Below are 57,671 nucleotides of genomic sequence, written 5' to 3'. Positions count from 1 at the left end.
GTTCACGCCGCTGGCGCTGGTCACGGGCATCCTGGTCGCCGTGTTCGTGACCCGCGTGTTCCGCCTGCCGACCGTCGAACTGGTCGGTCGTGTCAACGTCTGGTACTCGCTGGTGTTCATCGTGCGTTTCCTGGGTGCCGTGGTCGCGGGCGCGGTCAGCGTGGCGATTCAGGTGTTCGACTTCCGGCACCAGCCCGGCGCGGCGATCGTGGAGATCCCGTTGCGGTACGCCGACGACATCGTCACCACGCACGTCGCGGTGACGGCATCCCTCATTCCGGGCTCGCTGGTGGTGGAGAGCGACCGTGATCGCCGCATCCTGTATCTGCACGTGATCGGCGTGCACAGCCGCGCCGACGTCGACGAGTTCCGCGACGAGGTGCTGCGCTGGGAGCGTCGCATCGTGCGGGCGGTGGGTACGCCCGCGCAGTACGCCGCGCTGAAGGCGGATGCTTCTGGCCCTGGGTCGCTGAGCCTGTCGAAGCGCCGCAAGGGGGACCCCCGATGAACAGCATCCTTCTCATCGCGATCATGGTCGTCTTCGGCCTCGCCGCGATCCTGTGCGTGATCCGCATCGTGCGAGGCCCGTCGATTCTGGACCGCACCGTGGCATCCGATGTGCTGCTGACCGAAGTGATGTGCGTGCTGGGCGCCGATATGGCGATCAACGGCCACCTGCGCAACGTGCCGGTCATGCTGATCATCGCCGCCGTCGCCGTGTTCGGCTCGATCGCGGTGGCCCGCTACGTCGCACGGAGGGACAACGCCGCACCATGATGTCCTTCTTCGAACTCGCCCTTCCGCAACCTGTGGCCGATGTCATCGTGCTGGTGCTCGTGCTGCTGGGTGCGATCCTGTGCCTGTCGGCCGCGGTGGGGCTGCTGCACTTCCGAGATGTGCCGAGCCGTCTGCACGCCGCTACCAAGCCTCAGGTGCTGGGGCTGGTGCTGATCTGCCTGGCGGTCGCGGTCGCGCAGCGCACGGTCGGCGGGATCCTCATGGGACTGCTCGTGGTGATCCCGGTGATCCTGCTGCAGTTCGCGACGGCGCCGCTGTCGGCGCACATGGTGGGACGGCAGGCCTACCGCAACGGCACGATCAATCAGCGCAACCTGGTGGCCGACGAGTACGCCGAGTCCAAGACCACCCCGCCGGCCGCCGGCTGAGTCCCGGACGGCAGCGTGCAGGCTTGCTGCACGCCATAACTCCGGAGATCTGTGGCTGATGAGCCCCGAGCGGCGCTTCGGAGCCGGTTTCCCCAATGATTCTCCGGAGTTATGGCAGGGCGACTCTCCCTGCACAAGACGCAGATTCGGACTTGTTGTCCACAATCCCCCTTCTTCGGGCAATGACGACGAGGGTTTCGGCCAGGATCGCCTGCATGTCGAATTCCAGAGCCACGGTCCGCGAGCGACTGTCAGACCTCACGAGGATCCGGATCCTCACCAGAGACGACCTTCACGAGGCTGGACTGACCACGCATTACATCACAGCTGGCGTGCGTGAAGGGCGCCTCGTCCGTCTGCGCCGAGGAGTGTACGTCGCCGAGGACGTTCCCGCGCATATCGCGGATGCTGTGCGAGCCGGCGGTCGTCTCGCCTGCCTGACCCTGCTGCAGCTGATCGGGGTCTTCGTGCTGGAGCAGCCCGGGCTGCACGTGCAGATGCCACCGCATCTGTCCCGCAGCCGCCATCGTCGGCCTGACTCCGCGAAGCTGCACTGGGAGGAGTGCAGAGGAGATGAGACCCGGCATGCCGTCTCGATACGGGATGCTGTGCGTCAGTCGATCCGTTGCCAGCAGCCCCGGGCTGCGATCGCAACGCTCGACAGCATCCTTCACCACAGGCTGCTGACGCCCGCACAGCTCGCAGCGATCTTCCGGACGCTTCCCGCTCGCTTCCAGGCGCTGCTGTCGCTCGTCGACGGATCGGCCGAATCGGGTCCCGAGTCCTTCATGCGGCTGCTGCTGCGCGCGATGGGGCTGGCGTATGAGACGCAGGTGACGGTTCCCGGCGTAGGTCGGGTCGACTTCGTCGTGGAGGGCTGGCTCATCATCGAATGCGACAGCCGTGAGTTCCACGAGGGGTGGGACAAGCAGGTCGATGATCGGCACCGTGACCTGGTTGCCGCCGGACTCGGATACGTCACCGTCCGCCCGCTCGCCTCGGACATCTTCTTCCATCCAGACACCGTGAAAGCGGCGCTCGGAGCCGTCATCGACGCCTTCGGCGCTCGGCTCGGCGTTAGTTGAGCTCCACAACTCCGGAGATCTGAGGGCGGAGAGCCGAAAACTGTCCTTCGGCGCCGGCCTCCGCGGCGATTCTCCGGAGTTATGGCCGCCGACAGAATCAGAGCTCGCTCACAAACTCCAGGATCTTCTCCGCGGCGGCGGCGGAATCGCTGATCAGCGTGCCGTGTCCGTGGTCGGGGATCTCGGTGAACCGGGCATCCGGCACGAGCTCCACGACCCGACGGCACCAGGTCATCGGGGCCAGTGGATCGCGGGAGCCGCGCACCACGAGAGTAGGCACTCGCACCCGCGGGTACGCCTTCTCGGGTTCGTGCACGATGGTGGCGCGCATCTTGCGGAACAGGTGCGGTCCGCCGCGCAGGTACTCGCGCGCGCCGCGCCAGAGCACGGTCGGTCGCTCGCCGATCAGGTCACGCAGCAGATACCCGGCTTGAGCGCGGATGCTGCGGGCCGTGCTGTCCACGGTGGGGCCAGCCAGGATCAGGGCCGAGACGACCTCCGGATGCCGAACCGCCACCTCTGCGGCGATCTGGCTGCCCATCGAGTGACCGAGCAGCACGGCATCCGTGATCCCGCGCGATTCCAGGAACGACGCGACGAGGTCGGCGTGGCGTTCCATTGTGAGGGTGCGGGCGGGTTTGGGAGCCTCGCCGAAACCCGGCAGGTCGAGTCCGATCACGCGTCCGCGCAGTCGCTGCACGAAGTCGACGTACACGCTGCGCCCCATCCCGATGCCGTGCAGCAGCACGACGGGTCGCTCTCCTGCGCCGAAGTCCTCGTAGACGAGAGTCGCGCCGCCATGGACGAACTCGCCCAGGTGCACGCGACTCCCCTCGGGTGCGAGCAGACGTTCCGGCATCCGTCCACGGTACCGGGATCGCGGCGGGGATGCTGTCGAGTCAGGTGCTCGATCGCCCACCTGTACGATCGAGCACGGGGGCGGCCGCTCGGCCGAACCGGAGAGGGTGAGCATGGCGGCGCAGCCGGGATGGTATCCGGCCGGGATTCCCGGGCGCGAGCGCTGGTGGGACGGGCTGCAGTGGACCGCATACGAGCGCGAGGTGGCCGCGCCGGCCGCGCCGATCGTCCCGCAGGCGCCGCCGCTCCTGCAAGCGCAGGCTCCGCAGGCGCCTGCCGCACAGTCTCCGCAGTTCGCTGCCATCGCTCAGGTGCCGGCTCCTCCGATGGGGTGGTACGCGTTCCCTCCGTCGGGGCAGACGCGATGGTGGAACGGAGCCGACTGGACTGCCTACAAGCTCAAGAGCGGCCGGCCCGTCGCCGATGCCTATGCTACGGAGCCGCCGTCGATGGGCTGGGTGCTGGGCGGGATGTTCGTTCTGCTCGGCCTGCTGAACCTGATGCGCGCGCTCGTCGATCGCTCTGGGCTCGCGCTGGCGCTGGTGTTCTTCGCGATCGCGGCGGTGTGGATGTTCGGTGCGGGTCGTGACCTCGCGCGGCGCCGGGTTGCGGCTCCGATGACGGCTCCGTCGGTGGATGGCGCGCTTCGTCCCCTCCCCGGCGAGGCGGACGCGGTCGGCGCCGGGTGGTATCCGGTGACCGGTGCCATCCAGCGCTGGTGGACGGGAGCGCAGTGGGCGCACTACGTGCTGGAGCGGGGACGCGTGCGGCCCACGCACTTCGGCCCTCGTTCGTACCGCGTCGCGATGGTCGTGAGCGGTGTGCTGGGCGGAATGGGCCTGCTCGCGCTGGTCATCGGGATCGGCATCGCAGCCACCCAGGACGAAACGGCTGCCGGCGTGGCGCTGATCGCTGTGGGAGCCGCGTTCGTGCTGGTCGGGGCGGTGCTGCTGATCAGCATCCGAGTGCGGCGATACGCGCTGCTCCTTCCACCGAAGGCCCCGCCGCTGCGCTGAAGCACCCGCTTCCGAGCCCGGTCAGGAACCCGGCTTCAGCACCAGGGTGTCGACGGTCGCCTTCGCCACGGCCTTCTTCGTGAACGGCCACGGCTTCTGCACTCCCGCCGCCCAGTCCGCTGTCTGATCGGTGTAGTGCCTGTTGAAGGCGTGTCCGCTCTGACCGGTGAGGTGGATCCAGCTGGAGTCGTCGAAGTCGGCCAGGTCGACGACCATGCGCATCGACGGCACGGTGGTGGTCGCGTACGACTCTCCCACCGACCACCCGGTGGCGTTCACGACCGAGGAGCCCCCGCTGACCGGATACGGTCCACGGTTGAACAGCATCTCCACCGGTTCGATGCCCGATGAGCCGAGCGTGGAGCTGGTCAGCGACAGCGCGTGCAGCGTTCCCCAGCTCCACCGCTTCACGTCGGCTCCCTGCAACTGCGACAGCTCGGTGTACGCCTGCTCCGCGGCGAGGGCGAGCATGGCATCCATACCATCCACGTCCAGGCGCTCGTTGATCCACAGCGGGTCGGCGGGGTCGTCGAGCATGGCGCCCACCACGGTGAACAGCCGGCCCTGATCGCCGGTCGGCAGCGGCACGTCCCGTTCGACGAACACGTCGGTCACCAGGTTCGACCACAGCACGTTCGCGTAGGCGGCGGCCGGGGAGTCGGCCTTGTTCTGGGCATCCCAGGTGCGCAGCAGGTCGACCGCGGACCGGGCTCCCTCGCCGTCGACGGTCACCTCGCCCATCGCCGCGGCGAGCTGCTTGCCGATCCACATCTCGTCATCCATCTGGATGTCGCGCAGATTCTGGGCGGTGAGGGCGCCTGCGGCCGACTTGCGCTCGATCAGGTGCGCGATGCGCGCCGCGCGATAGCCGTAGTCCCAGTCGCGGGAGAGGAAGTACGGGTAGTCGTCGGTGACGATCGCGTTGTTGGCGGTGACGATGTAGCCCCCGTCGGGGTTGTACGACACGGGCAGGTCCTCGAAGGGGATGTACCCGGTCCAGTCGTAGGCGCTGTCCCAGCCGGGCTGGGGCAGCCAGCCGTCGCCCGCGCCGCGGATCGGCAGGCGGCCAGGGGCCTGGTAGCCGATGTTGCCCTGCTGGTCGGCGTAGATGAGGTTCTGCGCGGGCACGTCGAAGAGGGATGCCGCGCGGCGGAAGCCCGTGAAGTCGGATGCGGTGTCCAGAGCGAAGATCGCGCTCGCCGTGGTCCCGGGATCCAGTGCGGTCCAGCGCAGGCTGATCGCGTCGGTGGCGTTCACGTTCCAGGTCGCGTCGACTGTCGCCTCCCACCCGGGCAGGTCGGTGAGCTTGTCGCCGAACTCGACGGACGGATGCTGCGCGATGGCGGTGAAGTCGTCGGTCAGCCCCGAGATGATCGGGCCGTGCACGGTGCGGCGGATGGTCAGCGGCACGTCATCGCCGCCGGCGACCTTGATGACGTCGTTCTCCACCTCCATCGGCACGAGTTCGCCGTCGCGCCAGTACTGGTCGCCCTCGACCTTCTCGACGTACAGGTCGGCGACGTCGGTGGTGAGGTTGGTGAAGCCCCACGCGATCTTCGCGTTGTGGCCGATCACCACGCCGGGCAGGCCCGAGAACGAGAAGCCCGCCACGTCGAACGGGCACGCCTCGCTCACCTTCGCGCATTTCAGCTGCACCTGGTACCAGACCGAGGGCAGCGCCGCACCCAGATGCGGGTCGTTGGCCAGCAGCGGCTTGCCGCTCTCGGTGAGGTCGCCGGAGACGACCCACGAGTTCGAGCCGATGCCCTCTCCGATCGGGCCGAGCAGCATGCTCGCGGCCTCGATCGCGCTGTCGGCCTGCTGCCACTCGACCTTCGCGACGGCGGTCTGGGCGTCCGTCTGCGTCGTGCCGGTGAAGGATGCCGGTGCCGTCCCCTCTTCCTCCGCCGGCGTGGCAGGCAGCGGATCGACGGCCGTGATCTTCGGCACGATCACCGGATGCTGCGCGAACGGGTACGCGGGGTAGATCTTCTCGATGAGCGCCTGGGCGTCAGCATCCGCTTCGCCCGCCTCGTTCAGCTGCGCGGCCATCAGGGCGCGATCGGTTTCGGAGCCGATGTTCGTGCGCAGATCCCAGGCCATCGCCTTCAGCCAGGCAACCGAATCGGCGGGCTCCCACGGCTCGGGCCGGTAGTCGGGGTTCTGGATGCCGAGAACGGCATACTCCAGCGACAGGTCGGCGCCCTCGTGAGAGGAGAGGTAGGCGTTCACGCCCGCCGCGTACGCCTCGTAGTAGCCGCGGGTGGTGTCGTCGAGCGCCTCGACCTCCTGCTCGGCGACCTTGCGCCAGCCCAGCGTGCGCAGGAATTTGTCGGTGGCCACCTGCGACTCCCCGAACATCTCCGCCACGCGACCCGAGGTCACGTGCCGGCGGAAGTCCATCTCGAAGAAGCGGTCCTGCGCGTGGGTGAAGCCCTGTGCGAAGAACAGGTCGTCGGTGGACGACGCGGTGATCGTGGGGATGCCGAGCGCGTCGCGCTGCACGGTGACGCTCTTGTGCAGCCCGGGCGTCGTCAGCTCGCCCGAGGTCTGCGGGAACGAGCGCTGAATGGTCCACACCAGGAAGAACGCCGCGGCGGTCGCGATGACCAGCAGGGATGCCAGCACGACGAAGGCGATGCGGCCGATGCGGCTGCCGAGCGATCGGCGGGGTGCGGCAGTGTCGTCTGATGACATCGGTGGAGGTCTCTCCGGTCAGTCGTGGGACTCCGTGTCACGGAGCGCGGGTGCGCGTCTCGGGTGGGCGCGCACCCTGGCATCCTACCCAGACGATCTGCGGCCCGTCAGGCGCCCGGATATCTGCACTCGGTGCGGGAAAAGAGCGGCCGCGACATCAGGCGTCGTTGCTCAACCATTCGAGGATGCGTGGGTCGAGTATGGCCGACCCTTTCCAGAGCCCTACAGCCGGCTCGAATCCCGAGACGAAGCGTCTGCTCGAGCAGCATCCTGAACGCCGTTGCGATTCTCCCGTCCTCGACAGCCCAAGAATGCAACGGCTGCCCGGGGCCGGGCACCACAAGCTGCGCAATCGGTTCATGAGTCACGATGGAACCCTCGGCTGAGTTACGCGCACGGTCTGGACATCTCCGATCCATGGTAGCCGCGGGTGGTGACATCTCGACCAGCAGCCCGACCTCACATGAGTCTGGTCGATTCCAGCGCGCGCAGCGTGTTCTGCGTGAAGCGAATCAGCGGCACGCGCAGCACCAGTCCGAGCAGCAGGGCGGGCACGGCGAACAGCGCCAGCCAGCCCAGCGAGACCCAGTAGTCGTTGCGGTAGATGCCCGCTATCGCCGCGCGCATGGCGTTGACCGCATGCGTGGCGGGCAGGAACGGACTGATGTTCTGGAACCACTGCGGCAGCACCTGCAGCGGGTAGGCGCCGCCGGAGCCGGAGATCTGGATCACCAGCAGCAGCACGGCCAGCGCCTTGCCCGCACTGCCGAACGCCACGACGAAGGTGTAGATGATCAGCATGAACACCAGGGAGCTGACCCAGCCGGCGAGCATCAGCAGGAGCGGATGCTGCGGCTGCACCTGTGTGAACAGGATGCTGCCCATGCACACCAGCGAGCTCTGCAGGAGACCGACGATCGCGAAGATCCCGAATCGGCCCAGGTACGTCTCGGTGGGGGAGAGCGGGGGAAGCGGCGAGCCCTCGCCCTGCGGCGGATCGACGCGGATGGAGACCGCGGTCAGCAGAGCCCCGACCCACAGCGCGAGCACCGTGTACAGAGGCGTCATCGCGGCGCCGAAGCTCACCACTGAGTAGACCGGCACGCGGTCGAGCCCGACCGGCTCAGCGAGGAAGGTGGCCAGGGCCTTCGGGTCGGAGCCGATCACGGTGCTGAGCTCGCTCAGGTCGCCGGTGTCGATGGCCTTCGTCAATGCGGCATCCAGCTGGTCGAAGCGGTCGGCGGTCTCGGTGAGAGACTGCGAGATCCCTGTGGTCAGCCCCTCGGCATCCGTCAGCGCACTGTCCAGCGAACCCGAACCGGTGAGCGCCCTGGCGGCAGAGGAGAGCTCGCCGCCGATCTGGTCGACGTCGCGGCCGATCGACGCGAGCGTGCCGGCGAGCGCATCGAGCTTGGGCTGCAGGCTGCCCGAGTACGCGCTGCGGGCGTCCCGCACGGCATCCTTCGCCTGCGCGATCAGCCGCGAGATCTCGGCATGCATGGCCTGGCTGTCGGCATTGCCGTCGGCGATCTGCGTCGCGCCGTCGTCCAGCCGGTCCTGCAGGGCCTGCTCACGGGCGATCGCGGCGTCGATCCGCGAAACGGCCGCGTCGAACGCGTCCAGCGTGCTCTCGGGGAGCAGCGGTCGCACGTTGTTCACCAGGTCGTCTCGCAGCCTCTGGTGCTGATCGACCTGCGTCTGCACGCGCGCCGCGATCGCCTCAAGCGAGTCGGCCGCGCTCGTCGCCTGCGCATTCATCGACGTGAACACGTCGTCGACGCTGTCGGCGACCGCCTGATAGCTGTCGGCCGTGCCGGAGAGCGCGTCGCCGAGCGCCGTGGTGGTCGAGGCGAGCACCTGCTTCAGCGACTGCGCGGCCTGCTTGCCGTCGCCCAGTGCGCCGGTGGCATCTCGCAGAGCATCGCCGGAAGCGGATGCCAGCCCCGAGGCGCTGTCGACCAGAGGACGGCTCGACGAGATCAGCGCGGTGAACATGTCGGCGGTCGACGCGCCGGCGCGCAGCTGCGCGGCGACCTCGCCCACATGGGCCTGCAGACGGGACAGCGCGGCCTGGGTGTCGGCGTCGTCGAGGTAGTCCGACAGCGACGTGATGATGGCGAGGCCGGCCTCGCTGAGCGTGGACGTGAACGCCTCGTTGATGGTCGTGGCGACCTCGCCAGCGCCCTGCCCCGTGATCTTCGGGGCCAGTGCGTTCTTCTTTTCGTTCGTGTAGTAGTCGATGCGGGTGCGGTCGGCGCCGTTCGCGTAGAACGTCATCATGTCGGTGCTGAACGTGGGCGGCAGCACGATCGCGGCGTAGTAGTCGCCCGCCCGGGTGCCGTCGATCGCGTCGTCCTCGGTGGTGAAGACCCAGTCCAGGTCGTGGTTCGCCCGCAGGGTGGAGAGCACCTGCTCGCCCACGTTCAGGCGGATCGGCACGAGGTCGCTCTGGTATCCCTCGTCGGTGCTGGCGACCGCGACCTTCAGGTTCTTGGTGTTCTCGAACGGGTTCCAGCTGGCGATCACGTTGAACCACGTGAACAGCGAGGGGATCACGACCAGGCCGAAGAGCACGATCACGGCCATGACGCTGCTCGTGGCACGGCGCAGGTCGAAGCGGAGCACCTGCAGGATGTTCCTCATGCGCGCTCCCCTCCTTCCTGGGCGTCGTCCTCGTCGGAATCGTGCGGTGGCGTGTCGTCGGGTTCGGGATGCTCCGCATCGGCGGCATCCTCGGGTGCTTCAACCGTCTCGGCATTCGCAGGATCCGGTTCCGTCTCGAGGTCGGCTTGGGTCTCGACGCCCGGGCCGAACAGCTCGTCCAGCACGGCCGTGTCGTCGTCCGGTTCGGACTCGAGGTCCGTCCGCTCGAGCACCGCGGTGCGCACTGCAGCTGAGCCGCCCGCCGATGCGACGGATGCCCCGGCACCCGCGAGCAGCACGCCGTCGCCGACGGTCTCGTCGATCAGCGCCTGCCGCAGCTCGGCATCCGGCATCTCACCCAGTTCGGCTGCCTGCTCGATGCTCTGCTTGATGTACTCCAGGGCGACGAGGAACGCGATCAGGATCAGGCACCACAGCGCCCACAGGCCGAGCATGGTCGCCTTCGCATCCGGCAGCAGCCAGGCGGCGACGCCGATCACGGCCATCACCGCGGCGCCGACGATCAGGGTCAGCCGCAGCCGGGTCGAGTACCGCTCGGTGAACCTGCGTGCACGCTCCGCGATCTGCGCGCGGTAACCGTCGCCGTCGGTCAGCGCCCGGATGATCTGCGGCGTGCGACGGCGACCGGTGATCTGCACGTCCTCGCTCACCAGCAGTTCGCTCTCCGAGAGCCGGCGGTTGAACAGCAGGGCGAAGTTGCCCAGTCGGCGGCGCAGGAACAGCCCGAGCGCGAACGCCAGCACGACGTAGATCCCGAGCACGCCCATCGCCTGCCACCAGCGACCGTCGTAGAAGCCGCTGATGGTCTCGCGCAGCGCGTCGATGCCGTACGTGAACGGCAGGAACGGATACAGCCCGCGGAAGAAGTCCGGCATCATCTCGATCGGGTAAAGGCCGGACGCACCGGGGATCTGGAAGATCACCAGCAGGATGCACAGACCCTTGCCGACGATGCCGAAGCACACCGAGAGCGCGTAAATGATGCTCAGGTACGCCAGGCCGATGAGCACGCTGGTGCCCACGAACGCGAAGGCGTTCGCCGTCTGCACGCCGATGAAAAGGTTGCCCACCGAGACGAGCACCGCCTGGCACACACCGATCGCGGCGAACAGCATCCATCGGCCGAGGTAGGCCTGCCGCACCGAGATGCCCTCCACGCCCTCGGTGTCGACCTCGAGGCGGAAGATCACCATCAGCACGAACGCGCCGATCCACAGCGTGAGGTTCGTGAACAGCGCGGCCATCGCCGAGCCGTACGTCTTCGTGGGGAACATCGCGTTCTCGTGCACCTCGACGGGGGCGGCCATGAAGTCCGCGATCTGCTCGGGGTTCAGGCCGCTGATGGTGCTCAGCCTGTTCCACACGTCGGCCGCGCTGAGCGCCAGCACATCGGTGCGCACACCGCTCAGTCCGGACTCCGCCGTGGCGAGGTTGCCGTCCAGCGCGCCGAGGGCGGCGGTCGTCGACGCGAGCTGGGTCTTCAGCCCGGAGAGCAGGTTCTGCGCCTGGGTGATCTGGGAGCGCTGCGCGCCGAGAGCCGCCGAGAACCCGTCGGCGCTGGCCGACAGCGTCGACATCGCGCTGTTCAGCGCGGGGACGCTCTTCGTCAGCGCATCGCGGACGGCACCGGCCGAGGCCGCGGCCTGCGAAGTCGCGTCGTTCACCTTGTCGGCCGCGGTCTTGACCGAGCCGATCGTGTTCGTGACGTCGCCGTTCAGCGTCTTCAGCTGGTCGAGCACCTGCTGGTCGTCGGCGTTGCGCTGCTTCAGGTCGTCGATGGCCTGGCGGAGCTTCTGCGCGGCCTCGGAGCCGGGGTCGGTCTGATCCAGCACGGACTGCAGCTCGTCGAGCGCCGCACCGTTCGCCTTGACGACGGCCGACAGGTCGTCGATCGCGGTGCCCACCGCGACGTTCGCCTGCTGCAGGCCGGCCGACAGGGTTGCGATCGAGGCGTTCATCTTCGACGAGGCGTCGGCGATGAGCGTGGCGCCCGACACGTAGGCGGACGTGACCTTGTCGGTGACGGTGAGCAGCTCCTGCTGCGCCTCGGCGGCGAGGGTCTGCGCCTGCGCGACCGCGGACTGCACCTTGCCGAGCGTCTTGTCGACCCTGCCCAGAGTGCCCGCGGCGCTGTCCAGGCGGCTCTGCGCGTCGGCGAGACCGCTCTGCAGTTCGGTGATGCGTCCGCGCGCGGACGAGACCTTCGCGACGGCGTCGTCGAGCGCGGCGACCGAGCTGTCGCGCGCGTCGCCGAGGCGGTCCTCGACATCCGCTCCGACGCCCTTCAGCTGCTCGGTGACGGCCTTCGAGACCACCGACACGAAGGTGCCGTTGATCTGGGTGTCGAGGGTCGAGGCGCCGACGTCGGTGATCTTCGGCGCGATCGCGTTGGCCTTCTCGTTGACGTAGTACTTCAGGTCGGGACGAACGGGTGTGCCGGTCGTGACGCTGATGAGGTCGCGGCTGAAGTCCCGCGGGATGATGATCGCTGCATAGCTGCGGCCGCTGCGCACGGCATCCATCGCCTCGTCCTCGTCGAGGAACTCCCAGCCGAGCTGGTCGTTCTGCTCGAGCTGATCCACCAGCTCGCCGCCCACATCGATGCGGCCTGTCAGCTCGGACGACGCCCCCGCGTCCTGATTCACGATCGCCACGCTGACGTGCTGGGTGTTCGAGTAGGGATCCCAGAACGCGACGATGTTGAACCACGCGTACAGCGATGGTGTGACGATCACGCCGATGATGATGATCCACGCCTTGCTGACGCGCGCGAGGCGGCCGAGATCGCGGCGGAACACGCTCCACGCGTTGGGCATCGCACCTCCCGGCAGGCCAGCGGCATTCCGAGCATAGGGGCTCACGCGGCGCCCTCGGCGGCATTCGAGGCGAGGGCGATGTCGGGGTGCGCGGTGAGCAGGGCATCCGCTTCCCGCCAGGAGAGTCCGGCGATGCTCAGCACGGTGCGCACGGCGAGGTCAGCGGCGCCCGCGCTCGCCGCATCCGTGCGGGCCACGACCGTGCGCGCCATCTCCTCGATCAGGCGGGCGAGCGTCGGGGCGGCGAGGTCGGTGCGGAAGCTGCCGTCCTCCTGCCCGCGGCGCACCAGGCCTGCCACGGCGCGGCGCAGCGGGGCGAGCGCGTCGGCGGTGTGCTCCACGTGCGCCTCATCGAGCGCGAGCACGGCCGCGAACTGCACGTGCGCGGCCTCCTGCCACAGGCGCGCGGCAAGGCGGGCGAGGGCCAGCCGGGCGTCCGCGTCGGCGATCGACTCCGCGATCGCGTTGAAGCGCTGCGCGCCGATGACGATCAGCTCGCGGATGAGGGCGTCGCGATCGTCGAAGTGGCCGTACAGGGTGCGGCGGCTGAGGCCCGCGCTGCGCGCGATCACGTCGATCGACGCGTACGGGTCGGCTGCCAGCGCGGTGCGCGCGGCGTCGAGGATGCCCGCGCGGTTCGCGCGCGCGTCGGCACGGGGCGTACGGGTGGTCATGCCTCCAGGATAGTTATGTTGCACATGTGTGTGCAACATAATTCGGTGGACTCACAGCATCCGGCCATTCCGGCCCCGCATGCGCCCCGTACCAGGCTCCCCGCCTGCGTGCGGGATGGAAATCGTCGGTGCGGATGCCATTTCGGCGACGTTATCCATCTTGTTCCCCGACGCCTGGATGGAAAACGTCGCTCGAGAGGCCGGTGCACCAACGATTTCCATCTTGCGCACGAGGGAAGCCCCGACCCTTCGACGGGCTCAGAGCCCCATGACAGGGTTGAGTCGCTCGAAGCGCCGGGGCTGGAGGAAAGCGTCAGTCGGTGCCGGAGTCGAAGGCTGCGCCCTCGGATGCCGCATCCACGGCCTCCGCGAGCTGCTCGTCGTCCGTGTCGGAGGCGGCGATCTCGTTCGCCCCGCCCGCGGTGACCTTGCCGACCAGCTCGCCCGTGGCACCGCCGACCAGGCCGAGGCCCGCGTACTGCTCCAGGCGCGAGCGCGAGTCGGCGATGTCGAGGTTGCGCATGGTCAGCTGGCCGATGCGGTCGACCGGGCCGAAGGCCGCGTCGCCCACGCGCTCCATCGACAGCTTCTCGGGGCCGTACGACAGGTTCGGCGAGACGGTGTCGAGGATGGTCCAGTCGTCGCCGCGGCGCAGACGCAGCGTGACCGTGCCCGAGATGGTCAGGCCCACCCAGCGCTGGATCGACTCGCGCAGCATGAGCGACTGCGGCTCCAGCCAGCGGCCCTCGTACATCAGGCGGCCCAGGCGCCGGCCCTGCTCGTGGTACGTGGCGAGGGTGTCCTCGTTCAGGATGCCGTTGACCAGGCGTTCGTAGGCGATGAACAGCAGCGCCATGCCGGGCGCTTCGTAGATGCCGCGCGACTTCGCCTCAATGATGCGGTTCTCGATCTGGTCGCTCATGCCCAGGCCATGACGGCCGCCGATCGTGTTCGCCTCCATGACCAGGGCGACCGGGTCAGTGAACTCCTTGCCGTTCAGCGCGACCGGGCGGCCGCCGTCGAAGGTGACCGTGACGTCTTCGGTGTCGATCGCGACCGTGGGGTCCCAGTACTTCACGCCCATGATCGGGTCGACGGTCTCGAGCGAGACGTTCAGGTGCTCGAGCGTCTTCGCCTCGTGCGTGGCGCCCCAGATGTTGGCATCCGTGGAGTACGCCTTCTCGGCAGAGTCGCGGTACGGGAAGCCGCGCTCGACGAGCCACTCGCTCATCTCCTGACGGCCGCCCAGCTCGGTGACGAAGTCGGCGTCGAGCCACGGCTTGTAGATGCGCAGGCGCGGGTTGGCGAGCAGCCCGTAGCGGTAGAACCGCTCGATGTCGTTGCCCTTGTAGGTGGAGCCGTCACCCCAGATGTCCACGCCGTCCTCGCGCATCGCGCGCACGAGCAGCGTGCCGGTGACCGCACGGCCCAGGGGAGTGGTGTTGAAGTAGGTCTTGCCGCCGGACCGGATGTGGAAGGCGCCGCAGGACAGCGCGACGAAGCCCTCTTCGACCAGTGCGGTCTTCGCGTCCACCAGGCGAGACGCCTCGGCGCCGTACTCCAGCGCGCGGCCGGGGATCGAGGCGATGTCGTCCTCGTCGTACTGCCCCAGGTCGCCGGTGTAGGTGTAGGGCACGGCGCCCTTCTCGCGCATCCACGCGACGGCGACCGAGGTGTCGAGACCACCGGAGAACGCGATGCCGACCTTTTCGCCGACGGGGAGGGACTGGAGCACCTTGGACATGCGCTCAAGTCTATCGGCGTGTCGCGGGTGGGCCCGTGCGGGTTGCGGAGTCCTCACCGTCCGAAGTGCGCCGCCAGCTCGCCCTGCGGGGAGTCCGCGTCGGTCATCGCGGCGATGAAGCGGACGACGGCCTCGCGGTCGGCGGCGGGGAGGGATGCGACGGCGGTGAACCGTCTGGCGTGCTGCCGGCCGATCGTGTCGTGCGCCGAGCGGCGGGTGCTCTCGGTCACCTGCAGGCACATGGTGCGCCTGTCCGAGGGATGCGGAACCCGGATCAGGTGCCCGCCGTCGACCAGGCGGTCGACGAGCTTCGTCGTCGACGCGCTCGCGATGCCCACCTCGTGGGCGATGTCCTTGGGCGTGACGAGCATGCCCTGCTCGGTCGCGCGGATGATCATGCGGATCGCCCGCATGTCGCTCTCGTTGAGCTTCATGTAGCGCTTGGAGGCCTCGGACAGCTCCCGTGCGGCGGTCTGCCATCGTCGCAGCGCCTCGAGCACGCGGAAGCACGAGTCGACCTCGTCCTGCGACATGCCTGAGCGGTCGATCAGGTCGGAGTCCGGCGAAAAGTAGTGCATGACTGCCATTCTGTGCGATTCCATCCCGGCGCGTGCGTCGGCTCAGTCTACCTGTTACCCTCGGCATAACTCTTTCCTGGCTAACGAAATCGAGGTGACGAGGTGGACGAGATGGTCGTGCTCGTGGACGAGGGCGGTGCGCCGATCGGGGAGACGCCGAAGCGGAGCGTGCACGGAACGTCGACGCCGCGTCATCTGGCGTTCTCCTGTCACCTCATCGACGCGCGCGGCCGGCTGCTCGTCACCAGGCGCGCGCTGGTCAAGGGGACGTGGCCGGGCGTGTGGACCAACGCCCTGTGCGGGCACCCCCTCCCGGGCGAGGCGATGGAGGATGCGGTGCGCCGCCGCGCCTGGTTCGAGCTTGGAGCGGAGATCAGCGGCGTCACGTGCGTCCTGCCCGATTTCGGCTACACGGCCCGCGATGCGTCGGGCATCCAGGAGAACGAGCACTGCCCGGTCTTCATCGCCGAGGTGGTCAGCCCGCTGGTCCCGCATCCCGAGGAGGTGGACGAGGTGGCGTGGACGACGGCCGGCGAGCTGAGCGCCGCCGTCTCCGCGGCGCCGTGGGCGTTCAGCCCCTGGCTGGTCGCTCACCTCCCCGCCCTCGCCCCGCACCTCGTCGAGGCCACGGCGAGGCGTCATGCCTGAGCCGGCCGCCGACGTCGGCCGTCGCACCGACGTCCTCGAGGTGCGACTGAGCGAGATCCTCACGAGGCGCGCGGAGCGCTCGCGAGAGTTCTCCGCTCCGTACGCGGAGCTGTGGGAGTCGCTCGCGAGGATGGCCGCCGGCGGCAAGCGGATCCGTCCGCGCATGCTGATGGACGCCCACGAGGCGCTCGGTGGCACCGACCGGCGAAGCGCGCTGGACGCGGCCTGCGCGATGGAGCTCCTGCACCTCGCCCTCGTCATCCACGACGACGTGATCGACCGCGACCTGGTGCGGCGCGGCGAGATGAACATCACCGGACGGTTCGCGGCCGACGCGGTCGTCCGCGGAGCATCGCCCGAGGCCGCACGCGCGTGGGGCGAGGCGTCGTCGCTGCTCGCCGGAGACCTCGTCCTGACAGCGGCGCACTCCCTGCTCGCACGACTGGACATCGCCCGGGATCGGCGCGAGGCGATCCTCGACGTGTTCGACGACGCGGTGTTCGAGAGCGCGGCGGGTGAGCACGACGACGTCTGGCTGAGTCTGCACCTGGAGGAGATCTCGCCGCGGGAGGTGCTGGAGATGGCCGATCGGAAGACGGCGTCCTACTCCTTCGCCGCACCGCTGCTGGTCGCGGCGATCCTTGCCGGCGCGGGCAGGGACCTGATCGCCGAACTGAGCACCATCGCCCGGCGGATCGGCGTCGTCTATCAGCTGCGAGACGACGTGCTCGGCCTGTTCGGCGACGAGCGGCAGACGGGCAAGTCGGCGCTCAGCGACCTGCGCGCGGGCAAGGAGACGCTGCTGGTCGCCTATGCCAGGTCCGATCCGGCATGGGCCGCCGTCGGCGCGCTCTTCGGCGATGCCGACCTCAGTCGGGGCGACGCTCAGCTCATCCGGAGCGTGATCGAGGAGTCCGGGGCGACCATCTTCGTCGAGTCGATGATCGCGGAGCGGTGCGACGAGGTGGACCGGCTGGTCCGGGCATCCGGCCTGCCCGAGGCGCTCCGCGAACAGCTCCTCGCCCTGACCAGGGCCTGCGTCTCGAGGAACTCGTGAACGGCCTGGACCTCTACAACGAGACGGCCCAGGCGAGTGCGGCCGTCGTCATCCGCCGCTACTCGACCTCGTTCAACTGGGCGAGCCGCCTCTTCGACGCGCCGGTGCGGGAGCACATCGCCCGCATCTACGCGCTGGTGCGGCTCGCGGACGAGCTCGTCGACGGCCCTGCCGAGACGGCCGGGCTGGACACCCGGATGCGGGGGACGCTGCTCGACGAGCTGGAGGCCGAGACCGGACGCGCGCTGCGGATCGGTTTCAGCGCGAACCTGGTGGTGCACGCCTTCGCCCTGACCGCGCGGGAGCACGGCTTCGGCACCGACCTGAGCGGCCCGTTCTTCGCGTCGATGCGGCGGGATCTCGGCGAGGGGACATGGGATGCCGCCGCACTGGACGAGTACATCCACGGCTCCGCCGAGGTCGTCGGGCTGATGTGCCTGGCGGTGTTCGAGTCGCGCCGCGCTCGCGGAGGAGCCCCGTCCCGCAGCGACGAGGAGAACGGCATCCTGCAGGAGGGGGCTCGGCGGCTGGGGGCCGCGTTCCAGAAGGTCAACTTCCTGCGTGACTACGCCGAGGACCGCGGAGCGCTCGGCCGCACGTATTTCGCGGAGACCGCCGACGGACTCACCGAGGATGCCAAGCACCGGATCGTCGCGTCGATCAGAGCCGACCTTCGCGCCGCCGACCGGGCCGTGCCGTTGCTCGACCGCGCAGCGCGCGCGTCGGTGTGGGCAGCGCAGGCCATGTTCCGCGAGCTCACGGACCGCATCGAAGCGACACCGGCAGAGGTGCTCGCCGTCACGCGCGTCCGCGTTCCCGACACGGTCAAGGCGGGCATCCTGGTGCGGGCCTTGGCCAGGAAGGCGTCACGATGAGCGCGTCCCGGGTCATCGTCGTCGGCGGGGGAGTGAGCGGACTCGCGACCGCGTGCCTGCTCGCCCGCGACGGGCACAGCGTCACGCTGCTCGAGAGGAGCGGAGAGCTCGGCGGGCGTGCGGGGGCGTGGGAGCAGGACGGCTTCGCCTTCGACACGGGCCCGTCCTGGTACCTGATGCCGGAGGTGTTCGACCACTTCTACCGGATGATGGGCACCCAGACCGACGAGCAGCTCGACCTGGTGCCGCTCGAGCCGGGGTACCGCGTCTACGGCGAGGCATCCGCCTCCCCGACCGCCGGCGTCACCGCGGCGATCGACGTCCCGGCGGGTGCCGACAGGATCGCCGACCTGTTCGAGGGCCGCGAGCGCGGGTCGGGCGAACGGGTGCGCCGCTACCTGGCATCCGCGACGCGCACGTACCGCGCGGCGGTCTCCTCGTTCCTTTACAACCCGTTCTCCTCCTGGCGCAGCTTCACCTCCCCGGCGGTGCTGCGGGCGGCGCCCGCCGTGGTGCCGCTGCTGACGCGCTCACTGTGGTCGTTCATCGCCCGGCGATTCCGCGATCCGATGCTGCGCAAGATCCTCGGCTACCCCGCCGTGTTCCTCGGCACGTCGCCGTTCGATGCCCCGGCGCTCTACCACCTGATGAGCCACATGGATCTCGTCGACGGCGTGAGGTACCCCCTGGGCGGATTCCGCGCGTTCGTGGCGTCGCTGGCCGCGCTGGCGAGGGAGGCGGGCGTCGAGATCCGCACCGGCAGCGACGCCGTGCGGATCGTCAGCGAGCAGGGGCGTGCCCGCGCCGTCGACTTCGAGCAGGACGGCCGGAGGCAGCGACTGGATGCCGACATCATCGTCTCCGCGATCGACGAGCACCACACCGAGACCGTGCTGCTCGCTCCCGAGGACCGGTCCTACCGTCCCGGTCGGTGGCGTCGGCAGGTGACCGGTCCGAGCGCCGTGCTGGTGCTGCTCGGCATTCGCGGCGCGCTGCCGCAGCTGCCCCACCACACGCTGCTCTTCTCGGACGACTGGCGCGAGAACTTCGATGCGATCTTCGGTGCGACCCCGCGCGTGCCCCGCCCGCCGTCGATCTACGTCTGCAAGCCCAGCGCGACGGACGACGCGGTGGCGCCCGCCGACGCGGAGAACGTCTTCGTGCTGGTGCCGCTGCCGCCCGACCCGGAGATCGGTCATGGCGGGCTCGACCGCACGGGCGATGCGCAGGTGACTCGGATCGCGGATGCCGCGGTGGCGCAGATCGCTCGGTGGGCGGGCATCCCCGACCTCGAATCGCGGATCGTCGTCCGGCGCACGATCGGACCGGCCGACTTCGAGTCGGACTTCAACACGTTCCGAGGCAGTGCGCTGGGACCGGCCCACACGCTGAGGCAGAGCGCGTTCCTGCGCGGCGTCACGCGCTCGCGCAAGGTGTCGGGTCTGTTCTACGCCGGCGCGACGTCGGTACCGGGGGTCGGGCTGCCCATGTGCCTGATCAGCGCGGAGCTCGTGCTCAAGCACGTGCGGGGCGACCACTCGGCGGGTCCGACGGAGGTGCGATGAGTCTCGTGTACGCGGCCGCGCTGCTGCTCAGCGGGGCATGCCTGGTGCTGCTCGACCTGCGCTTCGCGCTGGTGATGCGTCGGCGGCCCGCCGCTGCGGCGATCGCCCTGGCGGTGGGGCTGGCCTTCTTCATCGCCTGGGATGCAGCGGGGATCGCGCTCGGGGTGTTCCGCCACATGGACTCGCGCTGGGCGAGCGGGATGCTGCTGGCGCCGGAGTTCCCGGTCGAGGAGCTGCTGTTCCTGCTCTTCCTCAGCTATCTGACGCTGATGCTGTTGAGCGGGTGGCAGCGCTGGAGCGAGAGCAGGGACCGGCGATGACCTATCTGCTCCTGTCCATGCCGTTCGTCGTGGCGGCGTTCGTCCTGTTCGGCATCGGCGCGGCCGACGCGCGACGCCGGGGCGACCTGCGGCGGTATCTGTCCGCGTGGGGTGCGAGCACGGCCGTGCTGCTGGTGCTCACGACCCTGTTCGACAACATCATGATCGCCGCCGGGTTCTTCGACTATCGCGAAGACGGCATCTCGGGCATCCGCATCGCGCTGATGCCGGCCGAGGACCTGCTGTATCCGATCGCGGGAGCGCTGCTGCTCAGCGGCCTCTGGCAGCTGCTGGACGCCGCGCGCGGAACGGGAGGACGCTCCGATGCCTGATCGCCCCTCCGCCGTGCGCACGCTGTTCGTGGCATCGCGGCCGCTGAGCTGGATCAACACCGCATTCCCGTTCGCCGCGGCCTACGTCCTCAGCACCGGGCGGATCGACACCGCACTCGTGATCGGCACGCTGTTCTTCCTGGTGCCGTACAACCTCACGATGTACGGCGTGAACGACGTGTTCGACCACGAGTCCGATCTCGCCAACCCCCGCAAGGGCGGCGCAGAGGGCGCCAAGCTGCCTCTTGCGATGCATCCCCTCACCCTCTGGTCCTCGGCGGTGCTCACGGGGATCTTCGTCGTGGCGCTGGCAGTTCTCGGCGCCGAGCGCCCGCTGTCGTGGCTCGTGCTCGCGATCAGCGTCTTCGCGGTGCTCGCCTATTCGGTGCCGCGGCTGCGGTTCAAGGAGATCCCGGTCCTCGACTCCATCACCTCGAGCACGCACTTCGTCACCCCGGCGCTGTACGCCTTCGCTCTGGCCGGCACGACCATGACGCCGCCGCTGATCCTCACGATGGTCGCGTTCTTCTGCTGGGGCATGGCCAGCCACGCGTTCGGCGCCGTGCAGGACATCGTCCCCGACCGCGAGGCCGGGATCGGCTCCATCGCGACCGTGCTCGGCGCCGCGCGCACGGTGCGGATCGCGATCCTGCTGTGGACGCTCGCCGGGGTGCTCATGCTGTTCGCGCCGTGGCCGGCGTCGCTCGCGGCGTTCGCCGCCGTGCCGTACATCGCCATCGTCGCCCCCTTCGCGCGAGTGGACGACGCGCACTCCGGGTCGGCCAACCGGGCCTGGCGCCGGTTCCTCGCGATCAACTACGCGGTCGGCTTCGCGGTGACGATGCTGCTGATCCTGTGCGCCACGGAAGGACTGTTCGCATGACCCGTGTACTCGTCACAGGCGCCACCGGCTACATCGGCGGTCGTCTGGTCCCCCAGCTGCTGGACGCCGGTCATGAGGTGAGCGTGTTCGTCCGCTCGGCGTGGAAGCTCCGCGATGTGCCGTGGCGCGCCCGGGTGAAGGTCTTCTCGGGCGACCTTGCGGATCCGATCGCGACCCGCCGCGCCATGGCCGGCATCGAGGTCGCCTTCCACCTGGTGCACTCGATGAGCTCGGGACGCGGATTCCGCGCCGTGGAGAGGCAGGGCGCCGAGACGTTCGCGGATGCCGCCGCCGCATCCGGCGTGCGCCGCGTGGTCTACCTGGGCGGCCTGCACCCTCGCACCGGCGGCCTGTCCGAGCACCTCGCCTCGCGCGCGGAGGTGGGGAAGGTGCTGCTGGAAGCGCCGGTGCCCGCGATCGTCTTCCAGGCGGGGATCGTGATCGGCTCCGGCTCGGCGTCGTTCGAGATGATCCGGCACCTGACCGAGGTGCTGCCGTACATGCCCGCGCCCCGCTGGGTGCGGAACAGGGTGCAGCCGATCGCCGTGCGCGACGTGCTGCGGTACCTCGTGCGGTCGGTGGATGCGCCGGGGGATCTGAACCGGACGTTCGACATCGGCGGACCCGACATCCTGCGGTACGGGCAGATGATGAACGGGTATGCGGTCGAGGCGGGCCTGCCGCAGCGGCACATCGCCGCGCTGCCCGTGCTGACCCCCTGGCTCGCGTCGCAGTGGGTCAGTCTGGTCAGTCCCATCCCCCGCCAGATCGCCGTGCCGATCATCGCCTCACTGCAGAACGACTGCGTCATGAGCGAGCACGACATCGACGACATCATCCCGCCGCCCGCGGAGGGGCTGCTGCCATACCGCACCGCCGTGCGTCTCGCTCTCCGCCGCGAGGCCGACGGCGAGGTGGAGACCAGCTGGCAGAGCGCGACGGTTCCCGGTGCACCGAGCGACCCCCTGCCGAGTGATCCGGACTGGGCAGGGCACACCGTCTTCACCGACCTTCGCGAACGCCGGAGCGGCACCTCGCCGGAGGCCATCTGGCGCGTGATCGAGGCGATCGGCGGGGAGAGGGGCTGGCACTCGTTCCCCCTGGCCTGGGCGGCCAGGGGATGGATCGACCGTCTCGTCGGAGGGGTGGGCATGCGCCGCGGGCGCCGGCATCCGTCCCGCGTGAACAGCGGCGACGTCATCGACGTCTGGCGCGTGGAGTCCGTCGAGCGGGGACGGATGCTGCGGCTGCGCGCGGAGATGAGGATGCCGGGCCGCGGCTGGCTGGAGCTGGGGGTCGAACCGGATCCCGCCGGGGGCAGCGTGTACCGGCAGCGGGCGATCTACTTCCCGAAGGGGCTCAGCGGGCGGCTCTACTGGCTGGTGCTGCTGCCCTTCCACGGCATCATCTTCAACGGCATGGCGCGCAGCATCCTGCACGAGGCCGAACGCAGTGAAGCCGCCGCCCCGGGACTCAGCCCCGGCTGAGGTCCGCGAAGCGCTCGCGGAGCGGATGCTGCGCCCCGAGCCCCGCGAGCGAGACCGCGCCGTCGAGTCCCGAGCCGGCCGGCGGCACGAAACGGGCATCAGGGCGCTCGGCGCGCACCGCGTCGGCGAACGCCGCACGGATCAGGTCCGAACCGAACACGCCGCCGACGGCGCCGACGGCGGCGTCGTCCGGGGCATCGGTCACGCGCAGCGCGGTGGTGACGGCCAGGGCGAGCTCTCGGCCGGCCGCGGCGCAGATGCCGCCCGCGACCTCGTCGCCGGTCGCGGCGAGCACGGCGGTGGGCGCGGCGAAGGATGCCACGGTGCGCACACGGTCCTCGGATGCCTGCAGTGCGACGTACGCGGATTCCAGGTCGGGCCAGCGGTCCTGCACCACGGCGGTGAGCGCGGTGGCGGGACCGCGCCCGTCGTAGGCGCGCATCACGGCATCCAGAGCCGCTCGTCCGATCCAGTACCCGCTGCCGGCGTCTCCCATGATGTAGCCCCAACCGTCGACGCGCGCCGAATGCTCGGGGCCCACGCCCAGCGTCACCACGCCCGTGCCCGCGGCCACCACCGAGCCGTACTGGTCGCCGAGCACGCCGAGGAACGAGGTGACCGAGTCGTGCGTGACGACCACGCGTGAGACGCCGGAGAGGGCGGGGTGCGCCAGCAGCGCCTGCGCCTCGGCATCCGCATCCGTGAGTCCCGAGACGCCGAAGGTGACCGTCTGCGGCGATCCGCCGACGGATGCCACGACCTCGGCCAGCTGCGGCAGCAGCGGCCGGTCTGTGAGCACACCGGGGAACAGTGCGTCGGCCGTGCTGCCGTCGGCACCGATCAGCCGGGTCTTGATCCCGGTCTGCCCGGCGTCGATCGCGAGCAGTGCACGGTGCTGTTCCTCAGCCAAGACATGTCCTCTCCGGGCGCGCGAATCGGGCGGGATCGCGGCCAGATGCCAGCGTATGCCACCTCGGCAGACGATGCGGGCCGAAGTCAAGGCCCCCCTGATACCGGGGCATTCGCGGTGTACTGGTCGTCCGACCGACGAGGAGGACCCGTGACATCCCTGTGGCTCGACCAGCAGCGTGACCCCGTTCCCTCGGATGCCTTCGAGCCGGATGCCCGCTTCGACGCGGTCGTGGTCGGCGCCGGGCTCACGGGCCTGACGACGGCTCTGCTGCTGGTCAGGGCCGGGCTGACGGTGGCGGTGCTCGAGGCGCGCTCGATCGGCGCGGTCACGACCGGGCACAGCACGGCCAAGCTCAGCCTGCTGCAGGGCGGCGTGCTCTCGGGCATCCGCTCCCGCGGTTCGAGCCGGGTGCTGAAGGCGTATGTCGAGGGGAACCGGGAGGGGCAGCAGTGGATGCTGCGCTATCTGGACGAGCACGGCGTGGACGTGCAGCGCCGTGACGCGTTCACCTACGCCGGCACGCCGGACGGGGTGGGGCGTCTTGATGACGAGTACGACGCGTGCCGGGAGGCCGGGCTGCAGGTCGAGCGCATCGACGATGCGGGCCTGCCGTTCCCGACGCACGGCGCGCTGAGGCTGCGCGATCAGGCGCAGTTCGATCCGATGGACGTGCTGCACGCGCTCGCCGCCGATGTCCGCTCCCGCGGCGGTGTGATCGTGGAGGGCGCGCGGGTGAAGGATGTCGAGACCGGCGACCCCTGCCGCGTCATCACGCCGCTCGGCGACGTGTTCGCCGGCACGGTCGTGATCGCCACGGGCATCCCGATCCTGGACCGCGGGTTGTACTTCGCCAAGGTGAAGCCGTCGCGCTCGTACGCCCAGGCGTACCGCGTGCCCGGCGGCGTGCTGCCGCAGGGCATGCACCTCTCCATCGATTCCCCCGGACGCTCGCTGCGCACCGCGCCGATCGACGGGGAAGAGCTGCTGCTCGTGGGCGGCAACGGGCACACCGTGGGCCGCGAGGATGACACGCAGCGGCTGGTCGATGACCTGGGGCAGTGGACGACGCAGCACTTCCCGGGCGCCGAGCGCACGCACGCCTGGTCGGCGCAGGACTACGAGTCGATGAACCTCGTCCCGTTCGTGGGATGGATGCCGCGCACCGGGCACCACGTGGCGCTGGCCACCGGCTACAACAAGTGGGGCATGACCAATGCGGTGGCGGCCGCGCTCAGCATGGCCGCGGACATCCTGGACGGCAGCATCCCGTGGGCGCAGACGCTGCACCACCGCATCACGCTTCCGCAGGACATCGCGCACGGCCTGGCCGCCAACGCCGAGGTGGCAGGAAAGCTCGCATCGGGCTGGGCGACGTCGGCGCTGCGGCCGCTGCCCGACGATGAGCCCGGCGAGGGCGAGGGCTTCGTCGGCTCCTACGACAAGGAGCCGACCGCGGTCTCGACCGTCGACGGCACCACCTGCCGGCTCTCCGCCGTGTGCACGCACCTGGGCGGCATCGTCACCTGGAACAGCGCGGAGTGCTCCTGGGACTGCCCGCTGCACGGTTCGCGTTTCGATGCCGACGGACGCCTGCTGGAGGGGCCGGCGGTGGATGACCTTGCCGCGGTGGACGAGCCCGAGCTGCCCGGCGATGCGCACGAGCCCGTCGAGCCGGTGGAGCCGGGCGATGCACGCGACCCGGGCGATTCCGGCGACGAGACGACGTGACTCGGTGAGTTCGGGCCGGGCCGAGCCCGTCGGAGCCGACGCTCAGCGCGGTCGGTCGGCGTGCGCGGCGCCGCGGGCTCCGTCGAGGAAGACGCGGATCGCCTCGTCGAGCAGCGGCCGGCTGTCGTGGGCCGGGATGCGTTGCGAGGTGATCAGGCTCGCGATGCCCTGCAGCATCGACGAGAGCACCAGGGCGAGGTTCTGAAGACGTTCGGGCTGCTGGATGCCGGGTGCGACAGCGGCCCGCACCAGCGCGCTGGTGATGCCGAACATCCGTGCTGCGGCCTCGTGCACGGGCCCGGCGGACAACTCGGACTTGGCGGTGAGCATCAGATTGAGCAGAGCCGGGTTCTCCTGCGCGAAGTCCAGGTACGCGCGGCCGGCCGCGTGCAGACTCGCGGGGCCGGGATCGCGCAGCAGGGTCGGCTCGACGGCATCCGCGAGGCGGTCGAAGCCTCGTGCGGCGAGCGCCTCCAGCAGCGCGGCTCGGTCGGGGAAGTGATTGCGGGGAGCGCCATGGCTGACGCCCGCCTCACGTGCCAGTTCTCGCAGGGAGAGCTGCTCCACGCCGCGCTCACGCAGCAGGAGCTCGCCGCGATCGAGCAGTTCGGCTCGCAGATTGCCGTGGTGGAACGGGGGCACGTGATACAGGCTACCGAAGAAAATAGACATTGACTATGAAGTAGACACTGCCTATTCTGGCGGAATGCCGCCTCGTCACTCGTCCGAACACCCCCGCAACACCGCCCTCTGGCTGCGCAGGCACGGTGCGCGCTTCGATATCGGTCCTGCGCCGTATACGCCTCCGCGACCAGGGGAAGTGGTCGTTCGGGCGAGGGCGGTGGGGTTGAACATCATCGACAGCATCCCCCGGGTCGCCTACCGCGCGGTCCTTCCCTGGGTGCGACTGCCCACGGTGATCGGCGGGGACGCCGCCGGCGAGATCGTCGAAGTGGGCGCTGGGGTGAGCCGACTGCGCGTCGGGGACCGGGTGGTGGGCCACGCCCTGGGACTCGAGCGCTCCCGCAACCGAGCCGCGGAGGGGGCGTTCCAGCAGTACGTGGTGCTGATGGAGCGGATGGTCTCGCCGATCCCCGACTCGCTGTCTTTCGCGCAGGCCGCGGTGCTGCCCCTTCAGCTGTCCACGGCCGCCACCGGGCTGTTCCAGCCGGACACGCTCGACCTGGCGCTGCCGGGGGTCGATGCGATCGAGCGGGAGGAGACCGTGCTCGTCTGGGGAGGCTCGACCGGAGTGGGCAGCAACGCGATTCAGCTCGCCCGCGGCGCGGGCTACCGGGTGGTGGCCACGGCATCGCCGCACAACTTCGGCTACGTCCGTTCACTGGGTGCTGCCGAGGTGGTCGACCGCCGCAGCCCGGCCGCCGTCGGCGAACTGGTGGCGGCCATCGGCGAGCAGCCGCTGGCCGGCTCGATCGCGATCGGCCGGCACTCGCTCCGCAGAGTCATGCGCGTCGCATCCCTCGTGCCCGGCACCCGTCGTGTCGTCTCCTCGGCCACGGCGCCGGCTGCCGGGCTGGGGTCGCTGGTCGGGCGCCGCGGTGTGCGCGTTCGCGGCATCTGGGGCGCCGCGCTGAAGGACACGCCCGTCGGCGCGGCCGTCTACACGCGCTTCCTGCCCGCGGCCCTGGCCTCTGGACGGTACGCCGCCGCGCCACCGGCCGAGATCGTCGGCAGCAGCCTCGCCGACATCCCGCAGGGCCTGCGACGCCTCCGCGAAGGGATCTCGGCGAAGAAGCTGGTGGTCACCCTCGGCCTGCCATAACTCCGGAGATTCATTGGGGAAACCGGCTCCGAAGCGCCGTCCGGGGCTCATCAGCCACAGATCTCCGGAGTTATGGCGCGCAGGAAGCCTGCACGCAGCCGTCCGGGGATGCGTCCGTCTGCAGACCGCGCCCCTCAGAACCCCGGGTAGTCCTTCAGCTTCTGCTCATACGCGGCGCGATCCTTCTCCGGCAGCACCTGGCGGGCGAACACCACCAGCTGCACGCCCTCCAGCGGCTCGCCGCTCTGGTCGCTGAACGCCTCGCGCTGGGTGCGGAACTCGCCGGTCGGATCGTTCGACAGGTCGTACACGTACGCGTAGAAGCGCAGCGGCTCGGGGTACGTGTCGCTGTAGTACTCCCAGGTGTGCTGTCGCGCCGGGTCGTCGGAGCCGTACAGCTTGTCCAGCATGTCGTCGGAGATGCCCAGCACCCCCGGCTCGTTCAGCGGATAGAGCTCTGACAGACCGCTCTCGACGAGCACCTGGTCGATGACCCGCATCACCTGGCGCTTGCGGCGCAGCTCGTGCACCGGCTGCTCGGTGGTCCACACGGTCGAGGTGTACTTCTGCAGCATCGACTCGCCGCCGTAGCCGTTGCGCTCGGGGCTGACATCGACCGCGCCGGTGTGCACCCAGGTGAATCCGAACTCCTGCGTCAGGCGCTTGCGCACGGCGGCCATCACCTGATCGCCCTGCGACTGCACATCCTCCAGCGACGGACCGTCGAGGGCATCTTTCGCCGGGACGCCCTTGATGCCCGGGTACGCCTCCTCGTGCTTCTGCTGCTCCGACTTCGTCCCGTCGTACGCGTGCGTCGCCGCCGAGCGCAGAGCGCCCATCGCACCCACCGTCGCGACGTTGAACACCAGCGTCACCGCCAGGGCGATCGCCCCGAGCACTCGTCCGCGCGCCGTGAACAGCGCGGCGATCACGACGCCGAGCACCACGAACTGCACCACCATCATCGACGCCCCGTACACGGCGTCCGTGACGCCGGCGCCCATCATCAGCAGCATGACCAGCGCGAACAGCACCGCCGCGATGATCGCGGCCAGTCCCAGCGCGTTGACCGTCCGCTTCTCGGCCGGCTCGGTCGCGGTGTAGGTGACATCTCCGGATGCCGAGCTCAGGCCGGCCTCGGCATCCAGGCCCGCCGTCGTGCGGCGCGCCCCGTGATAGCCGCCGGGAGGGGGAAGCGGCGGAGCGCCCTCGGCGCCGCCCACGTACCTGCTGCGCTGCCGGTCTACCACGGCTTGTCCGTTCCGCCGCCCTGACCGTCGCCGTCGCCGTCGACCTGGTCCTCGCGCTCCTGAGCGCCCTGGTTCAGCTTCTTCTCGATCTCGTCCAGGTCGCTCTGCGAGGGCTCGTCCTGCGGCTCCTGCTCGTCGTCCTGGTCGGGCTGGTCGCTCTGATCCGGATCCTGTTGCTGGCTCTGCTGCTGCTTCTCCTGCTGGCGCTTCTGGTTCTCGTCGAGGGTGTCACTCATGTCGCGGTTCGGATCGGGCGACTGATCCTGCGCGTCGGGGCTGCTGCACGCCTCGGGCGTCTCCGCCGTGACCTGCAGCGCCTCACCGTAGAACTGCGCGGCCCGCGCCGCATCTCCGTCGGCCTGGGCGGCATCGCCCTGACGCTCCATCACCAGCGACAGGTTGATGCGCACGTAGCAGACCTCCAGCCCCTCGGCCAGCGGCAGCGCCCGCTCCAGCTCGGTGCGCGCCTGCGGCAGCTCGTCGGCGCCGGCCAGCGCCGTGCCGATGTCGTAGGGCGCCTTGAACGGCTCGAACCAGTTCAGGACGTCGAGGTTGCGCGCCGCCGCCTCCGACTCGGCGTATCCGCCCGACACGAACGAGCTGATCGACTGATGCGCGAACGCGTACATGCTCAGCAGCTTGCCGACCAGCAGCAGCGCGGCCAGCGTGAGCGGGAGGGTGCCGATCGCGATCCAGCGGCGGATGCTGCGCCGTCGGCGGTTGGCGGCCAGAAGAGCCGCCGCCGCGTCGGCCTGCGTGGGGTTGGTCATGACGCGCCTCCTCGATCGGGCGACGGGCGGGTCAGACCGCGCAGACGGGTGACCAGCATCGTGGCCCGTGCCACCTCGACGCCCACCAGCGCGACCAGCACGAGTGCGAGCACCCAGTACAGCTCGATCACGTTGCCCACCTCGCCCGAGGCGGCGTAATCGGTGGTGCTGGTGGGGGCCTCGGGCAGGGTGATCACGGCATCCACCGACCGATGCTGATACTGCACGCCCAGCTGCTCGGAGATCTGCTTCAGGTTGCCCTCGTCGATCACTGACAGCGCCTTCTGGCCCTGGTACTCGATGTACTCTCCGTCGCCACCCTGGGTCCCCGAGCCGCCACCTTGGGTCCCTGAGCCTGTCGAAGGGCGCCCCGTGGTCTTCTTCATCGGCCCGCCCTCGGCGGTGCCGTAGCCGAGTACCAGGCCGCCGTCGACGTACTTGGCGGCCGACGCGAACGACTCCGGGTCGCGCGAGATGGTCTGCTCGCCGTCGCCCAGGTAGAACACCATGCGGCTGCGGTCGGGCGACGACTTCGCGGCGGCGGAGAGCGTGTCGGTGAGCATCCGGTTCGCGATGCTGATCGACGAGCCGCGCGACCGATCGGTGATCTCGGGCAGCATGACATCCAGCGAGGACATCAGCGCCGTGGCATCCGTGGTCAGCGGCAGGCGCAATTGCGCCGCCGCGTCGAAGCTGATCAGCGAGAAGCGCGCGCCCGGATACTCGTCCACGATCGACTGCACGTCGGCACGCACGCCGGCAAGGCGCGGCTCGTCGCCAGCCCAGTCCTCGGCGACGATGCTCGCGGTGGTGTCGACGACGATCACGACGTCGGTGTTCGTCGCGAGCGTCTGCGACGTGCCGCCCGGGATGCCCGGCCGCAGCAGCATCGCGAAGACGACCACCAGCATGCCCAGCCGCAGCGCCCAGATCGGGCGGCCGGGGGGCGTCCGACGGATCAGCGCGCGCACGATGAAAACGGCGGGAACCGCGCACAGCAGCACGAGCAGCACCGGATGCAGAACGGGTTGAAGGATCACAGTCGCACCCTCTCCCCACGCCCACTCGGACCATCGCTTCGCGCTGATCCGAGCCTCCTGGGCGCGAGGGCCCCGAGCAGCACGAGGAACCCCAGGATCGCCACCAGCATGAGCGCGATCGCCAGGTTCGGGCTGTCGACCCGCACCACCTGCGCCTGGCCCTTGAGCGCCGTCGCCTCCTGCTTCTGGATCTCAGTGATGATGTCGCCCACCGTCGTGGTGTCGCGCAGCGCGTAGGACTGCCCACCGGTCGACTGCGCGGCGCTCTCCAGCTGCGCGCTGACCTCGGCATCCTTGCCCTGCACCGGATTGAGGGCGAAGACGCGCACGTTCTTCGACGTGGCGTACTGCGCGGCCTCCTCGACCGAAAGGATCGAGGCGCCGGCCACCTCGTTGTCGGTGGCGAGGATCACCGAGCGGCTGCGGTCCTGCTCCGCATGGTCGAAGCGCATGGTGCAGGCGGCCAGCCCGTCGCCGATGAGCGAGGCGCCCGGCCCGTTGAGCGTGCCCACCCAGTGCTCCGGCGTCTCGTCGTCGTAATCGAAGCTGGAGCGGATGCTCTGCAGCTGCTTCTTGACGAACGGGTAGTCGTCGGTGAGCGGGAACACCTGCACCGGGGAGCTGTTGAAGATCGTCAGCCCGATGCGCTCGCCCTGGAAGCCCTTCAGCAGCTCCTCGAACACGCTCAGCACCTCGACGTCGACGTCGGACATCGAGCCGGACACGTCCAGGCAGAGCATGATGTCGCGGCTGCTGTTGATCGGCTGGATCGTCTTGGCCGACATGGGGCGCGCCGCGACGACGCCGCCGAGCAGTACGGCGATGGCCCCGACGGCCAGGATGCCGCTGAGCAGTCCCATCCGGCGCCGAACGGATGCCCGGAACGAGGGGAGCGTGCGCAGCCGCTCGGCGCGGGAGACCAGCGCGGCCGGTGCGTTCTCCGACCGCTCTCGACCGCGCAGGCCGAGCAGGATGCCGACGGCCACCGCCGCCAGCAGCACGCCGAGCGCGACGAGGATCATCCACCAGGTGTTCAGTGCCATGTCGTGACCACCTTGCGCGCTGCCTCGGCGCCGTAGATCGGATCGATGGCCGGCCCGCGCTGGAAGATGCTCGGGTAGTAGTGCCGGCGGATCGCGTCGATCAGGGCCGGGTCGACCCCGCGGGCGACGAGATCGTCCAGCGCGAGCACGGGCGCCTCGAGCCCGGAGTAGTCGTTCACGAACTGCCGCACGATCCTGCTGAGCTCGAGATTCGCCTGCTTCGGACGCATATTCCCCGAGCGGTATGAATCCTCGACGTGCTGCACCTCGGCCAGGTACTCGGTGCGCAGCTGAGCCAGCACGTCGGCCGTGGGAGGCGTGAAGGCGGGCGCGCCGTGCAGGGTGACGCTGTGCTTGGGTCGTGTCAGGAACCACAGCAGCCAGGCGGCGGCGCCGAGCAGCAGCAGGATGCCGATGGCCACCAGGATCCAGCCCCAGCCGTACTGCGCGGGCGGGTACAGCTCGTCAGGTGCGGGCATGCGACCTCCTGTTCAGCATCGTCAGGAGGGTGGGTACGGCGGTGGCCTGCCCGCCGAACTCGGCGTGCGTGATCTCGAGGCGGCGCAGCACCTCGTCGCGGTGGGCCGTGTCGGCGGCCTCCAGGGCGGACAGTTCCGCCATCACCTCCGCGTCGCCGTGCACGAAGTCGGGGATGCCCCAGCCGCTGTCCACATCGCGGCGGTGGACGGCGACGAGCATGTCCGGTCCGCCATCGGCCCGGCGGCGGAGCCGGTCGGAGGGAGCCAGATCCGGATCGACCGCGCGGTCGAAGGCGTTGGGGCGTCTGCCCCCGGGAACCACGATGTCGGCATCCCGCACCGTCAGCCACAGCACGTCGTGCTGCACGGTCAGCCGGCGCAGCAGGCGCTCGGTGTCGTCGGTCAGCGGCGCTTCGTCGGTGACGATCACGACGATCGAGCGTCGTGAGACGTTGCGGGCGGTGTAGCGAAGCAGGGCATCGCGGTCGTTCGGAGCCGTGGCGTCGTCGATCGCGTCGCGCACTGTGCGCAGCGCGTGCTCCAGCGCGGCCTCGGTGCCCGCAGGTGGCAGGCGGCGCACGCCATCGGCGTCCCCGTAGATCGTCGAGAAGTCGTCGCCGTGGCGCACCGTGAGGTATCCGAGCGCGCCGGCGAGCAGCACCACCAGTTCGCGCTTGGACTGCTCGTCCTCGGCCAGCGCCTTCATGCCGCGACCGGAATCCACCAGGAACAGCACGGTGTGCCGGCGGGTGGCCCTGGTGCGCTTGATGAGGGGTTCCCCGTGCCGGGCCGTGGCGCGCCAGTCGATGTCGCGCACCTGATCGCCGAACTCGTACGGACGCAGGTCCTCGAAGTCCAGGCTGCGCCCGCGCAGCAGCGACGCGTACGCGCCGTCGAGCGCGTGCATCGACTTCTGCGATGAGCGGATGAAGAGTTTGCTCTTCACCTGGGTGATCAGACTTGCCACAGCTTGGGTCCCTGAGCGTGACGAGCGGTTACGGGGTGGGCACCGACGCGAAGATCTGGTCGATGATCTCCTCGCCGCGGATGCCCTCGGCATCCGCCTCGAAGGTGAGCAGCACCCGGTGACGCAGCACGAGATGACGCAGGGAGCGGATGTCCTCGGGCAGCACGTGCGTGCGGCCGTTCAGCAGCGCCAGCGCACGCGAGGCCTGCAGGAACGCGATGCTCGCACGCGGGCTCGCGCCGTACTTGATGAACCGGGCGCGCTCCTCGCCGATGTACGGCGCGGGGTTCCGGGTGACGTAGGCCAGCTGCACGATGTAGTTGCGGATCGCCGGATCGATGTACACGCGCGAGGCGATGTCCTGCAGATCCTGCACGTCCTCCAGCGAGATGACGCCGGGCACATGCCGGTCGGGGTTCAGCACGCCGGAGTCGATGCGCCCCAGGATCTCGAACTCCTCTGCGGGGCTGGGATACTCCACGATCTCCTTGAGCAGGAAGCGGTCCATCTGCGCCTCGGGCAGCTCGTATGTGCCCTCCTGCTCGATCGGGTTCTGGGTCGCGATCACGAGGAACGGCTTCGGCAGGGCGTGGATCTCGCCGCCGATGGTCGTCTGGCGCTCCTGCATCGCCTCGAGCATGGCGGACTGGGTCTTGGCGCTGGAGCGGTTGATCTCGTCGAGCAGCACGAAGTTGGCGTGCACCGGGCCGAGCACCGTGCGGAAGGTGCCGGTGGCCGCGTCGTAGATCTGGCTGCCGGTGATGTCGCTGGGCAGCAGGTCGGGAGTGCACTGGATGCGCTTGAAGCTGGCCTTCACGCTGTCGGCGAGCGTGCTGGCGGCGGTGGTCTTGGCCAGCCCCGGGACGGATTCGAGCAGGATGTGCCCGCCGGCGATCAGCGAGATCAGCAGGCTGCTGCGCAGCTGATCCTGCCCGACCATCTTGGTGGAGTAGGAGTCGGAGATGACCTTCAGGATGCGCTGCGCGCGCGCCAGATCCTCCGGTGTCGCGTGCGGTGCCTGGGTCGCCGGGCCTGCGCCCGCTTGGGTCGCTGAGCCTGTCGAAGCGCCGTGTCTCGGCGGAGCCGACGGCCGCGTGGCGTCGACGCCATCGGCATCCCAGTCCTCCCGACCGGCCGGGCCTGTCGGCGGGACGGAGACTGTCGGCGGGACGGATGCCGGTGCTGCGGGCACCGGCGGAGGCGGAGGCGCGGAGGAAGCGGCGCCGGGAACCGGGAAGTCGGTCATCTCTCATCTCCTCATGCAAGGGAATCGACGACCACCGCAGATCCCCCGGTACAGGGTAACCGGCGGGGTGTGGAACAACCTCTCGAGCGGTCGGCTTCGGGCGTTCGCCCGAAGGCCGGGCAACGTCGGTGCTGGCATTCTGGGACGACGACCACAGAGGAGTGCTGACGTGCCCGAGAACCCCATCGACGAGCGCGAACTGACCGCGACCGTCTCGCTGACCCGTCCCGACGGGACGCTGAATCCGGATGCCGTGGGCTGGGCGCGCTCGCCGCTGGTCGACACCGGAGGGATCGCGCGGGACGGCATCCGCTTCACCGGACGCAACAAGCGCTGGGAGTACTGGTGCCTCACCACCCCGACGCACGTCATCGGCCTGACCGTGTCATCCATCGACTATGCCGCCGTGCACGAGGTGTGGGTGCTCGATCGCGCCACCGAGCGCACCTGGCACCGATCGGTCACGAACATCCCGCCGCGGGGCGTCGAGCTGCCGCCCAGCGCCGAGCAGGGCCCCAGCCGGGCGCGTGCCAAGGATCTGAAGGTCGACATCGACGAGGTGACTTCGGGCACCCGCCTGCGCGCCCGCATTCCCGGCGTCGAGATCGACGTGATCGCCCGGCTGCCTGAGGGGCATGAGCGCCTGGCCGTGGTCGTGCCATGGAGCAGCAAGCGCTTCCAGTACACGGTCAAGGACGTCGCGCGTCCGGCATCCGGCACGCTCACGCTCGACGGCGAGACCCACGTGCTGCCCGAGGGCGACTGCTGGGCGGTGCTCGACCACGGCCGCGGACGCTGGCCCTACGACATCCACTGGAACTGGGGTGCGGGCTCCGGCCGCTCGCACGGCCGGGTGATCGGCATCCAGGTCGGCGCGAAATGGACCGACGGCACCGGCTCCACCGAGAACGCCTTTGTCGTGGACGGCCGGCTGCACAAGATCAGCGTCGAGCTCGACTGGGACTACGACATCAGCGATTGGCGACGCCCGTGGCGCATCACCGGCGGCGGGCTGGATGCTGTGTTCGCGCCGGTCTACGACAAGCAGACGCGCACGAACCTCGGCCTCCTCTCCGCCTCCACCGACCAGTGCTTCGGCGACTGGAGCGGCACGTTCCGCACCGCCGACGGCGACGTGATCGCCTTCGAGGGCATCTTCGGATGGGTCGAGGAGGTCCACAACCGCTGGTGACCGGCGCGCACATCAAGGTCTGAGAAGCCGCAGAGGGCGGAAGTTTCCGCCCACGCGGGCTGGCGCGGCGACCGACGCGCGGTCAGCATGGGCGCATGTCGAACAACGTATGGGGCGCCGACGTCGAAGAGCTGCACGCGACCGCGAGCGCCTGCGCAGAGGGCGCGCATCAGCTGATCACGGTGGCCGGGCGCACCACGATCGCGCTGGAGACCCGGCTCACGTGGTGCGGCCCGGACGGCGAGCGGATGCGGTCGCACTGGCGTGACCAGGCGCTTCCCGGAATCGTCACCGTCGCCGGGCAACTGAGGCAGGCGGGGCTGCAGCTGGTGCGCGAGGCCGATCAGCAGCTCGCGACCAGCACCGACGGCGTGAGCGCCACCCCGGCGACAGGCGGAGCCCCGGTGGCGAATGGCACCCCGGTGGGCTCGCCCCCGGCATCCGCTCCTCCCGCCTCCCGCGCCGACTGGGAGGGACGCCTGAACAAGGTGCGCGATGTGCTCACCGCGCTGCCCGGCCAGGCGATGCTGGGTCGCGTGCTCGCAGAGCTGCCGCGACACGGCGACGACTGGCTCGAGATCGGCGGGGCGATCGCTCGCGCCGAGAAGGCGAGCCCCGGCTTCGAGCGCATCGGACTCGGCGCACTGGACGTGGTCGGCACCGTCGCGGATGCCCACGGGCTGGTCTCCGCGATCGAGGACCGGGATGTCGCAGGGGCGATCGAGCACGGCGTTCCGCTCGCGTTCAAGGCGATGGGGCCCGAGGTCGACATGACGCTCGGCACCGCGTGGTCGGCGGGCACCATGGTGGGCACGCAGATCAACGACTCCATGCAGGGGACGCGCTACGGCGACATCGTCCGCGACATGAGCGAGATCGCCTTCCAGGAGCACGGTGCGGCAGGGATGCTGAGGGTGCCGGGCATCCTCGGCTTCGCCGCCTACGAGTACTTCACCGAGGATCCGCCCGCGACCCCTTGAGCGCGAACGGCCGCACGCTACGCTGGTGCGCGGAGGGGCGAGTGTGCTGAGAGTGACGTTGCGCGGTGCCGGAGTGCCCACAGTCGTGCTCGGCTCGGGCGACACGCTGCTGATGGGCAGATCACCGGATGCCGCGCTGCCGACGGACGACTCGGCCGTGCACATCACCGCGCTGGCGCTGCCGCACGTGGCGCCGCATGTGTCCCGCCTGGGCGGAGAGGTGCAGGTGGGCGAGGAGGTCGTCCGGCTGCGCTGGCACGCCACCACCCCGGCGCAGCTCTCCAGCCTGTTCGAGGCACCCGGCGGCGCTCGCCGGGTGAGTCTGTCCGAAGGCATGTCCGCGCTGCTCGACGAGGGCGAGAACCAGCTGCTCATCTACCGCGGACGCCAGACCGGTGCGGGAACCTTCATCGACCTGGTGGTGACGCTCGACGTCGAAGCCGTGCAGGACGACACCGAGCACGTCGCGTGGAGCGGCATCCCCCTGCCCGCAGGCGACGACGACGCCACCGCGGCCGCACCGCAGCTGGAGCGCTGGTCGCGGGAGTGGTACGTGGCGCTCGCGCTGACCGAGCCGTGGCTGAGCGGCGCCGACGACTACCCGCGCCCGCCCTCGAACCGCGAGATCTACGAGCGCGTGCTGGCCTGGCGCGGGCACGCGTGGAACCTCGAGCGCGCGCAGCGCGTCGACGACGCGATCCGCTCGGTGGCCAGGCTGGCTTTCGGGCCCGCCGACGACCCGTTCACCTCTGGCGAGGGGCGCGTGCAGAACCTGCGCTTCGCCGTCGCGCGCCGCATCGCCGAGATCGGCCTGGTCACGATGACCGACCTGCAGGCCGTGCTCGTCGCGCAGGCGCGCGGCAACGGCATCCGTCCCGACGCCTGACCCGCGACGCCTGACCCGCGACGGCCGACCCGCGACGGCCGACCCGCGAACGCGAACCGCGGGTCGGCTCCGCAGCATCCTGATTCCGCCGCTTCAGCGCCCTGATCTCGCCGTCGAGAGGCGGAAGTTTCCACCCCCTCCGCGCTGGCCGCGGCCCGGCATCCTCACCTAGCGTCGAGGCCATCGCTCCCCAACCGGGGCGGCGGAGCCCACGACCGGGCGGCAGAGGAGGATGCGACATGTACGACCGTTCACGCTTCTACGGGATCGACCCGGAGTACTCGCGGGACGCTTCACGGCAGATGGATTCACAGGCCGGCGAGCTGAAGGGCGTGGTCGACAACATGTCGTCCCTGCTCGAGGCCGTGCTGTGGATCGGACCCGCCGCCGAGCGCTTCAAGACCGACTGGGACGGCTCGCTGCGCCCCGAGCTGCACAACGCGGCCGACTCGCTGCGCGAGAACGCCGCCGAACTGCGCCGACGCGCAGACCTGCAGGACGAAGTCAGCAGCTGAGAGCCGACCGCGGCGGAAGTTTCCACCCCTGATCAGGTGGAAATCCGCGCCGGATGCTCATAGCTTCAACTCATCGCAAGACATCGACAGCAACACATCGACACGAACAGGAAGGAGGGGAACATGTCATTCCAGGGAGCAGACGTCAGCAAGCTCGACGAGATGGCGCAGAAGGCGCAGGAGGGCGCCGACCTGGCCAAGACCATCGCCACCGCGTTGAAGATCGTCGTCGCGGCGCTCAAGGCGATGTCGTGGACCGGATGGGCCGCGGCCTACGCCGCGTACCTCGAGGGCACCGTCATCCCCTGGGTCGAGAAGACCCAGCAGGCGCTCGAGCGCTTCGCGAAGGTGCTGCGGATCGCATCCGCAGTGCAGAAGGCGGCCAGCGAGGACTCGCCGTCGGTGAGCATCCCGGCCTCGGCCTACAAGCCGATCTCGATGCCCGCCGCCACGTGCGCCAACCCGCCGTCACTGCGCTCGCCCGAGTACGCGATCTCGCCGTCGGGCATGCCCACGACGGCCACCGGCGCCGGCGGACACGTCGCCACCCCCGCGGGAGTGGGAGCGACCGATTCGGCGCTCGGACAGACGGCGGCGGTCGGCGGCGGAGACCGGGCGCAGATCACCATCAGCATCGACACGGATGCCGGAAGGCTCGGCGTCAGCGCGGCGATCGGCGGCGGCAGTGCGGCTGCAGTGCCCGGCGGAGCGCTGGCGGGCGGAGCGCTGGCGGGGTCGTTTGTGGCCGGCTCGTCGTTCGGCGGCGGGTCCGCGGTGGGCGGAGGGTCGTCCTTCGGGAGCGGGTCGTCCATCGGCGGGTCGTCGTTCGGATCTGGGTCGTCACTGGGCGGCGCGGCCATCGGCGGTTCGGGTTCGTCGGCCGGCGATGCGTCATCGTTCATCGGCGGGTCGTCGTTGGGCAGCTCCGGCAGCGACGTGGGCGGACACGGACCCACCGCGTCGAGCGGCGGGAGCTCTTCGAGCGGATCGCTCGGCTCCGGCAGCATCTCGGGCGCCCACGGATCGGGAGGCTCCGCAGGGGCCGGCATCGCAGGCGGTTCGTCGGCCGGTTCCGGCGGGTTGTCGGCAGATGCCGGAGGTTCCTCCGGTGCGCTGGGCGGCTCCAGCAGTGGCTCACTCGGCGGCGGCTCTGCTGGGAGCGGGTCGACCGGAGGTGCGCTGGGGGGTGGTTCGGCATCCGGCGACGGCGACGTCCTGGCATCCGGCAACCCCGCGGTGACCGCCACACCGGTGGCCGCACATGCCTCGCTCGGCACGGCGGCAGCAGGCGCCACCGGGCTCAGCGTCGGCACCGCGGATGCGTCGAATGCGGCATCCGCGGCCCCGGCCGCCATGCTCGCAGCCCCGCTCGGCCTCGCCGGTATCGGCGCCGCCGCTCTGAACGGCCTGCGCGGGCGCTCCGGGGGCGACGCGTCCGAGCCCGAAGAGGCCTGACTTCACAACTGAACATCCACTGAAACACACAACCAGCAGTACCTATCGAGAGGAATGAAGAGATGAGCAGCACTGTCTACGGAATGGACATCCAGGCCGGCCGGGAGCTCTCCCGTCTGATGAACAGTGACGCCGACGCGATCAACCAGCTGACGGCTCAGCTGACGCAGCGGCTGGAGCAGACCCCCTGGTACGGTCCCGACGCGCAGCGCTTCACCAGCGACTGGCAGGGGCAGTACGTGCCGGCGCTGCAGAACGTGGTGAGCGCGCTGCAGGAGAACGCGACCATCGTCGCGCAGCAGGCCGACGACCAGGAGCGCGCCTCCAGCTGATCGGAGCTCCCAGCGGGACCGGTGCACACGCACCGGTCCCGCTTCGCTGTGTCCTCGCCCCCTGCCCCCTCGCCCCCGTCGTGCCCCGCCCCCGTCGTGCCCTGCCCTCGTGTGCTTCGCGGGTCCCGAATTGCTGCCTTCGCGTGTGGCGAGCCCACGAAGTGGGACCCGCGAAGTGAAGGGCGGTGGTGGGGGATGCGATCTCCGGGCCTTCGCGGGTCCCGAATTGTGGTGTCCGCGTGGGTGGAGGCCGCGAGGTGGGACCCGCGAAGGGTGGTGGCCCCGCGAAGTGGACACCAGAGTGGGGCACGCGGCGGAAGTTTCCACCCCTCGTGGCCTTTGTCTGCCCGCCCGACCGCCATAGCGTCGAAGACAACCCGCAGAGAGAGGAGAGACCATGTGGCGAGTCAGCGTGCGGCCGACGACGGAGAGCGGCCTGCAGCCGGTGGACGTGGTCGTCACCGCCGAGCGCGGTGGATCGGTCGCCGATCTCGCCGCGGGCCTGGGCCGGCACATCGCGGGATCCTCCGTGCTGCTCGCCCCCGTCACTGCGGGTGTCCCGTGGCCGGCACAGACGCCCCTTGCCGAAGCGCCGCTGCGCGACGGCGACGTCATCGAGGTCGCATCCGTCGGCCCCGACTGGCTCGACCGTCCGACCCCGACATCCGCTCCCCGCGCCATCGTGCAGGTGCTCACCGGTTCGGACGCGGGCACGCAGGTGCCGCTCCGCTCGGAAGTCGCGACGATCGGTCGCGGCGCCGATGCGACCGTGCGCCTGAACGACCCCCTGGTCTCCCGCACGCACGCCCGACTCATCCTGGGACCGGAACCCGTGATCAGCGACGAGGGCTCCGCGCACGGCACGCAGGTCGCAGGACGACCGGCCGTGCGCCCGCAGCCCGTCTCGTGGGGCGAGCCGATCACGGTCGGATCCACTGTGATCGCCCTGCAGCCGGGTCGAGCCGCCGACTCCACCGCACAGCGCAGCATCTGGCGCTCGCCGCGGTTCGGCACGGCGGTCGCGGGCACCGAGGTGCAGTTCCCCACGCCCCCGTCGCAGCCGCACCGCCAGCCGTTCCCGTGGCCGATGATCCTGATGCCGCTGCTGATGGGCGGCGTGATGTTCCTGACGATGCGCAATGCCTACTCGCTGGTGTTCATGATCGGCTTCCCGATGATGATGGTCGTCACTCACCTGATGCAGCGCCGCACCGCCAAGCGGGAGTTCGCCGAGGAGACGCGCATCTGGCGCGAGGACCTCGCCGTGATCCTGACGACGCTCGATCAGGCCGCGCAGCACCAGCGCGCCAACGCCGTCGATGACGACCCCGAGCCCCGTGTCGTCAGCGACCGGGCGACCAGTGCCGACCGCGCGGTGTGGGTGCGGCAGAGCGATGATGACGACTTCCTGCACCTGCGCGCGGGCATCGGCCCGCGCCCGGCACTGGTGACCGGCGACGCCAAGCAGCAGGGCGACCGCGCGCTGCGCGCCGAGGCCGCCGAGGAGGCCGCCCGGCGCGCCACCCTCCCCGACATGCCCGTGACCGTGCCGCTGGGCCCGCTCACCGCCGTCGTCGGCGAGGGCGAGCAGCTGGATGCCTGGTTGCGGGCCGCCCTGATCCGACTGGCCGTCACGCACTCCCCGAACGATGTGCGCGTCGTCGCCGTGCTGGGTCAGGAGCACGCCCGCATGGAGAGCTGGCTGCGCTGGCTGCCTCATGCCGCGCCGCTGGCCGGAGGCCTGGCATCCGTCGCCATCGGCGCCGGAGACGGGCAGGCGCTGCTGGAGGAACTGGCGCGCACCGTCGGCGGCGTGGAGCACGTGGTCTGCCTGATCGACAGCGCCGCCGGCGTGCCGCGCCGCACCCTGGAGGGCGTCGCGGCCATCGCCGAGGACAGCCGTCTGCACCTGATCTGGGTGGGCGACGATCTGGCGCGCGTGCCCGCCGCGACGGATGCCGCCATCGATCTTCCGCGCAGCAGCATCCAGCACGCCGATCGGGGCGGCGTCGACGCGATCACCCGCCTCGACGCGCTCGATCTCGCCTCGGCCTGGCGCTCCGCACGCGCACTGGGCGGCTATCGTGACGAGGCGGCCGTGCTCGCCGGCGAATCCGCATTGCCCGACCGGGTGCGCATCGCCGATCTCAGCAGCGATCTGGCCGACCTGGACGATGCCGAAGCGATCGCGCAGCGCTGGGCCTCCAGCCGCGGCCTGCGCGCCCAGCTGGGTGTCGGCGCCGACGGCGTGTGCTCGATCGATCTGCGCGAGGACGGCCCGCACGGCCTGGTCGCCGGCACCACGGGCGCAGGCAAGAGCGAGCTGCTGCAGTCGCTGCTGTGCTCCCTCGCGCTGAACAACCCGCCCAGCCGGATCACCTTCCTGCTGGTGGACTACAAGGGTGGCGCCGCCTTCCGCGAGTGCGCCCAGCTGCCGCACACGGTCGGCTACATCACCGATCTCACACCGGCGCTGGTGCAGCGGGCGCTCACCTCGCTGCATGCCGAGCTGACCACCCGCGAGCATCTGCTGGCCGAGTACGGCGCGAAGGACCTGCCCGCCCTGGAGAGGATGCACCCCGAGATCGCCCCGCCGAGCATGCTGATCTGCGTCGACGAGTTCGCCGCTCTGCTGGCCGAGGTGCCCGACTTCATCGACGGCATGGTCTCGATCGCTCAGCGCGGCCGGTCGCTGGGCATGCACATGATCCTGGCCACCCAGCGCCCCGCGGGCGTCGTCACGCCGCAGATCAAGGCGAACACCGATCTGCGCATCGCGCTGCGCGTCGCCTCGCCGGACGATTCCACTGATGTGGTGGATGCTCCGGATGCCGCCAACCTGTCGCGCCGCACCCCCGGGCGGGCGCTGCTGCGCCGCACCGGGCATGGCACCCGCGAGATGGTGCAGGTGGCGTATGTGGGCGGGACCGAGCAGCTGCACGACGCCGGTGAGCGTGTGCGGGTGGCGCCGTTCACGGCCCGCGCGATCGACGGCGGGGCGGTGGATGCGGGTCGCCCGCACGAGCACTCCGACCTGGAGCGCATCGTCACCACGGTCACCACGGCGTTCCTGCGCAGCGGCATGCAGGCGCCGCGACGCCCGTGGATCCCGCCGCTGCCCGAGGAGCTGCCGCTGGCCGTGGTCGAGCCCGGGCGTCTGGTGATCGGAGCGGATGCCCGTGACGAAGCGGCCATCGCCGATTCCGGTGCCGACGCGACGGTTGTGGAGCAGGCACCTGGCACGGTGCTGCTGGGCCTGCAGGACGTGCCGGGCGAGCAGCGCCAGGTGCCGTGGAGCATCGACTACGGCCGCACCGGTCACCTGCTGGTGTTCGGCGCGTCGGGCTCGGGCAAGACCGAGCTGCTGCGCACCGTGGCGGCCTCCGTCACGGCGGGCGCCGAGCGTGCAGCCGCGTGCGTGTACGGCATCGACGCCGGTGGCGGCGGGCTGACCGTGCTCGAGAGGCTGGGGTCGGTGGGTTCGATCGTGGTCGAGCAGTCCACCGAGCGGATGCTGCGTCTGATCCGCATGGTGCACCGCACCGTCACCGAGCGCAACGCGATGCTCGCATCCCACGGCGTCGCCGATCTCGACGCGCTGGCTGCGACGGGTGTGCACGTGCAGCGCATCCATCTGCTGATCGACAACCTGCCCGCCGTGCTGGATTCGCTGGAGGGCGGCGGTGCGATGCGCCGTCAGCACGCCGATCAGCTGCTGACCGTGCTGCAGGAGGGGCGTCGCTGCGGCGTGCACATCACCGCGACGGCTCCGCAGCGCACGGGCGTGCCGAGCCAGATCCTCGCCGCGTTCGGCGGCCGCGTGGTGATGCGCATGAGCGTGGAGGACGACTACGCGATGCTGGGTGTCCCCACCGGGGTGCTCGATCGCGAGTCCCCCGCGGGGCGCGGCCTGTTCGGCCCGCACGAGGTGCAGGTCGCCACGCTCGGCGGCGCGGGCACGCCCCTGCAGGCGGAGCGCCTGGACGAGCTGGGCACTCACCTGGGCGATCGCTACGACGAGGTCGCCGCCACCGCCGTGCCGGTGATGCCCACGCGGCTGCCGCAGAGCGTGCTGCCGCGCCCGCAGCGCGACGAGCTCGTGCTCGGCGTGGAGCAGGATGTGGTGGCGCCGGTGTCGCTGCGTCTGTGCGACGGGCCGATCCTGCTCACCGGCCGGGCCCGCTCTGGCCGCACCTCCGCACTGATCGGCCTGGCGCAGCTCGCCCGCCGCGCCGAGGACCCGGCGGAGGTGGTGCTGATCGCACCGCGCGGCGGGTCGGATGAGATGCCGGCGGTCGCTGACCGGATGATCACGGATGCCGCCGAGGCGGCCGCCTGGGCGCAGGACGCGGCCACACGGGTCGATGGGGAAGGCTGGATGCTGGTGCTCGTCGACGACGTGCACGAGTGGGAGCGCGCCTGGGACGCGAACGGCGACGAGCGCCGGGCGCTGGAGAACCTGACGGCCCTGCTCAGCCTTCCGGACGTGGCGGTGGTCGTTGCGGGTGACCCGGATGAGCTGCGCAGCCGTCAGCACATCCCGTCGCTGGCCTCGGCCGTGAAGCGCTCGCGGCGGGCGATGCTGATCGCCCCGGAGATGGGTGACGGCTCTCTGGTGGGCGCTCAGGTGCCGATGAACTCGCACGAGCCGATGGCCGGCACGGGTCGCGGGCTGCTGGTCGCGGGTGGGCAGATCCAGGTGGTACAGCTAATATCTGGTGCGTTGGAGGAGCGATCATGAGGGGAATCAGGTCTCGCCTGCTGCACGGCCGTGATCGCGGGATGGTCGAGGTCGGCGTCGCATTCGGCGGAGCGCTGCTGGTGGTGGGCGCACTGGTCGGCAACGGTGTCGCGGCCCTGGCGGTGAACATGTCCGACGGGCAGACCTGGCTGCCCGGCCAGGACGGCGCCGTGGTGCAGGTCAACCCCTCCACGGGTGTCGCCGAGCGCCGACTCGTGGTGGGTGAGGGCGATGCGGCTCTCGCGATCGCACAGCGCGACGGTGAGCTGATCGTCACCGACGAGAACAGCGGCGTGGTCACCGCGGTGGATCTGACGGCTCTGGTCGCGAGCGGCAGCCGTGCCACCTCCGGCGACGAGCGGGTGCTGGTCGGCGGAGGGCAGGCGGTCGTGATCGACGACGACCCGGGCACTGTGCGCGCGGTCGACCCGCTCACTCTCGCTGATCTCGGCAAGCCGTTCCGCACCGAGCATCCGATCGCCGATGCCGCCGTCGACGGCAAGGGGAATGTGTGGGTGCTCACCGAGAGCGGCGAGCTGACCCAGCTGAAGTACTCCGGCGCATCCGGCCGGTTCCGCACCGACGCCCAGCGGCCGGTCGCCGGCTCCGGAGCCGACAGCAGACTCGTCCCGCATGAGCGGGGCGTGACGGTCTTCGCCGCCGACGGCGGGGCGGTCGTGCAGGTCGGGTCGGGTGGTGATGTCGCCGTGACGGTGCCCGCGCTGTCGGGTACGGTCGCTGCCGCGCAGAGTTCGCCGGCGACGCTGGTGCCCGCGTCGGTCACCGACACCGGGCAGGTGTTCCTGCTCTCGTCGGGTTCGCTGCTGCAGGTGGACGTCGGGGATCGCGGATGCGCGCGGCCGGGCAGCCCGCAGGTGTTCAGCGACCGCGTCTACGTGCCGTGTCTGGGCAAGGGTGTCGTGATGGTGCTGGACGGCCACGGCAAGCGCGCCGGTGCGGACATCGTCATCCCTGGTGGCGGCGACCCGGTGTTCACCGCCGACGAGGGCCGACTGTTCGTCACGACGGGCGATGACGGCAGGGCTGTGATCGTGCAGCCCGACGGAGCCACGGGGATGGTGGATCTCGGTGCGAAGGATGTGCCCGAGACGCGCGTCGGCCAGACGCCGCCGGTCACCATCCCGGCGCCCGGCCCCAGCCGCAGGAACGATCACGGGGACAAGGGCGAACGCGATCGCGACCACGCCGGCGACCATGGTCGCCCGGACGCGCGCCCCACGCACGACCCGCGACCGACGCACGACCCGCACCCGACTCAGGATGCCGGGGCGGGCACGGACCCGCTGCCCGATCCCATCCCCGACTTCGATCCGACGCCGGGCACTGATCCGACGCCGGACACGGACCCGAGACCGGGCACGGATCCGACGCCGGGGTCTGATCCGACGCCGGGTGCTGATCCGACACCGACCACGGACCCGACGCCGGGGTCTGATCCGACACCGACTACGGACCCGACACCGGGGTCTGATCCGACGCCGGGTGCTGATCCGACGCCGGGGACTGACCCGACGCCGGGGACTGACCCGACGCCGACCACGGACCCGGAGCCGACCACGGATCCCACTCCCACCACCGACCCGGAACCCACCGTCGACCCGACCCCGACGACAGACCCCGAGCCGACCACCGACCCCACTCCCACCACCGACCCGGAACCCACCACGGATCCCACCCCGACCACCGACCCCGAGCCGACCACGGATCCCACCCCGACCACCGACCCCGAGCCCGATCCGGATCCCGAACCGCAGGCCGCGGCGGCCACGAACGTTCGCGCGACAGCATCCGACCGCACGGTGACCGTCACCTGGAACGCGGCTCCCGGAGGCGCTGACGAGTACCTCGTCCGTCCCGCCGGCGGATCGTGGACCTCGGCCGGCACGAGCCGCTCGCTCACCTTCTCGAACGTCGACTACGGCTCGCACACGTACACGGTGCGCACCCTGCTCGGCTCCACCTCGGCGGATTCGGCCGCCAGCGACGCGGTCACGATCGTCGGCCTGCCCGGGGCGCCAGGCAAGCCGAGCATCACGCTGAATGACGATCTGACCCCCATCTCCTACTCGTTCACCGCCAGCTGGGCGGCTGCACCGGCCAACGGCGCACCCGTCACCTACACGGTGCAGTACACCGGTGCCGGGCAGAAGAAGACGGTCACCACCACTTCCACGTCGATCAGGGAAGAGCTGGTGTGCCGCCCCGCTAAGCAGTTCCTGTGCGGCGACGGTCCCGGAGATGAGCCGGGCTTCATCGGGGTGACGGTCACCGTCACCCCGAGCAACAGCGCCGGCACCGGGCCCGAGTCCACCGCATCCGCCAGCGAGCAGGTCGGCTCCACGCCGCCGCCGCCTCCGCCGCCCCCGGCGCCGAAGAACGGCGACGACGTGATCTCCCAGATCAGGTTCACCAAACCGGGCCTGTACGACGAGGCGATCCCGTACAGCGTCACGGTCTCACTGCCCGAGGGGTGGAGCGCCTCCGGCACCTGCACCGCGCACATCACGGCCACAGGGGGAGAGTCCACCAGCGACTTCGACTGCACCACGGGAGGTCGCACGTTCAGCGGCACGACCATGGGCGGTTCCACCGTCTCGGCGTACGTGACGCGCGGTTCGGTCACCTCGGCGACCGAGAATGCGAAGGCCCCCAACCGCAACCAGTGGGAGCACTGCACCTTGTCCCCGCGGGTCTGCACGGAGCCCGTCTCGTTCGATCCCGACGACCCGGACGTGACCGTCATCCCCGTTCCGTGGACGCCGTCCGGCGACACGAACGAGCCCGTGCTCGCCACCGGCGTGGGTCTGCTCGCCGCGGCGTGGATGCTGCGCCGCATCCGCCGCCGCACAGCACTGAACGCCGGCCGCACGGCATCCGAGACCATCCCGAACCGCAACGCCCCGACACGCAACGGAGAGACCGCATGACCGACACGGCGCCAGAACTCGCCGCCGACGCGCCCACCGAGGCCGACGTCTCGCGCTTCCGACTGCTGCACGACGCGATCGTGGATGCCGTCGGCGGGGCGCTGCAGGGCAAGCGCAGCGTGATCGAACAGGCCGCGGTGGCGCTGTTCGCCGGTGGGCACGTGCTGCTGGAAGACGTGCCCGGCACCGGCAAGACCACGCTCGCCCGCGCGTTCTCCGCGGCGATCGGCGGCATCTCCCGCCGCATCCAGTTCACGCCAGACCTGCTGCCTGCCGATGTCACCGGCACCAGCGTGTTCGACCCGGCCTCCGGTCAGATCTCGTTCCGCCCCGGGCCGGTGTTCGCCAACGTGCTGCTGGCCGACGAGATCAACCGCGCCGCCGCGAAGACGCAGTCGGCACTGCTGGAGGTGATGGCCGAGCGCACCGTGACCGCCGACGGCGTCGCGCAGCGCGTGCCCGATCCGTTCCTGGTGATCGCGACGCAGAACCCGGTCGACATGGACGGCACCTACCGTCTGCCCGAGGCGCAGCTGGACCGCTTCCTGATGCGGTTGCGCATCGGTTACCCCGACCTCGAGCACGAGGTGGCCGTGCTGCGACCGGGCAGCACGGCCGGCCGGATCGACGACGTGCCCCAGGTGACGGGGCCGGATGCCGTGGCCGAGCAGATCAGCCTGCTGTCGGCGCTGCACGTGGCCGACCCGATCCTCAGCTACATCCGCGCCGTCGGTGCCGCCACCCGTGCCGATGACCGGCTGCGGCTGGGAGCGTCCACGCGAGCCCTGCGTGCGCTGGTCGGCGCCGCCCAGGTGCGCGCGGCCACCCAGGGGCGCCACTTCGTGATCCCGTCCGACGTGCAGCAGCTGGCCGTGCCGGTGCTCGCGCACCGCCTGGTGCTCGCTCGCGAGGCGCAGCTGGACGGCATCTCGCCCGATGACGTGCTCGCCGACGTGCTGGCCCGCGTCGAGGCGCCGCGACCCACTCCGGCATGACCGCACGGCTGACCGCGCGCGGGTGGACGGTCGTCGTCTGCACGCTGCTCTGCTGGGCGCTCGGTCTGTGGGCCGCGTACCCTGCCATCATCGGGCTGGCGGCCGCGCTGTCCGCCGCGCTGCTGGTGGCAGTGGCGACCGTGGCCGTGCCCACGCCGGTGCGCGTGTCCCGCACCGTGCAGCCGGCTCGTGTGGCCCGCTACGACGAGTGCCGCGCGACGATCCGGGTGGAGAACACCGCGCGGCGGTGGCGGGTGTCGCTCAGCGGCACCGACCGGGTAGACGGCGCGCCGGTGGTGTTCGACTTCCCACCGCTGAGCGCGGGTGAGCACGCCACGACCACCGTGCGCATCCCCACCGAACGGCGCGGACTGATCGAGTTCGGCCCGCTCACGCTGGACCGGCGCTCGTTCGCCGACCTGATCCGGGTGCGCCGTGCCTACGGTGAGGCGGCCAGCGTGCTCGTGGAGCCGCGGGTGCTCGATGTGATCGCCGTGCCGCCCGGCATGCGCCGCGGGCACGCCGGCGCCGAGGAGCGCATCGCCCACGGCGGCACCGACCTGGTGGGCATGCGCGAGTATGTGCCCGGCGATGACCTGCGCCGGCTGCATTGGGCGACCAGCGCCAGACGCGGGCAGCTGATGGTGCGGGAGGATGCCGACCCCGCGCAGCCGTTCCTGACGGTGCTGCTCGACGACAGGGCCGGCTCCTACCGGGAAGGCGGGCTGGACGAGGCGGTGGATCTGGCGGCGAGCCTGCTGGATGCCGCGGCCGTCGCCCGCTCGCCCGCGCGGCTGGTCACCGTGTCCGGAGCCCTCGATCTGGAACTGCCCGTCGAGCCCGGTCGCGTCGACGCCGCCCGGGTCGCACCGACCGCGCTCGCCGCGCTCGCGACGCTCATTCCGCACGCCTCGTCGGAGCGGCCCCGCCTGCAGGTGAGCTCGCCCGATGTCGTCGCCGTCGTCTCGGGAGCGGATGCCGATGCGGCCGCGCTCGTACTCACAGCGGCGGCCGCGCCGGCGGGCGTCGTCGCAGTGGTGGACCCCGCCCCGGAGCGGCTGCTGTCGGCATCCGGTGCGGTGCTGGTGCTGCGCGGTCCTCGCGCCGAGGAGCTGGCGCACGGCTGGCGCGCCGGTGTCGCGGGAGCGGGCACGGCGGGAGTCGGCACGGCGGGAGCGGGGCGATGACCCGCGCGCTGGCGGTCGTCTGGTCGATCGGCGTGCTGGCCGTGTCGACCGTTCCGATCGCCGTCGGCTACGCCGAGTGGTGGACCGTCCTGGTGCTGGTCGGCTGCGTGATCGTGCCGCACCTGCTGGTCGTGCTGGCACGCTGGGTGAAGATCCCCTCGCTGTGGACCGCAGTGGGCGTGGGGCTGCTGGCGATCATCGCCGCCACAGCCCTGGGCGCGCAGCCGGATGCCGCACGGGCGGGGGTACGCAGCGACTGGGCGCTGGGCGGCATCCTGTCGCCGCTGATCGACGCCATCCCGCGACTGCTCACCGCGGCCAGGCCCGCGCCGGGTGACGTCGACCTGCTGATGCCCGCCGGCCTGCTGGTGTGGCTGACCTCCCTCGCCGTGGCGCTGGCGACCACGGCGCCCGGCCGCGCGCGCATCGCCCCGCTGATCGGCGCGATCGTGCTGCAGACCGCCGGCGCCCTGCTGACGGCCGGGGCGGGCGATCCGCAGGGAGTGGTGGCCGCGGCATCCGTGCTGCTCGTGCTGGCCGGCTGGATCACGACCCCGGCATGGCAGTCCGATCGACGACCTGCGCGTCGCACGTCGCGGATCGGCTGGCTGCTGGGCCTGGTGACTGCGGCGCTGGTCGGGATGCTGGCGGTCTCGGCATCCGCACTCGTCGGCGGCACGCGCTTCGAACCCCGCACCCTGGTGCCGCCTCCTCCGCTGCCGGCGCAGGCGGTGAACCCCCTGCCCGATGTCTCGCGGTGGAATGCAGAGGCCGACAGCGCGCTGTTCACGCTGGCCAGCGCGCAGGGCGTGCCCGAGCTGATCCGCCTGGCGGTGCTGCCCGACTTCGACGGCGCTTCGTGGACGCTGGACGCCGGGCTCCGCCCCGTGGGCGTGGTCGCCGAGCCCGACCTGCCGGTCGGAGAGTGGCGCACGCCGGTGACGTTCCGGTTCGAGCGCGGCGCTCTCGACAGCTCCTGGATTCCCGGCGTGGGGCGAGCCAGCGCCGTGCGCGACGGAGACGGCGCGGGGGTGCTGATCGATCCCGACACCGGCTCCCTGGTCGCCGCGGACGGCTCTGCACCCGAACGCCTGACGGTGACGGCATCCGTCGACGCGCCATCCGACACGTCGATCGCACAGGCCGGTGTTCCACCGGAGTCCGACGCGGGGCGCTACCTGGAACTGCCGCGAGTGCCCGCCGAGCTCGTGGATCAGGCCGAAGCCGTGGTCGAGGGGGTGTCCGGCCGCTGGGAGCAGGTCACCGCGCTCGCGGACTTCGTGCGCGCGGATCGGGTGCTCGACGAAGGCGCGCCGTCGGGTGCATCGTACGGCCGGATCGTCGAGTTCCTGTTCGCCTCGGCCGGCGACGGGGGGCAGGTCGGCACCACCGAGCAGTTCGCGTCGTCGTTCGCCGTGCTCGCCCGTGCCGTGGGGCTGCCGAGCCGGCTCGTCGTGGGCTTCTCCGTGGACGCTGCTGACGACGTGGATGCGGGAGACACCGGGTCGCGCGTCACCGTGACCGGAGCGGATGCCCGGGTCTGGGCCGAGGTGTACCTCACGCGCGTCGGCTGGGTCGCCGTCGACGCGGCGCCGGACTCATCGATCCGGACGGAGCACATCCCGCCCGCCTCCTCCACCGGGGCGACGCCTGCGCCGGAGGCGACGCATCCCGAAGAGCAGGCGGCCGGACAGAAGGCGTCCTCGGCGCCGGCCGCCGGAATGCCATCTGGCGGCGGTGCCGGCGGACTGCTGGTCGCGTTGGTGGGCGTTCTGGTGGTGGGGCTGCTCGTGGTGCTGGTCGTGCTGGTCGTGCGTCGCGCACGCCGGCGCGCACGTTGGCGCCGCGGGGGAGCACTCGGCGCCTGGGCGCACGTGCTCGACGCGCTCACCCTGGCCGGGCGACCGGCGGCGGCAGGTGCCGTGCCCGAGCAGGTGGCCGACGCGGTGGGCGCGGCGGTGGGTGCGGACGATATCGACCGGGGTGCCGCGGGCCGGCGTGCCGCGGGCGCGGCGGAGGTGGATGCTGCGTCCGTGCGCGAGCTCGCGCTCTCCCTGGCCGCCCGCGCACAGGCCGCGGCGTTCGGTCCCGCAGGCGCGGGAGGTCCCGGCTCTCCGGCGTCCAGCCCCGCGGCATCCGACGCCGACTGGTCCGCCGCGCTGCAGGTCGAGCGCGCGCTGCGCGGCACTGCGGCCCGCGGCCGTCGCTTCGCCTGGCCCCTCATCCCCCTCTCCTGACCCGCGCCCCCGGGTGGGGCGCGTCTCTCGTCGGGGAGGGCAGGATCAGGGGGTGCAGGACTGCGGGGTGGAGCCGGCGGCCACGGCACCGTCCTTCGTGCCGTAGCCGGCCACGGCGAAGCACGACTTCGCGTCGGGATCGAGACCCTCCACAGTGAACTCGGTCGCGCTGCCGGACAGATTCGCCAGCACCACGGGCGATTCGCCGTCGGTCAGCTGCACCACCGCGATCGAGGTGACCTCTCCGGTCGGCGGCGCCCAGGTCAGCAGCGCCGACGTGCCGCGGTCGGTCACGACCAGATCCTGTGGCGCGAAGTCCGGGTTCGACACGGTCGGCTGCGTGCCGTCGTCATCGGGCAGCGCGGGTGCCGTCGGAACCGAGTCCTGCGAGGGAGCGGTGGCAGGGGCATCGCCCGGGGATGCGTGCGGCAGGAAGGCCACCACGGCTCCGATGATTCCCCCCGCGATCAGCATGCCCGCCAGGAAGATCACTGTGCGGCGCCAGGTGCTCTTCGAACCCGACGGCTCGGTGCGCGCCTGGTCCGGTTCGGCATCCGTGACGAGCGTTCCGGTCGCGTCGTCGTCGCTGCCCGAGGCGCGCAGGATCTGCGGGCGCTCGAGATCGGCGAGCGCGGAGCGCGCCACGGGCCGGTCGTCGGCCGGTCCGGGAGCGCCTGGCTGTTCTTTCGATCGGATGCCGGATGCTGCTGCCGCCGTGTGGGTGGCGCCTGCTGCATCGTCGGTGTGGCGGGTGTCGTCGGCTGCGGCGGGGCCTTCGTCGGCAGGGGCTTCGTCGGCAGGGGCTTCGCCGGCAGGGCCTTCGTCGGCAGGGGCCGCCTCGTCTGGGCGGGTGTCCGCGTGATGGGTGTCGGCCGAGGGTTCGGCATCCGGCGCTCCGGTCTCGCCCCCGGCATCCGCCGCGGCGGTCTCGCCCCCGGCATCCGCCGCGGCGGTCTCGCCCACGGCATCCGGCTGCCAGCTGCGTCCCTCGGTGCGGATGCCGCGCAGCATCGCAAGAGCCTGCTCGGCCGTGGCGATCCGGTTCTCGCGCTCGGGAGCGAGCGCGCGGTCGATGAAGTCGCGCAGGCCGTCAGGCAGGTCGTCGCGCCGCAGGGTGCGCCGTTCGTTCAGCCGCACCCGGCGCAGGTACGCGAGCGCCGTGTCATCGTCGGGGTCGTCGCCGGCGAACGGCGCGCGTCCGTCCAGCAGGGTGAACATCGTCGAGCCCAGCGACCAGACGTCGTCCGCCTCGGTCGGCATCAGCCCATCCAGCACCTGCGGCGACGCGTGCCGGTACGAGAACCGCTCCAGCGACGCCGTGCGATCGGCATCCGTGTGCCGCGCGATGCCGAAGTCGCTGAGCACGAAAGAGGTCGGCAGCACCAGGATGTTCTGCGGCTTCACATCGCGATGCAGTACGCCCGCGCGGTGCGCGAAGGCCAGGGCATCCGCCACCGCCGTGCCCGCCTCGACCACCTCCGACACCGACAGCGGGCCGTTCTCCTGCAGCCGGTCGTGCAGCGATCCCAGATCGTGGAAGTCCATGATCAGGCACAGTTCGCCGGTCTCTGCCGTCGTCGTGTCGAGCACGGTGACGATGTGTGGGTGCTGCCGCCCCAGCCGCACCGTGATCTCCACCTCACGGCGGAAGCGCTCCGCGATCGAGGCGTCGGAGATGCGCACGGCCTTGATCGCCACCTCGCGATTCAGCGACACCTGCCGGGCGTGGTAGACGATCGAATCACCGCCCTGCGCGATCTCGACCAGGTCGGCGTAGCCGGGAACGACGATCGCCGGGCGGGCGGGCGCGGGCTTCGCCGCGGGCGCGTTCGACCGCGGGCGCGGTGCCCACTCCTCATCCGACAAAGGCGTCCCCTCCGACGATCTCCCTCGACTTGAAGGATAGGGCACCCGGTCCCGCAGACGCGGAAGTCACGGGATCAGGCCGGAGCGGATCTTCGCCCGGATGCCGCGGAGGATGCCGCGCGTCGGCGCGCCAGCCAGATCAGTCCCGCGCCCACGCACACGATCGCCGCGGCGATGCCGACGATGTATCCGGCCACTCCGAGGTACCCGCCCGGGGTGAGGTGCGGATCCAGGAACGGGTACGGATACCAGTAGTCGGCTCCGGTGGCCGGAGCGACCACCAGGTTCGCGCGCACCAGCGTGTACACCGCCCAGGCGATCGGGAACGCGGCGATCGTGCCGAGCGTCCGCCACGACAGGGCGCGTCGCAGCGGCGCGAACAGGGCGTCAGCCAGCAGGAACAGCGGGAACACGACGTGCAGCACCTCGTTCGACCACGGCACCGTCGACCCCTGCGGCAACTCGATGCCCCGCAGCAGCAGGTTGTAGACGATGCCGGTCGTGATCATGTACGTCGTCACGCAAGCGAGCAGCACCGCCAGCCAGCGCGGCTCGGCCTTGGCATCCCTCCCTGCCGCCCACGCCCAGATCGCCGCAATGGCGAGCGCAACCGCAGCGCTCAGGTTCGACAGGATCGTGAAGAAGCTGAAGAAGTTGACGCCTACCGTCGGCAGATGCGCGCCCCATTCGGTGGTCGCCTGCAGCGCGATGCTCAGCGTGAGTGCCAGCTGGGCCGCGATCGCCGCGAATCCCAGAGCGGATGCCGCGATGCGCGCGAACGGCCATACGCTTCTCATGAGCGAACTCTAGCTGCACTGACCGGGGACGTTGATTGACCGTCGGGGTTGACCTTGACGCAACGTCAATGTTTAGCATCGCTGGCATGACGGTGACGATGATCGACAGTGCAGCCCGGATGCGGGCGATGGTGAGCAGCCCTCCGGAGGACTGGCAGAATGCAGCTCGCAGACTCTGGCAGCCGATGGCTGGGATGTACTTCTTCATCCCCGGTGGGCCGGACTTGGCCGAAGTCCACGCCCAGAACTTCGGGTTCGGATCCGATGCCGCGAAGGAAGCGATCCTGGGTGCAATCGACACCTTGGAGCGAGCCGATGCGTGGGGCCGTATCGAGCGAGCGCTCGACACGGGGCTACGAAATCTGGGCTCGGAGAATCCGACACTGACGCTGCCCGATCTCACCGTGCTGCTCGTGCTCGGCGACCCCACGAACAAGCACTTCACGAATGAGATCCGCGGCCTGTCGGCCTTCGGCGGGATCAGCGGCTACATCGCCATCACGATCTGGCCGACCGACGAGGTGCTGGATCGCCTGGAAGGCATTGCCCTGCACGAGCTGCACCACAACGTGCGCTACTCGCCCGGCGGTGTGGTCTGGAATCCACAGACGGTCACCGTCGGCGAACATGTGGTCGCCGAAGGCCTCGCGGACCTCTTCGCGGTGGACCTTGTGGGCCAGCAGGGCTTCACACACTTCGTCAGCCAGGAGACCCGCACCAGCGAAGCCGTGCTGCGCCGCGTCAGTGAGGGGCTCGACGTGACCGGAATGCAGGACTTCGCGGCGTGGGTGTTGGGCGACGCGAGCGCTCGCCTGTTCGGCGCGACACCAGTCGGAGTTCCCACCGGGGCTGGTTACGCAGCGGGAAGCCGGATCGCCACGGCCTACCTGGATGCCACTGGGCAGTCGGCAGCCTCGGCGGTGGCCACGCCGGCCGCCGAGATCTTGGCGGTGGCCCTGCCACAGTTGGGTCTGGAAATGCCAACTCGCTGATAGGAGGGCCGTGCTCGTGGAGTGGACTGTCCAGGAACTCGCTGACCGTGCTGGTGTGAGCGGCCGGACGCTGCGGCATTACCACCAGATCGAGCTGCTGACTCCGGATCGGATCGGCGCGAACGGCTACCGCTACTACGGCCCCACCGCGGTGGCACGCCTGCAACGGATCCTGCTCCTGCGTGAAGCGGGGCTGAGCTTGGCTGCCATCAGCGAGGCACTGTCGACCGACGCGAACCCAGCCGACGAGATCACCGCACTCGAGGAGCACCTGGCACACCTCGAGCACGAGCGAGACGCCTTGGAGCGGCGAATCGTCTCGGTCGAACACACGCTCCAGATGCGACGCGAAGGCCTACAGCCGCGGATGGACATGATGCTCGAAGGCTTCAATGACCGGTACGAGGCCGAGGTCACCGAGCAGTGGGGCCGCGACGTGTTCGAGCAATCCAATCGGTGGTGGCACGCCAAGAACCTCACCCAGCAACGCCAATTCCAAGCCGATGCTGAACAACTGCTGGCCGGCTGGGGCGAGCTCCACCAATCCGGTGTCTCCCCGTCCAGCGACCAGGCCCAACAACACGCAGCCACCCATGACTCGTGGTTCGCCCAGATCCCGGGCACACCACAGAACGCCGGTGACCTCAACAAGACCCGCGCCATGCTCACCGGCATGGCCAACCTCTACGCCACCAACCCAGACTTCCACCCCGCGTTCGGCGGAGCCGCAGCCGCAGACTTTGCCGCCCATGCATTGCGCCACTACGCCCAAAACCTCTGATCAGCGCCCTTCGGGATGGTGGCCGCACCCGAAGGGAATGCCATGTCGCATGCCAACGCCGCGCTCACCCCACGCCACCGCCTGATCGTTGGTCGTCTCGTCGTGGACGAGGGCTGGCCGATCAGCGAGGTCGCCGCTCGATTCCAGGTCTCGTGGCCGACCGTGAAGCGCTGGGCTGACCGCTACCGCGTCGGCGAGTCGATGCAGGACCGCTCCTCCCGTCCGCACCACTCGCCCAACAAGACCAACGCGAAGACGACCAAGCGCTGTGTCCAGCTCCGTCTCCGCCTCCGCGAAGGACCAGTGCAACTCGCGTGTGGACTCGGAATCGCACCGTCGACGGTCCATCGGATCCTGACCGACGCGCACCTGAACCGGCTCTCGCACGTCGACCGCGCCACGGGCGAACCCGTCCGACGCTACGAGCACGACCATCCCGGCGCGATGCTCCACGTTGACGTGAAGACGCTCGGCAACGTCCCCGACGGCGGAGGCTGGCGCTACGTCGGCCGCCGACAAGGAGAGAAGAACCGGGCGGCCACACCTGGCAAGCCCAGGAACAAGCACTACGAACCGTTGATGGGCAAGGCCTACGTCCACACCGTCATCGACGACCACTCCCGCGTCGCCTACGCCGAGATCCACGACGACGAAACCGCGATCACCGCCATCGCGGTCCTGGTGCGGGCCGTCGAGTGGTTCAACGCCCGCGGCGTCACTGTCGAACGCGTCCTGTCCGACAACGGCGGCGCCTACCGCTCACACCTATGGAGAGACACCTGCGCAGAGCTCGGGATCACGCACAAGCGGACCCGCCCGTATCGTCCACAGACCAACGGGAAAATCGAACGCTTCCACCGCACCCTGGCCGACGGCTGGGCCTACGCCCGGTGCTACACCTCCGAGGCCGAACGCCGTGGCGAGCTTGACGGCTGGCTGCATTACTACAACCAGCACCGGCCCCACACGGCCTGCGGTAACCGGCCGCCTTTCACGCGATTGACTAACGTCCCCGAGCAGTACATCTAGCGATCAGTTCCCGCTCCCGCCGAGGTTTTCGGCCCTCCGATAGACTGTGCTCGCCCGTTCGGGCCAGCTCATCTGCCGGTGCAAACCCGGCGAACAGCGTGCAGTACCAGGGGGTACACCCATGCCAGGAATCGTGATCGTCGGCGTCCAGTGGGGCGATGAGGGCAAGGGCAAGGCGACAGACCTGCTCGGCGAGCGCACCGACTGGGTCGTCAAGTTCAACGGCGGCAACAACGCCGGGCACACGGTCGTCGTCGGCGACGAGAAGTACGCGCTGCACCTGCTGCCCTCCGGCATCCTCACTCCCGGCGTCACCCCGGTGATCGGCAACGGCGTCGTGGTCGATCTCGAGGTGCTGTTCCAGGAGCTCGAGGCGCTCTCCGCTCGCGGCGTCGACGTGTCCCAGCTCAAGGTCAGCGCGAACGCCCACATCATCACCCAGTACCACCGCACGCTCGACAAGGTCACCGAGCGCTTCCTCGGCAAGCGCAACATCGGCACCACCGGCCGCGGCATCGGTCCCGCGTACGCCGACAAGATCAACCGCGTCGGCATCCGCGTGCAGGACCTGTTCGACGAGAACATCCTTCGCCAGAAGGTGGAGGGCGCGCTCGACCAGAAGAACCACCTGCTGGTGAAGGTCTTCAATCGGCGCGCGATCACCTGCGACGAGATCGTCGACGAACTGCTCTCCTACGCCGAGCGGCTGCGACCGATGGTCGCCGACACCGGACACCTGGTCGACGAGGCGCTCGAGCGCGGCGAGGTCGTGGTGTTCGAGGGCGGCCAGGCCACCATGCTCGACATCGACCACGGCACCTACCCCTTCGTCACCTCCTCCACCGCGACCGCGGCCGGCGCGGCAGCCGGGTCGGGTGTGGGGCCGAACCGTCTCGACCGCATCGTCGGCATCGTGAAGGCGTACACGACCCGCGTCGGCTCCGGACCCTTCCCCACCGAGCTGCTCGACGAGATGGGCGAGTGGCTGCGCAAGACCGGCTTCGAATACGGCACCACCACCGGACGCCTGCGCCGCACCGGCTGGTACGACGCG

The 57,671-nt window shown here is 70.4% G+C and carries 48 protein-coding genes (2 of these 48 only partly in view); 30 read left to right on the top strand and 18 right to left on the bottom strand.

The genetic code is table 11. The features are described from left to right. The 4 genes from Q9R19_RS08990 to Q9R19_RS08975 all read left to right on the top strand — a co-directional run. On the top strand, positions 1-508 hold the 3' portion of the coding sequence (locus tag Q9R19_RS08990) for a Na+/H+ antiporter subunit E (protein WP_311256048.1). The gene continues 98 nt to the left of window position 1, outside the view; only the last 508 of its 606 coding nucleotides appear in the window; the start codon falls outside the window, past its left edge; the stop codon is at positions 506-508. Beyond that, positions 505-777: a monovalent cation/H+ antiporter complex subunit F gene (locus tag Q9R19_RS08985; RefSeq protein ID WP_311256047.1), complete on the top strand. Its 273-nt coding sequence runs from the start codon at positions 505-507 to the stop codon at positions 775-777. The genes Q9R19_RS08990 and Q9R19_RS08985 overlap by 4 nt, the downstream gene beginning before the upstream one ends. Continuing rightward, complete coding sequence (gene mnhG / locus Q9R19_RS08980) at positions 777-1,166, top strand: monovalent cation/H(+) antiporter subunit G (RefSeq protein WP_311256527.1); 390 nt, start codon at positions 777-779, stop codon at positions 1,164-1,166. Before Q9R19_RS08985 ends, mnhG begins: the two co-directional genes overlap by 1 nt. A 215-nt stretch (positions 1,167-1,381) precedes the next feature. Further along, entirely contained in the window at positions 1,382-2,251 is an 870-nt protein-coding gene (locus tag Q9R19_RS08975; RefSeq protein WP_311256046.1) for a type IV toxin-antitoxin system AbiEi family antitoxin domain-containing protein, read from the top strand. A 97-nt stretch (positions 2,252-2,348) separates the two neighbouring features. On the opposite strand, the gene Q9R19_RS08970 is transcribed toward Q9R19_RS08975, so the two are convergent. Next, positions 2,349-3,110 (bottom strand): alpha/beta hydrolase, encoded by a 762-nt coding sequence (locus tag Q9R19_RS08970; RefSeq protein WP_311256045.1) that lies wholly within the window; start codon positions 3,108-3,110, stop codon positions 2,349-2,351. A gap of 112 nt (positions 3,111-3,222) precedes the next feature. On the opposite strand from Q9R19_RS08970, the gene Q9R19_RS08965 reads away from it, so the two are divergent. Beyond that, positions 3,223-4,125: a DUF2510 domain-containing protein gene (locus tag Q9R19_RS08965; protein WP_311256044.1), complete on the top strand. Its 903-nt coding sequence runs from the start codon at positions 3,223-3,225 to the stop codon at positions 4,123-4,125. A gap of 21 nt (positions 4,126-4,146) precedes the next feature. On the opposite strand, the gene Q9R19_RS08960 is transcribed toward Q9R19_RS08965, so the two are convergent. The 6 genes from Q9R19_RS08960 to Q9R19_RS08935 form a co-directional block, all read right to left on the bottom strand. Continuing rightward, positions 4,147-6,822, bottom strand: coding sequence for a penicillin acylase family protein (locus Q9R19_RS08960; protein ID WP_311256043.1), 2,676 nt, complete (start codon positions 6,820-6,822; stop codon positions 4,147-4,149). Between the two features lie 459 nt (positions 6,823-7,281). Next, positions 7,282-9,465, bottom strand: coding sequence for a YhgE/Pip domain-containing protein (locus tag Q9R19_RS08955; RefSeq protein ID WP_311256042.1), 2,184 nt, complete (start codon positions 9,463-9,465; stop codon positions 7,282-7,284). After that, a complete protein-coding gene (locus Q9R19_RS08950; protein WP_311256041.1) occupies positions 9,462-12,302 on the bottom strand; it encodes a YhgE/Pip family protein in 2,841 nt (946 codons plus the stop codon). Before Q9R19_RS08950 ends, Q9R19_RS08955 begins: the two co-directional genes overlap by 4 nt. Positions 12,303-12,343: 41 nt before the next feature. After that, positions 12,344-12,976: a helix-turn-helix domain-containing protein gene (locus tag Q9R19_RS08945; protein WP_311256040.1), complete on the bottom strand. Its 633-nt coding sequence runs from the start codon at positions 12,974-12,976 to the stop codon at positions 12,344-12,346. Positions 12,977-13,289: 313 nt separating this feature from the next. Further along, positions 13,290-14,720: an argininosuccinate synthase gene (gene argG / locus Q9R19_RS08940; RefSeq protein WP_311256039.1), complete on the bottom strand. Its 1,431-nt coding sequence runs from the start codon at positions 14,718-14,720 to the stop codon at positions 13,290-13,292. Positions 14,721-14,773: 53 nt separating this feature from the next. Next, the gene (locus Q9R19_RS08935; RefSeq protein ID WP_311256038.1) at positions 14,774-15,298 is read right to left on the bottom strand and encodes a MarR family transcriptional regulator; all 525 of its coding nucleotides are present in this window, start codon (positions 15,296-15,298) and stop codon (positions 14,774-14,776) included. Positions 15,299-15,409: 111 nt separating this feature from the next. Here Q9R19_RS08935 and idi point away from each other — a divergent pair, with 111 nt between their 5' ends. Genes idi through Q9R19_RS08895 form a run of 8 tightly spaced genes read left to right on the top strand, consistent with a single transcriptional unit; the run spans position 15,410 to position 22,465 of the window. Next, positions 15,410-15,946 carry an isopentenyl-diphosphate Delta-isomerase gene (idi, locus tag Q9R19_RS08930; protein ID WP_311256526.1) on the top strand — a complete coding sequence of 179 codons (537 nt, stop codon included), beginning with the start codon at positions 15,410-15,412 and terminating at the stop codon, positions 15,944-15,946. Continuing rightward, complete coding sequence (locus Q9R19_RS08925) at positions 15,939-17,003, top strand: polyprenyl synthetase family protein (protein ID WP_311256037.1); 1,065 nt, start codon at positions 15,939-15,941, stop codon at positions 17,001-17,003. Before idi ends, Q9R19_RS08925 begins: the two co-directional genes overlap by 8 nt. Continuing rightward, positions 17,000-17,878 (top strand): squalene/phytoene synthase family protein, encoded by an 879-nt coding sequence (locus Q9R19_RS08920; RefSeq protein WP_292698828.1) that lies wholly within the window; start codon positions 17,000-17,002, stop codon positions 17,876-17,878. Before Q9R19_RS08925 ends, Q9R19_RS08920 begins: the two co-directional genes overlap by 4 nt. Next, positions 17,875-19,443 carry a phytoene desaturase family protein gene (crtI, locus tag Q9R19_RS08915; protein WP_311256036.1) on the top strand — a complete coding sequence of 523 codons (1,569 nt, stop codon included), beginning with the start codon at positions 17,875-17,877 and terminating at the stop codon, positions 19,441-19,443. Before Q9R19_RS08920 ends, crtI begins: the two co-directional genes overlap by 4 nt. Further along, complete coding sequence (locus Q9R19_RS08910; RefSeq protein WP_311256035.1) at positions 19,440-19,763, top strand: lycopene cyclase domain-containing protein; 324 nt, start codon at positions 19,440-19,442, stop codon at positions 19,761-19,763. Before crtI ends, Q9R19_RS08910 begins: the two co-directional genes overlap by 4 nt. Further along, positions 19,760-20,095, top strand: a complete 336-nt coding sequence (locus tag Q9R19_RS08905) for a lycopene cyclase domain-containing protein (protein WP_311256034.1) — start codon at positions 19,760-19,762, stop codon at positions 20,093-20,095. Before Q9R19_RS08910 ends, Q9R19_RS08905 begins: the two co-directional genes overlap by 4 nt. Beyond that, the gene (locus Q9R19_RS08900; RefSeq protein WP_311256033.1) at positions 20,088-20,978 is read left to right on the top strand and encodes a prenyltransferase; all 891 of its coding nucleotides are present in this window, start codon (positions 20,088-20,090) and stop codon (positions 20,976-20,978) included. The genes Q9R19_RS08905 and Q9R19_RS08900 overlap by 8 nt, the downstream gene beginning before the upstream one ends. Next, positions 20,975-22,465 carry an SDR family oxidoreductase gene (locus Q9R19_RS08895; protein ID WP_311256032.1) on the top strand — a complete coding sequence of 497 codons (1,491 nt, stop codon included), beginning with the start codon at positions 20,975-20,977 and terminating at the stop codon, positions 22,463-22,465. The genes Q9R19_RS08900 and Q9R19_RS08895 overlap by 4 nt, the downstream gene beginning before the upstream one ends. On the opposite strand, the gene Q9R19_RS08890 is transcribed toward Q9R19_RS08895, so the two are convergent. After that, complete coding sequence (locus Q9R19_RS08890; protein WP_311256031.1) at positions 22,452-23,375, bottom strand: BadF/BadG/BcrA/BcrD ATPase family protein; 924 nt, start codon at positions 23,373-23,375, stop codon at positions 22,452-22,454. The two genes, Q9R19_RS08895 and Q9R19_RS08890, sit on opposite strands and share 14 nt — an antisense overlap. Positions 23,376-23,525: 150 nt before the next feature. Between Q9R19_RS08890 and Q9R19_RS08885 the strand changes: the two genes are divergently transcribed. Continuing rightward, the gene (locus tag Q9R19_RS08885; protein ID WP_311256030.1) at positions 23,526-25,106 is read left to right on the top strand and encodes an FAD-dependent oxidoreductase; all 1,581 of its coding nucleotides are present in this window, start codon (positions 23,526-23,528) and stop codon (positions 25,104-25,106) included. Between the two features lie 42 nt (positions 25,107-25,148). On the opposite strand, the gene Q9R19_RS08880 is transcribed toward Q9R19_RS08885, so the two are convergent. Next, positions 25,149-25,748, bottom strand: coding sequence for a WHG domain-containing protein (locus Q9R19_RS08880; RefSeq protein WP_311256029.1), 600 nt, complete (start codon positions 25,746-25,748; stop codon positions 25,149-25,151). A gap of 64 nt (positions 25,749-25,812) precedes the next feature. Here Q9R19_RS08880 and Q9R19_RS08875 point away from each other — a divergent pair, with 64 nt between their 5' ends. Then, positions 25,813-26,889, top strand: coding sequence for a zinc-binding alcohol dehydrogenase family protein (locus Q9R19_RS08875; RefSeq protein ID WP_396653470.1), 1,077 nt, complete (start codon positions 25,813-25,815; stop codon positions 26,887-26,889). 134 nt (positions 26,890-27,023) lie between these two features. On the opposite strand, the gene Q9R19_RS08870 is transcribed toward Q9R19_RS08875, so the two are convergent. Genes Q9R19_RS08870 through Q9R19_RS08840 form a run of 7 tightly spaced genes read right to left on the bottom strand, consistent with a single transcriptional unit; the run spans position 27,024 to position 33,684 of the window. Then, positions 27,024-28,139: a hypothetical protein gene (locus Q9R19_RS08870; protein WP_311256028.1), complete on the bottom strand. Its 1,116-nt coding sequence runs from the start codon at positions 28,137-28,139 to the stop codon at positions 27,024-27,026. Further along, on the bottom strand, positions 28,133-28,909 hold the full coding sequence (locus Q9R19_RS08865; protein ID WP_311256027.1) for a hypothetical protein: 777 nt from the start codon (positions 28,907-28,909) through the stop codon (positions 28,133-28,135). The genes Q9R19_RS08870 and Q9R19_RS08865 overlap by 7 nt, the downstream gene beginning before the upstream one ends. Continuing rightward, on the bottom strand, positions 28,906-29,949 hold the full coding sequence (locus Q9R19_RS08860) for a VWA domain-containing protein (RefSeq protein WP_311256026.1): 1,044 nt from the start codon (positions 29,947-29,949) through the stop codon (positions 28,906-28,908). The genes Q9R19_RS08865 and Q9R19_RS08860 overlap by 4 nt, the downstream gene beginning before the upstream one ends. After that, complete coding sequence (locus tag Q9R19_RS08855; RefSeq protein WP_311256025.1) at positions 29,946-30,992, bottom strand: VWA domain-containing protein; 1,047 nt, start codon at positions 30,990-30,992, stop codon at positions 29,946-29,948. The genes Q9R19_RS08860 and Q9R19_RS08855 overlap by 4 nt, the downstream gene beginning before the upstream one ends. Then, positions 30,983-31,471 (bottom strand): hypothetical protein, encoded by a 489-nt coding sequence (locus tag Q9R19_RS08850; protein WP_311256024.1) that lies wholly within the window; start codon positions 31,469-31,471, stop codon positions 30,983-30,985. The genes Q9R19_RS08855 and Q9R19_RS08850 overlap by 10 nt, the downstream gene beginning before the upstream one ends. Then, positions 31,458-32,417 (bottom strand): DUF58 domain-containing protein, encoded by a 960-nt coding sequence (locus Q9R19_RS08845; protein WP_311256023.1) that lies wholly within the window; start codon positions 32,415-32,417, stop codon positions 31,458-31,460. The genes Q9R19_RS08850 and Q9R19_RS08845 overlap by 14 nt, the downstream gene beginning before the upstream one ends. 49 nt (positions 32,418-32,466) lie before the next feature. Then, complete coding sequence (locus Q9R19_RS08840; protein ID WP_311256022.1) at positions 32,467-33,684, bottom strand: MoxR family ATPase; 1,218 nt, start codon at positions 33,682-33,684, stop codon at positions 32,467-32,469. 169 nt (positions 33,685-33,853) lie between these two features. Here Q9R19_RS08840 and Q9R19_RS08835 point away from each other — a divergent pair, with 169 nt between their 5' ends. From Q9R19_RS08835 to Q9R19_RS08785, 11 genes are all read left to right on the top strand, one after another. Continuing rightward, positions 33,854-34,876 (top strand): DUF2804 domain-containing protein, encoded by a 1,023-nt coding sequence (locus Q9R19_RS08835; RefSeq protein WP_311256021.1) that lies wholly within the window; start codon positions 33,854-33,856, stop codon positions 34,874-34,876. A 95-nt stretch (positions 34,877-34,971) separates the two neighbouring features. Continuing rightward, positions 34,972-35,856, top strand: a complete 885-nt coding sequence (locus Q9R19_RS08830; protein ID WP_311256020.1) for a hypothetical protein — start codon at positions 34,972-34,974, stop codon at positions 35,854-35,856. Between the two features lie 43 nt (positions 35,857-35,899). Continuing rightward, positions 35,900-36,742: a hypothetical protein gene (locus Q9R19_RS08825; RefSeq protein WP_311256019.1), complete on the top strand. Its 843-nt coding sequence runs from the start codon at positions 35,900-35,902 to the stop codon at positions 36,740-36,742. A gap of 239 nt (positions 36,743-36,981) precedes the next feature. Next, complete coding sequence (locus Q9R19_RS08820; RefSeq protein ID WP_311256018.1) at positions 36,982-37,257, top strand: hypothetical protein; 276 nt, start codon at positions 36,982-36,984, stop codon at positions 37,255-37,257. A gap of 123 nt (positions 37,258-37,380) precedes the next feature. Next, entirely contained in the window at positions 37,381-38,712 is a 1,332-nt protein-coding gene (locus Q9R19_RS08815) for a hypothetical protein (RefSeq protein WP_311256017.1), read from the top strand. A 62-nt stretch (positions 38,713-38,774) separates the two neighbouring features. Next, positions 38,775-39,044: a hypothetical protein gene (locus Q9R19_RS08810; protein WP_311256016.1), complete on the top strand. Its 270-nt coding sequence runs from the start codon at positions 38,775-38,777 to the stop codon at positions 39,042-39,044. A 397-nt stretch (positions 39,045-39,441) separates the two neighbouring features. Further along, positions 39,442-43,785 (top strand): FtsK/SpoIIIE domain-containing protein, encoded by a 4,344-nt coding sequence (locus Q9R19_RS08805; protein ID WP_311256015.1) that lies wholly within the window; start codon positions 39,442-39,444, stop codon positions 43,783-43,785. Next, on the top strand, positions 43,782-46,733 hold the full coding sequence (locus tag Q9R19_RS08800; protein ID WP_311256014.1) for a hypothetical protein: 2,952 nt from the start codon (positions 43,782-43,784) through the stop codon (positions 46,731-46,733). Before Q9R19_RS08805 ends, Q9R19_RS08800 begins: the two co-directional genes overlap by 4 nt. Then, positions 46,730-47,728, top strand: coding sequence for a MoxR family ATPase (locus Q9R19_RS08795; RefSeq protein ID WP_311256013.1), 999 nt, complete (start codon positions 46,730-46,732; stop codon positions 47,726-47,728). Before Q9R19_RS08800 ends, Q9R19_RS08795 begins: the two co-directional genes overlap by 4 nt. Then, the gene (locus Q9R19_RS08790; protein WP_311256012.1) at positions 47,725-48,915 is read left to right on the top strand and encodes a DUF58 domain-containing protein; all 1,191 of its coding nucleotides are present in this window, start codon (positions 47,725-47,727) and stop codon (positions 48,913-48,915) included. The genes Q9R19_RS08795 and Q9R19_RS08790 overlap by 4 nt, the downstream gene beginning before the upstream one ends. Continuing rightward, positions 48,912-51,152, top strand: a complete 2,241-nt coding sequence (locus Q9R19_RS08785) for a transglutaminase domain-containing protein (protein ID WP_311256011.1) — start codon at positions 48,912-48,914, stop codon at positions 51,150-51,152. Before Q9R19_RS08790 ends, Q9R19_RS08785 begins: the two co-directional genes overlap by 4 nt. A 45-nt stretch (positions 51,153-51,197) precedes the next feature. Here the strand turns inward: Q9R19_RS08785 and Q9R19_RS08780 are convergent, their stop codons facing one another. Further along, on the bottom strand, positions 51,198-53,018 hold the full coding sequence (locus Q9R19_RS08780) for a protein kinase domain-containing protein (protein WP_311256010.1): 1,821 nt from the start codon (positions 53,016-53,018) through the stop codon (positions 51,198-51,200). A gap of 74 nt (positions 53,019-53,092) precedes the next feature. After that, on the bottom strand, positions 53,093-53,815 hold the full coding sequence (locus tag Q9R19_RS08775) for a Pr6Pr family membrane protein (RefSeq protein WP_311256009.1): 723 nt from the start codon (positions 53,813-53,815) through the stop codon (positions 53,093-53,095). Between the two features lie 86 nt (positions 53,816-53,901). Between Q9R19_RS08775 and Q9R19_RS08770 the strand changes: the two genes are divergently transcribed. The 4 genes from Q9R19_RS08770 to Q9R19_RS08755 form a co-directional block, all read left to right on the top strand. Further along, positions 53,902-54,807, top strand: coding sequence for a DUF2268 domain-containing putative Zn-dependent protease (locus Q9R19_RS08770; RefSeq protein WP_311256008.1), 906 nt, complete (start codon positions 53,902-53,904; stop codon positions 54,805-54,807). Between the two features lie 10 nt (positions 54,808-54,817). Then, positions 54,818-55,588 carry a MerR family transcriptional regulator gene (locus Q9R19_RS08765; protein ID WP_311256007.1) on the top strand — a complete coding sequence of 257 codons (771 nt, stop codon included), beginning with the start codon at positions 54,818-54,820 and terminating at the stop codon, positions 55,586-55,588. 42 nt (positions 55,589-55,630) lie between these two features. Continuing rightward, on the top strand, positions 55,631-56,617 hold the full coding sequence (locus tag Q9R19_RS08760; protein WP_311256006.1) for an IS481 family transposase: 987 nt from the start codon (positions 55,631-55,633) through the stop codon (positions 56,615-56,617). A gap of 121 nt (positions 56,618-56,738) precedes the next feature. Further along, positions 56,739-57,671, top strand: the 5' portion of a protein-coding gene (locus tag Q9R19_RS08755) for an adenylosuccinate synthase (protein WP_311256005.1). It continues 354 nt past the right edge of the window; 933 of the gene's 1,287 nt are visible here — the first part of the coding sequence; the start codon lies at positions 56,739-56,741; its stop codon lies off the right edge, out of view.

Origin of the sequence: Microbacterium sp. ARD32 (assembly GCF_031844385.1) — a bacterium.
In the GTDB taxonomy this organism is placed as follows: domain Bacteria; phylum Actinomycetota; class Actinomycetes; order Actinomycetales; family Microbacteriaceae; genus Microbacterium.
This window is presented reverse-complemented; position numbering and strand designations above follow the sequence as displayed.

Coding starts and splice junctions, on each gene's coding strand:
- Q9R19_RS08985 (WP_311256047.1), top strand. CDS start 505: ATGAACAGCATCCTTCTCATCGCGATCATGGTCGTCTTCGGCCTCGCC.
- mnhG (WP_311256527.1), top strand. CDS start 777: ATGTCCTTCTTCGAACTCGCCCTTCCGCAACCTGTGGCCGATGTCATC.
- Q9R19_RS08975 (WP_311256046.1), top strand. CDS start 1,382: ATGTCGAATTCCAGAGCCACGGTCCGCGAGCGACTGTCAGACCTCACG.
- Q9R19_RS08970 (WP_311256045.1), bottom strand. CDS start 3,110: ATGCCGGAACGTCTGCTCGCACCCGAGGGGAGTCGCGTGCACCTGGGC.
- Q9R19_RS08965 (WP_311256044.1), top strand. CDS start 3,223: ATGGCGGCGCAGCCGGGATGGTATCCGGCCGGGATTCCCGGGCGCGAG.
- Q9R19_RS08960 (WP_311256043.1), bottom strand. CDS start 6,822: ATGTCATCAGACGACACTGCCGCACCCCGCCGATCGCTCGGCAGCCGC.
- Q9R19_RS08955 (WP_311256042.1), bottom strand. CDS start 9,465: ATGAGGAACATCCTGCAGGTGCTCCGCTTCGACCTGCGCCGTGCCACG.
- Q9R19_RS08950 (WP_311256041.1), bottom strand. CDS start 12,302: ATGCCCAACGCGTGGAGCGTGTTCCGCCGCGATCTCGGCCGCCTCGCG.
- Q9R19_RS08945 (WP_311256040.1), bottom strand. CDS start 12,976: ATGACCACCCGTACGCCCCGTGCCGACGCGCGCGCGAACCGCGCGGGC.
- argG (WP_311256039.1), bottom strand. CDS start 14,720: ATGTCCAAGGTGCTCCAGTCCCTCCCCGTCGGCGAAAAGGTCGGCATC.
- Q9R19_RS08935 (WP_311256038.1), bottom strand. CDS start 15,298: ATGCACTACTTTTCGCCGGACTCCGACCTGATCGACCGCTCAGGCATG.
- idi (WP_311256526.1), top strand. CDS start 15,410: ATGGTCGTGCTCGTGGACGAGGGCGGTGCGCCGATCGGGGAGACGCCG.
- Q9R19_RS08925 (WP_311256037.1), top strand. CDS start 15,939: ATGCCTGAGCCGGCCGCCGACGTCGGCCGTCGCACCGACGTCCTCGAG.
- crtI (WP_311256036.1), top strand. CDS start 17,875: ATGAGCGCGTCCCGGGTCATCGTCGTCGGCGGGGGAGTGAGCGGACTC.
- Q9R19_RS08910 (WP_311256035.1), top strand. CDS start 19,440: ATGAGTCTCGTGTACGCGGCCGCGCTGCTGCTCAGCGGGGCATGCCTG.
- Q9R19_RS08905 (WP_311256034.1), top strand. CDS start 19,760: ATGACCTATCTGCTCCTGTCCATGCCGTTCGTCGTGGCGGCGTTCGTC.
- Q9R19_RS08900 (WP_311256033.1), top strand. CDS start 20,088: ATGCCTGATCGCCCCTCCGCCGTGCGCACGCTGTTCGTGGCATCGCGG.
- Q9R19_RS08895 (WP_311256032.1), top strand. CDS start 20,975: ATGACCCGTGTACTCGTCACAGGCGCCACCGGCTACATCGGCGGTCGT.
- Q9R19_RS08875 (WP_396653470.1), top strand. CDS start 25,813: ATGCCGCCTCGTCACTCGTCCGAACACCCCCGCAACACCGCCCTCTGG.
- Q9R19_RS08865 (WP_311256027.1), bottom strand. CDS start 28,909: ATGACCAACCCCACGCAGGCCGACGCGGCGGCGGCTCTTCTGGCCGCC.
- Q9R19_RS08855 (WP_311256025.1), bottom strand. CDS start 30,992: ATGGCACTGAACACCTGGTGGATGATCCTCGTCGCGCTCGGCGTGCTG.
- Q9R19_RS08850 (WP_311256024.1), bottom strand. CDS start 31,471: ATGCCCGCACCTGACGAGCTGTACCCGCCCGCGCAGTACGGCTGGGGC.
- Q9R19_RS08840 (WP_311256022.1), bottom strand. CDS start 33,684: ATGACCGACTTCCCGGTTCCCGGCGCCGCTTCCTCCGCGCCTCCGCCT.
- Q9R19_RS08830 (WP_311256020.1), top strand. CDS start 34,972: ATGTCGAACAACGTATGGGGCGCCGACGTCGAAGAGCTGCACGCGACC.
- Q9R19_RS08820 (WP_311256018.1), top strand. CDS start 36,982: ATGTACGACCGTTCACGCTTCTACGGGATCGACCCGGAGTACTCGCGG.
- Q9R19_RS08815 (WP_311256017.1), top strand. CDS start 37,381: ATGTCATTCCAGGGAGCAGACGTCAGCAAGCTCGACGAGATGGCGCAG.
- Q9R19_RS08810 (WP_311256016.1), top strand. CDS start 38,775: ATGAGCAGCACTGTCTACGGAATGGACATCCAGGCCGGCCGGGAGCTC.
- Q9R19_RS08805 (WP_311256015.1), top strand. CDS start 39,442: ATGTGGCGAGTCAGCGTGCGGCCGACGACGGAGAGCGGCCTGCAGCCG.
- Q9R19_RS08800 (WP_311256014.1), top strand. CDS start 43,782: ATGAGGGGAATCAGGTCTCGCCTGCTGCACGGCCGTGATCGCGGGATG.
- Q9R19_RS08795 (WP_311256013.1), top strand. CDS start 46,730: ATGACCGACACGGCGCCAGAACTCGCCGCCGACGCGCCCACCGAGGCC.
- Q9R19_RS08790 (WP_311256012.1), top strand. CDS start 47,725: ATGACCGCACGGCTGACCGCGCGCGGGTGGACGGTCGTCGTCTGCACG.
- Q9R19_RS08785 (WP_311256011.1), top strand. CDS start 48,912: ATGACCCGCGCGCTGGCGGTCGTCTGGTCGATCGGCGTGCTGGCCGTG.
- Q9R19_RS08775 (WP_311256009.1), bottom strand. CDS start 53,815: ATGAGAAGCGTATGGCCGTTCGCGCGCATCGCGGCATCCGCTCTGGGA.
- Q9R19_RS08770 (WP_311256008.1), top strand. CDS start 53,902: ATGACGGTGACGATGATCGACAGTGCAGCCCGGATGCGGGCGATGGTG.
- Q9R19_RS08760 (WP_311256006.1), top strand. CDS start 55,631: ATGTCGCATGCCAACGCCGCGCTCACCCCACGCCACCGCCTGATCGTT.